Below are 56,239 nucleotides of genomic sequence, written 5' to 3'. Positions count from 1 at the left end.
CCCGGTCGTCGGTGTGGATGGGTTTGCGATCTTCGCCGTCATGGCGATGATGGTCACGTTCTCGCTCGTCCCCGTGTCTTTGGGCGACCGCTCCAATCCCACCGCACCGGAGGATGTGCGTCTCGATCTGAGGCGTGCATGGGAGATTTCCCCGATCGCGGCGATGGGTTGCATTGCCGTCGGCATGACAAACAGCGCGTTTCGAACCCTGTCGCCGGTCTACGCGCAGGATATCGGCATGTCGGTGGCCGATGTGGCCACCTTCGTCAGCGTGTCGATCATCGGCGGGGCGCTGATCCAGTATCCGCTCGGCTACGCGTCCGACCGGTTCGATCGCCGGCGCGTTCTCCTGGTGACGACCGCACTGTCGATGGCGGCAGCGCTAACGCTTGGCCTGTTTGCCGGCAGCGACCGCTTCATAAATTTCCTGCTGATCTTCATTTTCGGCTCTTTCGCCATGCCGCTTTATTCGCTGTCGGCCGCCCACGCCAACGACCGCGCGGCAAAGAACGAGTTCGTGATGCTGAACGCGGCGCTAATGCTGTTCTATTCGGTCGGCGCCGTCGGCGGGCCCTTCACAGCGGCTGCGGTGATGGAGTGGTATGGCCCGCACGCCTTGTTCCATTTCTGTGCGACGATCTATGCAACCCTGATCGCCGTGATCCTCTATCGGATGAGTGCACGGCGCTCCGTTCCGGACGCCCAGCGCGGGCGATTCACCGCTCTTTTGCGCACGTCCACCATCTTCGCGCGACTGGCTCAGAAACAAAGCAACAAGGACCACGGCCCCAAGTAAACCAAAGCCGGCGTCACATTTGGGTTGACGCGAAGGCACATGGCTGGAATTGAGGCAGGATCGCTAAAGAAGAACCGTATGCAGCTCATCACCACACAGGACGAACTCGAAGCAGCGCTTTCGGAACTGAGCCGTTCCGAGTTCGTGACCATCGACACCGAATTCATTCGCGAGACGACCTTCTGGCCTGAGCTGTGCCTTGTACAGCTTGCGGCGCCCGGCGTTACCGCGCTCATAGATCCTCTCGCCGAGGGCATCGACCTGACACCGTTCTTCGCGCTGATGGCGAACGAGAACGTGGTGAAGGTCTTTCACGCCGCGCGACAGGATATCGAGATCGTCTTCAACCTCGGCGGGCTGATCCCGCATCCGGTGTTCGACACGCAGGTCGCGGCCATGGTCTGCGGCTTCGGAGACAGCGTTTCCTACGACCAGCTCGTTCAGAAGATCACCGGCGCACGGCTCGACAAGTCCTCGCGCTTCACGGACTGGCGGCATCGCCCGCTCTCCGAGAAGCAACTCGAATATGCGCTTGCGGACGTGACCTACCTGATCGAGGTCTATCAGTATCTCAAGGCGCAGCTCGAGCGCGAGGATCGCGCGCATTGGCTGAATGAGGAGATGGAAGTCCTCACAGCGCGCGAGACCTACGATCCACACCCGGACGATGCCTGGCGCCGCCTGAAGATGCGTGTGAAGAAGCCGCAGGAACTGGCGATCGTCCAGCGCGTGTCAGCCTGGCGCGAACGCGAGGCGCGGGAACGCAACGTGCCCCGCGGGCGGGTCCTGAAGGACGATGCGATCTTCGAGATCGCGCAGCAGGCACCCCGAGACACCCCCGCGCTTGGGCGGCTGCGCTCGACGCCACGCGGCTGGGAGCGGTCGGCGACCGCCACCGCCCTGCTCCGCGAAGTCAACGCGGCGCTCGACATTCCCAAGGAAGAGCTTCCGAAATTGCCCAAATACGCGCAGCAGCCGGAAGGCACGAGTGCGGCAGCCGAACTCATCAAGGTGCTGCTCAAGCTCGTTGCCGAACAGCAGGGCGTCGCCCCCAAGGTGCTCGCCTCCAGCGACGACATCGAGAAGATCGCCGCATCGGGCGAAGATGCCGACGTGCCTGCCATGCAGGGCTGGCGGCGTGAAGTTTTCGGCGAGCGTGCGTTGAGTCTCGTTCGCGGCGAGATCGCGATCAAATTCCAGAACCGCAAGATCTCGGTGTTCGACACGCCGTAAAATCACAGGGCCGAAGATGCAGTGCCGAGACCTCTGGGTTCGGCTGCCGCAACCAGTCAGGCCGAACCAGCAGGAGGATTCGCAGATGCCCCCCTATCGTTCCAGAACGACCACCCACGGCCGCAACATGGCGGGCGCGCGCGGACTGTGGCGCGCAACGGGCATGAAGGATTCCGATTTCGGCAAGCCGATCATCGCGATCGTGAACTCCTTCACCCAGTTCGTGCCCGGTCACGTCCACCTCAAGGATCTCGGCCAGATGGTCGCCCGCGAGGTCGAGAAGGCCGGCGGTGTGGCCAAGGAATTCAACACGATCGCCGTCGATGACGGCATCGCGATGGGCCATGACGGCATGCTCTATTCGCTGCCGTCGCGCGAGATCATCGCGGATTCGGTCGAGTACATGGTCAACGCGCATTGCGCGGATGCGATGGTCTGCATATCGAACTGCGATAAGATCACGCCCGGCATGCTGATGGCGGCGCTTCGCCTCGACATCCCTGTCGTCTTCGTCTCGGGCGGACCGATGGAGGCCGGCAAGGTCGTCCTGAAGGGCAAGGAAAAGGCGCTCGACCTCGTGGATGCGATGGTTGCCGCGGCAGACGACAGCGTCAGCGACGAGGACGTCAAGGCGATCGAACGCTCGGCCTGCCCCACCTGCGGCTCCTGCTCGGGCATGTTCACGGCCAACTCCATGAACTGCCTGACCGAGGCGCTCGGCCTCTCGCTGCCCGGCAACGGCTCGACGCTCGCCACCCATGCCGATCGCCAGCGCCTTTTCGTCGAGGCCGGCCATCTGATCGTCGATCTTGCCAAGCGCTATTACGAGCAGGACGACGAAAGCGTGCTGCCGCGTCAGATCGCCAATTTCGAGGCGTTCAAGAATGCCATGACGCTCGACATCGCGATGGGTGGCTCGACCAACACGGTCCTGCATCTGCTGGCCGCCGCCCATGAGGGCGAAGTCGATTTCACCATGGCCGACATCGATCGCCTGTCGCGGCAGGTGCCGGTGCTCTGCAAGGTCGCGCCGGCGAAATCCGACGTGCACATGGAAGACGTCCACCGTGCGGGCGGCATCATGGCGATCCTCGGCGAACTGGACCGTGCCGGTCTGCTCAACACGTCGGTCGGATCGATCCACGCAGAGAGCCTCGGGCAGGCTTTGGCGCGCTGGGATATCGTACAGACCGACGCCGAGAACGTGCATGATTTCTATCGCGCGGCACCCGGCGGCGTTCCGACGCAGGTCGCGTTCTCGCAGTCGCGCCGCTACGACAGTGTCGATATCGACCGCGAAAACGGTGTCATCCGCAACGCGGAACACGCCTTCTCCAAGGATGGTGGACTGGCGGTGCTTTACGGCAACCTCGCCGAAGACGGCTGCATCGTGAAAACGGCTGGTGTGGACGAGTCCATCCTTAAGTTCACCGGCATCGCCCGGATCTTCGAGAGCCAGGACGACGCGGTGCTCGGCATCCTGAATGGCGGCGTGAGGGAAGGCGACGTGGTGCTGATCCGTTATGAAGGACCCCGCGGCGGCCCTGGCATGCAGGAAATGCTCTATCCGACCAGCTATCTGAAATCGAAGGGCCTCGGAAAGGCTTGCGCACTCGTCACCGACGGCCGCTTCTCGGGCGGGTCGTCGGGCCTCTCCATCGGCCATGTCTCGCCGGAAGCAGCCGAAGGCGGCACGATCGGACTGGTCGAGGAAGGCGATACGATCGAGATCGACATCCCGAACCGCAAGATCCACCTCGCCGTGGAGGACGGCATTCTGGCTGAGCGCCGTCGCCTGCGCGAGGAGAAGGGTTGGCAGCCCGAAAAGCTCCGTAAGCGCAAGATTACGACCGCGCTGCGGGCCTATGCCGCCCTGACCACGAGTGCCGCGACAGGCGCCGTTCGCAAGGTGTGATGTTGGGCGCGTGCCTGCTCGCCAAGGCAGGCACCTAGCCTACCCCCTACCCCTTACCCCTCCCCACAAGGGGGGATTCTGCATCGATTGCGCCAGGCGTAATTGTCGGACGTGGGGTGCTCTCACTGATGTCTCCCTCCCCTTGTGGGGAGGGGTAAGGGGTGGGGGTTCCTACGCTGCACGAAGCAAGCGACAAACGCCGACTACTCGCCCAGAACGATATCCATGGGTCGGCCCAGAACCTTGGAGAGCTGGGCCATGCGGCCATCAGGCCGTTCGCCCATCAGGCCGGCATGCGAGGCGGGCACGACCAGCGAGAGCTTATCGCCCTCGCCCCCGCGCCATTTGAGGCGGGGCATGAGGCCCGGCATCGAGGCCGAGAACAGATAGACCACACGCAGGAGCGCGCCCAATATGCGGGCGCGTTCGAGATGATGCGGACCGGCCAGAGCCTTCATTTCCGGCAGCACGCCGTCTTCGTAGATGCCCTCGTGCCGGAACATATTGGCGAGGCCGATGAAGGCGCGTCCGGGATGGTCCACGCCGATGAAGGATGCGTGGGCGATGATGTTGAGCGACTGGATGCCGCGATACTCGGGATGTGCGCGCCAGCCGATATCGGCCAGAAGGCAGGCAGCCTGCCTGTAGCGCGTATCTTCTTCCGTTTCGACGAGGCCGAACATGTCGAAGGCTTCGCCGGTCCAGGCCGATAGTTCGCGTGCATGAGTGACCGAACGAGCGCGAAGAACCGCCAGTTCCTCTGCTGCCGAGATCAGCGGATCCCGCTTGCGCTCTTCCTCGTTCAGAAGCGAATAGAGGTAGCCTTCACGCACGCCGAGCGCCGAGACCACGATCTTCGAAGGCTTCATCACCGCGACGATTTCCTGCAGGACGGCCGCGCCATAAGGCAGGAGCGCGCGGCGCGACTTGGAAATGCGCTGGATGCCCTTCATCTTGTCGATATCGCCGCTCGCCACCTGTTTCAGGAACGCGGCCGAACTTTCGACGCCGAGTTCGTAGTGGTGCATGACGTTGAGCGAATAGCCCGTCACGTTCATGTGCAGGCGGGCGAGGTTTCGCCACGTGCCGCCGACGCAGTAGAAGGTCCTGCCCTCGCCGTTTGCCAACAGCGTCGCGCGCTTCAGTTCGGTCTGGACGATCTTCGCGGCGGCGGCCGGCGAATTCTTCGCCATGTCCTGAAGCCGGAGACCGCCGAGCGGCAGCGTGATTCCGTCGCCGATCGTCTTGGCGGAAACGTCGACAAGTTCGAGGCTGCCGCCGCCCAGATCGCCGGCGATACCGTCCACCGGCTGAAAGCCGGAGATGATTCCGAGTGCCGAATAATGTGCCTCCTCACGGCCCGACAGCACCCTGATCTCCGCACCGAGGATTTCCTCGGCGCGGTGGATGAAGTCCATGCCGTTTTCCGCTTCGCGCGCGGCGGCGGTGGCGATGACGTGGAGTTCGTCGGCGCCCGCCTGATCCGACAGTGCGCGGAAACGCCTGAATTCTTCGAGCGCTCGGCGCACGGCCTCGGGATCGAGCCTGCCGGTCGAGACGATGCCGCGGCCAAGCCCGGCCAGCATCTTCTCGTTGAAGAGGACGGTGGGGGAGCGTGCAATGCCTTCATAGACGACAAGACGGATCGAGTTCGATCCGATGTCGATGATCGACAGTGGCCGGCGATCTTGCAGCCGGCCCTGGGATGTTTGGATCATTCGGACGGTGCCGCGTTCGCCTTCTTGCGCCGCTTATGCTGCGCGATGCGCTTGGGCGCATGAGATTTCAGGGCGTCGCCACGTCCGGACAGGCTGGGGTTCGTCATGAAATATTCCTGCGCGTTGAACGGTTCCTCTCCCTCCTCGGGCGTCATACGCCGCGAGGTACCGTCCGCCAATACTTCGAAACTCTGCTGGTTGTCCATGATGTTTCCGAGCATGATCTGGCCCAGCACCTGCTCATGCACAGTCGGATTCGTGATCGGAACCAGCGTCTCGACGCGCCGGTCGAGATTGCGCGGCATCAGGTCGGCCGACCCGATATAGACGATCGCCTCGTCGGACGGCAGGCCATGGCCATTGCCGAAGCAGTAGATCCGGCTGTGTTCGAGAAAGCGTCCGATGATCGACTTGACGCGGATGTTCTCCGACAGGCCAGGCACTTGCGGGCGCAGGCAGCAGATGCCGCGGATGACGAGATCGATCTCGACCCCTGCCCGGCTCGCGTCGTAAAGCGCGTCGATCACGGTCGGATCGACAAGCGAATTCATCTTCATCCAGATCTGCGCGGACTTGCCTTTCTCGGCGAATTCCATCTCGGCAGCGATGTGCTGCAGGATGCGATTGCGCAGGCTGAATGGCGAGATCGCAAGCTTCATCTCGTTCGCCGGCTCGGCATAACCCGTGATGAAGTTGAAGATCTGAGCCACGTCGCGCGCGATCGCGGGGTCGCTCGTGAAGTAGCTCAGGTCGGTGTAGATGCGCGCGGTGATCGGATGGTAGTTGCCGGTGCCGAGATGCACGTAGTTGCGCAGTTTCTGGTCCTCGCGGCGGACGACCAGCGACATCTTGGCATGCGTCTTCAGCTCGATGAAGCCGAACACCACCTGCACGCCTGCCCGCTCGAGGTCGCGGGCCCAGCGGATGTTGGCCTCTTCATCGAAACGCGCCTTCAACTCGACAAGAGCCGTGACGGACTTGCCTGCCTCAGCGGCGTCGATGAGGGCGCGCACGATCGGGCTGTCGTTGGAGGTTCGGTAGAGCGTCTGCTTGATGGCGACGACTTCGGGGTCGCTCGCCGCCTGGCGCAGAAACTGCACGACGACGTCGAATGATTCGTACGGGTGGTGGACGACGATGTCCTTTTCCCGGATCGCCGCGAAACAGTCACCACCATGTTCACGAATGCGCTCAGGAAACCGGGGATTGTAGGGCGTGAACTTCAGATCGTCGCGCGGCAGGGCCACGATCTCGGAAATCTGATTCACGGCCAACGGACCCTTGAGCACGCTGATACGGCCGGACCCTACCGCCAGTTCGCCGGCGACGAATTCGCGCAGCGCCTCGGGCATTTCGTCGTCGAACTCGATGCGGATCACCTGCCCACGGCGGCGACGCTTCAGCGCGCTTTCGAACAGGCGCACGAGATCCTCGGCCTCTTCCTCCACCTCGATATCGCTGTCGCGGATGATGCGGAACGTGCCGGAACCCTTTACCTCGTAGCCCGGAAAGAGCTTGCCGATGAAGAGCTCGACGGCGTCTTCCAGCGTCATGAAGCGAATGTGGTTCTTGCGGTCCGGCAGGCGGATGAAGCGGCGAAGCGCGACTGGAAGACGCAGAAGCGCGGTCATTTCCTCGGCGTCGCGGCGATGGCGCAGGTGCAGCGCCATGGTGAAGCCGAGATTGGGAATGAACGGGAACGGGTGCGCGGGGTCGATCGACAACGGTGTCAGGACCGGGAAGATCGCTTCCATGAAATGCTCTTCCAGCCACGCCTTCTCGTCGCGATTGAGGGCCGTGGCGCGGACAATCTCGATGCGCTCCTTGCGCATGAGCTCGGTGAGGCTCGAATAGCTCTGCTGCTGGTCTTCCTGGAGACGCCCGACTTCCAGTAGCAAAAGCTCAAGCTGCTGCTCCGGTGTCCGCCCGTCCGGGCTCTTGATCGCGATGCCTTCGCGTATCTGTGCGGCAAGGCCGGCGACGCGAACCATGAAGAATTCATCGAGATTGGCCGCCGAAATCGACAGGAACCGGACGCGTTCGAGAAGCGGGTGGCACTGGTTCTGCGATTCGTCGAGCACACGCCGGTTGAACTGGAGCCAGGAGAACTCCCGGTTGACGAAGCGGTCCGGATTTCCGTCGGGAGATGCCGCCAGAGCACGCATCTCACCTGTGAATTCGCTCGCTGCCGGTCTCATCTCGTTCATGGTGCTGTTCGGTTCCTGCCTGCCGTGTCACGGCGCTGTGCCACTGTACCTCCTGACAGGCTTTTGCGACAGTTTCATATCAGTGACTTGCAAAGGGTGTGTTTATGCGGCAATCGAAGACGGACACAGCTTGATCCGGGAGCATTCCATGGCCGGCCACGCCATACCGCATTTCCAGAACGACGCAGGCCACGCCGCGATTGAGATCGGGGTCAAGGAATTCATGTGCGTGGGCGCCAACCCGCCCTTCGATCACCCGCATGTGTTTCTCGACATGGGCGACGACAACGAGAAGGTCTGCCCCTACTGCTCGACCCTCTACCGCTACAATCCGGCACTCGGCGCGACCCAGACGGAGCCGTCCGGCGCGGTCTATAACGCCGAAGCGGCCTGAGCGCCGATCATCCCGTGACGGCGAATTCCGGGCGGATCGCAATCGCGGGCGCCGGTATTGCGGGTCTGACGGCGGCGATCGCGTTTGCCGCCCACGGCCGACGCGTTACGGTCTTCGAGCGATCCACCAGCCTGGATGAGCTTGGCGCCGGCATTCAGCTTTCACCCAACGCGACGCGCATCCTGGCGCGGCTTGGCGTCCTCCCTCACCTGCTGCCCATCGCCGTCCGGCCCGAAGCGATCGAGATTCGCAGAGCCGACACGATGCGCCTCATTGCCAGCGTGCCGCTCGGCGATGCCGCGGAGCGGCGCTGGGCCGCGCCCTATCTCACCGTCCACCGGGCAGATTTGCAAAGCGCGCTGCTCGCCGTGGCCACGCAGAACCCGAACATCGACATCGTCACCGGCGCGTCGGTGACCGACGCCGATTTCGAGGGACAGGGCGTCACGCTCTCCGTCGAGCGGGATGGCCAGACCGGCCCTGTGGCCTGCGACCTGGCCGTGGGTGCCGATGGCGTCTGGTCGACATTGCGCCGGCTGGGACGAAGCAAGACAGGTCACTACACCGGCAATCTGGCATGGCGGGCCATGATACGCACCGATGATCATGCCGGGATCGACCTACCACCTATGGATCGCGTCACCACGGTCGTCGCCAAGAATTTTCACCTCGTCGCCTACCCAGTGCGATCAGGTTCTGCGCTCAACCTTGTGGCGGTGACGCGCGGACCCGATGCGCCGGAGCGTTGGTCGACGATGGGCGATCGCGAGTTGCTGCTCGCGGCCATGAAGGGCTCGTCGCCGGACGTCCTGCGACTGGTGGACATGGCCGGCCAATGGACCACCTGGCCGATCCATCAGGTCGCTGTCGATGGACCGTGGACGAATGCCGCAGGTTTCGCGCTGATCGGCGACGCCGCCCACGCAATGCCACCCTATGCGGCGCAGGGCGCGGCGATGGCCATCGAGGACGCAGACACGCTCGCCACCGCAATCGCGCGTTGGCCGGGTGACACCGCGGCTGCGCTGATCGCTTTCGAGAAACTGCGGCGGCGACGCATCATCAAGGTGTCCGCACGTGGGGCTTTCAACAAGTTTGCGTGGCATGCATCGGGACCGGTGGCCATGGTGCGCGATCGCGTACTGAAATCGCGTGGTCCGGAGAAACTCGCGGCCGATCTCGACTGGCTCTACGGCTGGGATATCGAGACGGAACTGGGCAAGCTATAGCGGCGCTTGCTCAGGCTCGTTGTAGCGGTCGATCGACCAGAGCAGGCTTTGCGGCAGCGGATTCCACCAGCCGGTCCGAACCCCGGCCCCGCGCAGCACGCGAGCGGTCCAGACATTGCAGCCGATCAGGACATTGAACCAGCCCGCGGCCTCGTAAAAACGGTCGTAATCGCCGTAGGAACGGCCGGAGATGGCTTGCACGTCGCCCGTAGCTCCACGCGTGAAACTCGCTTCGATTCCGCTCAGCAGGCGCTCGAACCGCGCAGGGTCGAGATCCAGCGCCCGGACGCCTTCGACACCCTCGGGAATCCTGCCCGTGATCGACACATGCATGACCGCGCCATCGAGCGTCAGCGCGCGGGCGACGGGGCCGACCTTGAGTTCCGACCAAGTGGGCGTTTCCAGATAGAATGCCCGACCGCCCCAGCCGAAGACAAGCCATTCGGCTGCGGGATGATCCACCGGCAGGCCGTCCTCCCGCAGGAAGCCGAAACGGTCCAGCACGTCGGCATCGACCGGCAACGCGATGTCGGTGTGGATCGGGTTGGCCAGCAGGAGAATGCGACGCGCCGGGCCAGTGTCCACGGGCGGCGTCTGCGCATCAACGAACAGCGGCCGGGGGACGAGAGCTCCTATCCCAAACGCAAACGCCACGACCAGAACGATCGCGGCGAGTGTGAAGGCGATGCGGCGTGCGACGCGCCCTGCCCGGCCGGCCATGGCGCGCTCACGTCAATGCAGGATCTGCGACAGGAACAGCTTCGTGCGTTCGTGCTGCGGGTTGTCGAAGAACTTGTCGGGCGTGTTCTGTTCGACGATCTGGCCCTGATCCATGAAGATCACGCGGTTTGCGACCTGGCGTGCGAAGCCCATTTCGTGCGTGACGCAGATCATGGTCATGCCTTCCTCGGCGAGACCGACCATGGTCTCGAGCACTTCCTTGATCATTTCCGGATCGAGCGCGGAGGTCGGCTCGTCGAACAGCATGATGCGCGGGTTCATGCACAGAGAGCGGGCGATCGCCACGCGCTGCTGCTGGCCGCCGGAAAGCTGTCCGGGATATTTGTTGGCCTGCTCGGGGATTTTGACGCGCTCGAGAAAGTGCATCGCCTGTTCGTCCGCCTGCTTCTTCGGGACCTTGCGGACCCAGATCGGCGCGAGCGTGCAGTTTTCCAGGATCGTCAGGTGCGGAAACAGGTTGAAGTGCTGGAACACCATGCCGACTTCGCGGCGAACCTCGTCGATCTTCTTCAAATCGTTGGTGAGCTCGATGCCGTCGACGACGATCTTGCCCTTCTGGTGCTCTTCCAGGCGGTTGATACAGCGGATCATGGTCGACTTGCCGGACCCGGAAGGACCGCAAACGACGATGCGCTCGCCGCGCATGACCTTGAGGTTGATGTCCTTCAGCACATGGAAGTCGCCATACCATTTGTGCATGTTCTCGATCTCGATGGCGACTTCCGTCGCCGAGACCTGCATCTTCGCGCGATTGACCTTGATCTCGTCTGCCGCGACTGCGTTTTCTATGCTCATCGCTATCCCCTTTGGGCGTGTCCCTGTGGCGCTTCGGCCATCTTTAGAATGTGAGGGCGGGCCCGAGCCCGCCTATCGTTTGTGTCCCGTATCCAGGCGGCGTTCCATGTACATGGAGTAGCGCGACATGCCGAAACAGAAAATCCAGAAGACGAACCCGGCAAAGAGCAGGCCCGACATCGGCGTCTGCGGCGAAGCCCAGTTCGTGTCGGAGAAGTTCTGGCGGACGATGCCGAGCAGGTCGAACATGCCGATGATGTAGACAAGGCTCGTATCCTTGAACAGGCCGATGAAGTTGTTCACGATCCCGGGGATCACAAGCTTCAACGCCTGCGGCAGGATGATCAGATTCATCTTTTGCCAGTAGCCGAGGCCAAGCGAATCGGCACCCTCATACTGTCCCTTCGGGATCGCCTGCAGGCCGCCGCGAACCACCTCGGCCATGTAGGCCGACGCAAACATCGCCACGCCGACCAGCGCACGCAGCAGGCGATCGAAGGTCATTCCGGCGGGCAGGAACAGCGGCAGCATGACGCTCGCCATGAACAGAACCGTCACCAGTGGCACACCGCGCACCACCTCGATGAAGATGACGCAGATCATCTTCACCACCGGCATCTTGGAGCGCCGCCCCAGCGCCAGCGCGATGCCCAGCGGCAGCGACACGGCGATGCCCACGAAGGACAGCACCATCGTCACCAGAAGCCCGCCCCACTGCTGCGTCGGCACGAAGCGAAGACCGAAATAGCCGCCCACGAGCAGGAAGAACGCCACAACCGGGAAGACGAAGAAGAAGAGGATCGCGTTGATGCCCTTGTAGGGCACCCTCGGGATCAGCAGCGGCACGAGCAGCGCGACAAAGGCAATCGCCGTCACGTTGACGCGCCACCGCTCGGCATAGGTGTAGCGGCCATACATGAACTGCTCGAACTTGGCGTTCACGAATGCCCAGCACGCCCCCGACCAGCCATCGGGCTGAATGCCGCCTTGTGTCGCGGTCAGGCAGAACGTCCGGTCCGTACCCGTCCACTGCGCGTCGAAAAATGCCCAGCGAAGAAGCGGTGGAACCAGCCACGCAACGAGCAGGATACCCACGATCGTCAGCACCGCGTCGAATGGCGTGGCGAAGAGGTTCTTGCGCGCCCAGCTTCCCAGGCCGCGCTCGCTGCGAGGAGCAGCCTGCGCAAGCACCATTTCGGCGCGGACGAAGCTCATGTCATGTTCTTGCATCGAACCCGGCCCTCACCTTTCGACAAGCGCCATTCGCGCGTTGAACCAGTTCATGAACACCGACGTCGACAGGCTGAGCCCGAGATAGATGACCATCCAGATCGCGACGACCTCGATCGCCTGTCCGGTCTGGTTCATGGCCGTCTGGCCGACTGCGACCAGATCGGGATAGCCGACGGCAACTGCCAGCGACGAGTTCTTGGTTAGATTGAGATACTGGCTGGTCAGCGGCGGAATGATGATACGAAGCGCCTGTGGAATGACCACCAGGCGAAGCGTCTTGCCCGGCTGGACCCCCAGCGAATACGCCGCTTCCGTCTGCCCCTTGCTGACGCCGATGATACCCGCACGCACGATCTCGGCGATGAAGGAGGCCGTGTAGCAGGACAGCGCCAGATAGAGCGACAGGAACTCCGGCCTGATGGTCGAACCGCCCGTGAGGTTGAACGTCGACTGCTGCGGAAAGTCGAGCGTGAGCGGCATTCCGGCAGCAAAATAGGCCAGGACCGGCAGCCCGATGATCAAAGCCGCCGATGTGCGGAAGATCGGGAACAACTGGCCGGTCGCCATCTGGCGCGCATGCGACCAGCGCGAGACCAGGATGCTGAAGACGATTCCGAGCACAAGCGCGAGAAGGATAAGCCAGGCGCCATCGCCCCAGATCGCCTTGGGCATGAACAGACCGCGGCTGTTGAGAAACACGCCGAAGGGCAATTCCACGCTGTCGCGCGGCAGCGGAAGCACCGACAGCACGCCAAGGTACCAGAAGAAGATGACGAGAAGCGGCGGGATGTTCCGGAACACCTCGACATAGACCATGCAGATCTTGCGGATGAGCCAGTTGCGGGAGAGACGCCCGACACCGACGATGAAGCCGATGATCGACGCGGTGATGATGCCCGCGACAGCGACCAGCAACGTATTGAGGATGCCGACGATAAAGGCATCGATGTAAATCGAATTCGAACTGTAGGGGATCAGCGTCTGGGCAATGTCGAAGCCCGAACGCGCATTCAGGAAGCCGAAACCAGAGGAAATATTGGCGCGGCGAAGGTTTTCGATGGTGTTGTTGACGATCCAGAACACCACCGCGATCAAAGCCGCCAGGGCCAGGACCTGGTAGATGATGCCGCGAATCCTGGGGTCGTTCAGAAAGGCAGCGCGCGCAGGCTCGCTGCCATGGGCAATGTCAGCCATGGCGATCCCTCATAAGGAAACCGGAAGGCGGGAAACCCGCCCTCCGGAAAGTCAGGTCGCGATCAGCGGATCGGCGGCGCGTAGAGGATGCCGCCCTTGCTCCACAGGGCATTCAGGCCGCGCGCGATCTTGAGCGGGCTTTCCTGACCGATGTTGCGCTCGAAGACTTCGCCATAGTTGCCGACGCCCTTGACGATGTTTTCGACCCACGGGGCTTCCAGGCCGAGATCGGCGGCAAGCGTGGAGCCTTCCTCGAGACCGAGAACACGGCGGATCTCAGGATTCTCCGAAGCCTTCATCTCTTCGACGTTGGCCTGCGTGATGCCGAGCTCCTCAGCGATGATCATGGCGTTGAGCGTCCACTTCACCACGTCGAACCACTGGTCGTCGCCCTGGCGAACGGCAGGTCCGAGCGGCTCCTTGGAAATGATCTCCGGCAGAACGACGTGATCGTCCGGCGAAGCCAGCGTCAGGCGGATCGAGTAGAGGCCCGACTGGTCGGTCGTGTAGACGTCGCAACGGCCCGATTCGTAGGCAGCGTTGACCTCCTCCAGAGCCTGGAACACCACCGGGTTGTATTCCATGTTGTTGGCACGGAAGTAATCGGCGAGGTTCAGTTCGGTGGTGGTACCGCCCTGCACGCAGACCGAAGCGCCCGAAAGCTGAAGCGCGGAGTTCACGCCCGGCAGAGTGGCGGCGTTGATCATGAAGCCCTGGCCGTCATAATAGTTCACGCCGGCGAAGTTGAAGCCGAGCGAGGTATCGCGGCTGAGCGTCCACGTCGTGTTGCGCGCCAGCAGGTCGATCTCGCCGGACTGCAGCGCGGTGAAGCGCTCGGTCGCATTTGTAGGGGTGAAGTTCACCTTGTCCGCATCGCCGAAGATCGCGGCAGCGACAGCGCGGCACAGATCGACGTCGAAGCCGGTCCAGTCGCCCTGATCGTTCGGGGCAGCAAAGCCAGAAAGGCCGGTGTTGACGCCGCACTGCAGGAAGCCCTTCGCCTTGACGTCGTCCAGCGTGGCCGCAGAGCCCGCCGTCGCGGTCAGCGCCAGGACTGCCGAGCCAAGAATTCCCGTTACTAACTTTTTCATGCCCACATACCCTTTTCTGTTGTTCCGGACTTTCCTGCCCGGGATCGTTCTTTGTGGAAGCAGCAGACAACTCCGGCCTAGGCCGACTACCGGCACCTTTCAAAGATGCGCATGCTCCACCTCCCACTCACGATAACTATCGAAGGCCATTATCGAACGCCGGTCAAGTGCGAATGAAAGACTGAAATGAATTGATGAACAACGAAGCAGCACTGCGCAAATCTTGTGCGAGCGCGGCAGTCTTGTTGACGTATCAATGGTTTCGCTGCGTCAAGTCTCTGGGGGAGCGTCGCATATACGCGGAGACCTTGCCGTTTTGCGCCACCTGGCGCGTACCGCCACCACCATGGTTGCACAGGTCGTGGGCAGTGTTTATCCCTGCTGTCTGCAGACGGACAAGCGAGGGTTCATGACAAGCCGCGATTATTCGGACAAAGGCGTCCACACCAGACTTGCGCATATCGGGAACAACCCACGCGATTTCTTCGGCTTCGTGAACCCGCCCGTGGTGCATGCGTCCACGGTGCTCTTTCCCGACGCCGCCACCATGGCCGCGCGCAACCAGAAATACACATATGGCACGCGCGGGACGCCCACGACCGACGCGCTCGCAGGGGCGATCGACGCGTTGGAAGGCTCGGCGGGCACGATTCTCGTTCCGTCAGGGCTGGCTGCGGTGACCATTCCGCTTCTCGCATTTCTCGCCGCCGGCGATCACGCGCTGATCGTCGATTCGGTCTACAATCCGACACGCCGGTTTGCAGACGGGATGCTGGCGAGGCTCGGGGTCGAGATCGAGTATTACGATCCGCATGTCGGCGCGGGCATATCCGAATTGATGAAGCCCAACACGAAGGTGGTGTTCACCGAATCGCCCGGCTCGAACACGTTCGAGATGCAGGACATTCCCGCCATCGCGCGCGCGGCGAAAGCCCGCGGCGCGGTGGTCATGATGGACAACACATGGGCCACGCCGCTCTATTTCCGGCCGCTCGACCACGGTGTCGATATCTCGATCCATGCCGCGACAAAGTATCCGGCCGGGCATTCGGACGTCCTTCTGGGCACTGTCTCGGCGAACGAGAGTTGCTGGGAGCAACTGTTCGAGACGCATCTCACCATGGGATGCTGCGCCGCGCCTGACGACGTTTATCAGGTGCTTCGCGGGCTGCGCACGATGGGAGTGCGACTGGAGCGTCACGAGCAGAACGCGTTCGAAGTCGCGCGCTGGCTGGAAGGCCAGCCCGGCGTGGCGCAGGTGCTGCATCCCGGTCTCGAGAGCTCTCCGGGTCACACCCTGTGGAAGCGCGACTTCGGTGGCGCCAGCGGCATCTTCTCGATCGTGCTCAAGGGTGGCGGTCAGAGCGAAGCGCATGCCTTTCTGGACGCGTTGAAGCTTTTCGGCCTCGGCTATTCCTGGGGCGGATATGAAAGCCTTGCCGTGCATGTCTCGCTGGCCGACCGGACCGTTGCGAAGGGCGATTACGAAGGCCCTGTCATGCGGCTCCAGATCGGCCTCGAAAACCCCGAGGACATCAAGGCCGATCTCTCCGCCGCCCTCGCCGCGGCTGCCGCCGTCAGCGGTGGATGACGATTGCAGGCGACATGGAGCGGAAATCGTCGCGATGACACTTGCGCCCGCCCGGCCGAATGGCTAGTGGGTGGACCGTTCGGAGCGTAGCGCAGCCTGGTAGCGCATCTGGTTTGGGACCAGAGGGTCGCAGGTTCGAATCCTGCCGCTCCGACCATCCCTTCGAACGAGGATCGATATGTCCGCGCGCATCTACAGCCCCGCAAAGACCGCGATGCAGTCCGGCAAGGCCAAGACCGGCCACTGGGTGCTCGAATTCGATCCGGAGCAGCCGCGCACGATCGATCCGCTGATGGGCTACACCTCGTCCGGCGACATGAAGAGCCAGATCAGGCTGACCTTCAACTCGCTCGAGGAAGCAACCGCCTACGCTGAAAAGAACGGCGTCGCCTATCGCGTAATCGAGCCGCAGGAAGCGCGCAGACGCCAGATTTCCTATGCGGAGAATTTCCGCTATGACCGCAAGGTGCCGTGGACGCATTAGCGCCTCCCGGCGCGGCGATGGTCCCGTAGCTCAGTTGGATAGAGCACCGGCCTTCTAAGCCGATGGTCGCAGGTTCGAATCCTGCCGGGATCGCCAGCATTTCCAAAGCTTTCAGGCCGATCGGCGCGCCGCGACCCCGCTTCGCGGAGTTATCGTTTCAGCCTTTCGCGGAAACCGCGTCCGCCTCGATCTCGGCCAGGACGGCATAGAGTAGGTTCCTGACCTCCTCCTCGGCCGCTGCGAGGTCGATGCCGTTCGCGACCAACTGCTGCAACAGACCTTTCGCCGTCTCCCGCCAGAACAGCGTTGCCGTTTCGCCCTGCTTCGACCGCAGCACATTGGCGATCCCGTGCAAAAGCTTCTGCTGCCGGCAAAGTGGAAACGCGGTGATGCTCATGGAAGTCCCCTCCGAATCGGCAGGAGGCTAGGCGAGCATTGGTTAACGACCTGTGGTCTTCTACTCGCATCTCGTCACGGGGATCACACCGCGCAACCCGTCAGGCCCTTGTGAAGGCCCGCTCCGATACGCTTCGGCTGACCAAGCTTGAGCTTGAAAAAGAAAGGGCCCTGCTGCCGGGAGTGGGACAGCAGGGCCTAGCCTGAGACGCCCCCTCGTAGGAGACAGGGGTACCTTACACGATCACCGTCATAGCAGCGTGAAAACAACGGGAAGTCCGTGGAGCACCAGATTCACGCCGATACGGTCACAGATCCAGGCTGCGCTGTCCGTTGTCCATCTCGCCCAGAATATCGGCAGCTAGCGCGCGGCTAATGCGAGATTTCTGCTCCAGTGCCGCCTGATCGAGCCGCGCCACCACATCGATCGCGGTCGAGAGCGAACGTTCGATTCGGCGGACGATGAACTGAATCACGTGCGGCTCGACCTCGACCTGGCGGTCAGCGAAGAGTTTCGTGACGACGCCCGCCAGCAGCGCATCGTCAGGCTCCTGAATCTCCACCGTCGCGGCGGCCTTCAGGCGCGATGCGAGATCCGGCAGGGCGACGCCCCACGCGGTCGGAAAGCGCCTCGACGTAAGCAGCATGGTCGATCCCGACTGCGTCACGCCATTGATAAGGTGAAAGAGACCGGTCTCGTCGATCGCGCCTGCGTCCGTATCGTCGATCAGGATGGGTCCCTCGTTGATAGGCAAAGCTGTGGAGAGCATGGCCGGGAAGAGCCGTACGGCATCGCTCGATGCCTGCCAGATGGCCGCAAGATGGGATTTTCCCGAGCCTGCGGGACCAGCCAGCACGACGACCGGCGTCGGCCAGTCCGGCCATCGATCGATGAGCGCCACCGCTTCCGCATTCGCGGAGCCGACGACGAGATCGTCACGGCTCTGAGCCGCGTCATGCGCGAGGTCCAGCGGCAATTGCCTGGGTTTTACCGGTACGTCAGTCATTGCGATCAGCGCTTGGCCGCTGTCTCGGTGTCGTCGCGATGCCCTCTATACAGCGGCGAAGCGAGATAGCGCGACAGCGCGAAACGGGTCAGGACGCCGACGGCGGCAGCGGCCGGCACCGCGACGAGCAGGCCGACAAAACCGAACAGCGCGCCGAAGGCGACCAGAGCGAACATCAGCCACACCGGATGCAGGCCGACACTCTTGCCGACGAGGTTGGGCTGCAGGATGTTGCCCTCGATGAACTGGCCGGCAAAGAAGATCACGGCAACCACGACCACCCAGTGCCATTCAGGCCAGAACTGGACGAGTGCCACGCCGACCGAGAGCACGAGGCCGATCATCGAACCGACATAGGGGATGAAACTGATCAGGCCGACGAAGAGGCCGATGAGAAGACCGAAATTGAGACCGACCAGGGTCAGCCCGACCGCATACATGACGCCGAGGATCAGACACAAGGTGCCCTGCCCGCGCACGAAGCCGGCGACGGCCTTGTCGATGTCGAGCGCGATCTGGCGCACCGTTCCCAGATGCTGGCGCGGTATCCAGCTATCGACCTTGGCGACCATGTTGTCCCAGTCGAGCAGCATGTAGAACGCGACGACGGGCGTGATGACGAACAGGCCCACGATGTCGATCAAGGCCGCACCTGAGCTCCAGATCGAGGAGAACAGGGTCGTTATGAAGCCTGTTCCCTGCGTCAGCAGCGAATTCACGCCCTCGCGCAGATCGGCCGGATTGACGCCGATATGCTCGCTCAACCATTCCGGATCGAACCCGGTGACAAGGTCCTGCAAGCGCGACAGGTAGTCGGGAAGCCGTCCCATGAAATCGGCCAACTGGCTGGCAAGGATCGGGATGATCAGCATGAGACCGACCACCAGTGCGACCAGGAACGACACCAGTATCAGCACCGTCGCCGCAATGCGCGACAGGCCAAGGCGTTGCAGCCGGTCGGCGACCGGATCCAGGAAATAAGCCAGCATCATGCCGGCGAAGAACGGCAGCAGGATCGAGGAGAACAGGTACAGGAAGCCGATGAAGACGACCGCCGCGACCACCCAGAAGGCGATCTGGCGTCGAAATGCTCCAGCCACCAGCACTTCAGCGGCCTGTTCCTGAATGTCAGGATCGTGCGTTTTGGTCATCGTCCGCCATATGCCTTAGCCATTGCACGAGATAGGCCGCTGCGGAAGCCACGGTCAAGAGCCCCGATGCCGCGACGAGCAAAGCGCGCGAGGGGCCGAACACCATTTCGAACGCCAGTTCGGCAAGCACCACGATCGCCAGTACGATCTGGACGGCGGTATTTGCCTTCGAGACGAACAGCGGCTTCATTGCAACGGGCTGCCCCATGATGGTGGACAAAAGCACCGCGGCGACGATGAGCGCATCGCGCGAGACGGCAGCAACCACCAGCCAGAGCGGCAATTCGCCCATGTAGCCGAGGACGACGAAGACACTGACCAGCAACAGCTTGTCGGCCATCGGGTCGAGATAGGCACCAAGTTCGGAACGCTGGTTGAAGTGACGCGCGATGAAGCCGTCGATGCCGTCGGACACGCCCGCGACCACGAAACAGATCAGCGCCCATTCGCGGTTGTCGTTGATCAGCGCGTAGATGATCGCCGGAACCAGCAGGAACCGCATGATGGTGATGAAATTCGGTATGGTCACGCTTCGCGGCCTCTCCCGCGGCCTGCTCCTGTTGGAGAAACCGCTGCCCGCACGATAGATGACCGCTCTTGAACTGCCGATCAAGGTCCAGAAACGGCAATAGACGAGCCAGCGGGACGCGCTGTCCACGGATATGCGTGGTCGATGGCCCGTGGATGCCCGCTTGCGCTTGCGACGGGCGGAGGTTCATGCGAAGAGCCCGCTTTGACGAAAAGCCGGGCGAGGACGCCATGACCGACGGAAAGAATGGCCTTACCTATGCGCAGGCGGGCGTCGATATCGATGCCGGCAACGCCATGGTGGAGAAGATCAAGCCGATGGTGCGCTCGACGCGCCGGCCCGGCGCGGATGGCGAGATCGGCGGCTTTGGCGGGCTCTTCGACCTGAAGGCGGCCGGCTTCACCGACCCCATCCTCGTCGCGGCCAATGACGGCGTGGGCACCAAGCTGCGCGTGGCGATCGAGGCTGGCAAGCACGATACGGTCGGCATCGATCTCGTGGCCATGTGCGTCAACGATCTGGTCGTGCAGGGTGCCGAACCGCTTCTATTCCTCGACTATTTCGCCACCGGCAAGCTCGACCCCGACCAGGGCGCGGCGATCGTCAGCGGCATCGCCGAAGGCTGCCGCCAGGCCGGCTGCGCGCTGATCGGCGGTGAAACGGCGGAAATGCCGGGCATGTATTCCGGCGACGATTACGACCTCGCAGGCTTCGCAGTCGGAGCGGCCGAGCGCGGACAATTGCTGCCGACGGACGATATCGTCGAGGGCGACGTGATCCTCGGGCTTGCCTCGTCCGGCGTTCACTCCAACGGTTTTTCGCTCGTCCGCCGCATCGTGGCCGACAGCGGCATCGGCTGGCACGACAAGGCGCCGTTCGACCCGTATCGCTCGCTCGGAGAGGCCCTGCTGGAGCCGACGCGCATCTACGTCAAGCCGCTTTTGTCCGCGATCCGCTCTACCCACGGCATCAAGGCTCTGGCCCACATCACCGGCGGCGGCTTTCCCGAGAACATCCCGCGCGTGCTGCCTGCGGACTTCTCGGCCGAGCTCGACCTCGATGCGATCGACCCGCCGAAGGTCTTTTCGTGGCTCGCAAAGACCGGGGGCGTTGCCGCCAACGAAATGATGCGCACCTTCAATTGCGGCATCGGCATGGTTCTCGTCGTCGCTGCGGGACAGGCTGCGCAGGTCGCTGCCGTCCTCCAGCAGTCGGGCGAGGACGTGACCACGATCGGGCGTATACTGCCGCGTCGTGAAACCGGTGTCGTTTATCGCGGACAGATCGAGCTTTGAGACCCATGAAAAAACGCGTCGTCATCCTGATTTCCGGTCGAGGCTCCAACATGAGCGCGCTGATCGAGGCTGCCGGCGACCCCGGGTTTCCGGCACAGATCGTCGGCGTGATCTCCAATCGCTCGGATGCGAAGGGGCTTGCGGCCGCAGCATCGCTCGGCATCGAGACCAAGGCGATCACGCGGGCCGACCACACGGACAAGGCCGCGCAGGACGCCGCACTTGACGCGGAACTCAAACGGCTGAAGGCCGATATCGTCTGTCTCGCCGGATACATGCGCCTGCTGACGCCATCCTTCACCGAAAAATGGGCTGGCAGGATGATCAACATCCATCCATCCCTGCTGCCACTCTACAAGGGGCTCGATACGCATCAACGCGCCATCGATGCCGGCATGCGGGTTCATGGCTGCACAGTGCATTTCGTCACCGCCGAGATGGATGACGGACCGATCATCGCACAGGCGGCCGTGCCGATCCTCCCATCCGACGATGCGGATACGCTCGCCAACCGCGTGCTCGGCGTCGAGCACCAGCTCTATTCGCTGGCGCTGCGTCTCGTTGCCGAGGGGAAGGCGACGATGAAGGACGGCCGCGCGGTGCTTTCGGGCGTCAGTGCAGAAGGCAGCCTTTTGTCGCCCGGTTCCGCGAGCGAAGCGGTCGATATAGAAAGCCTGGCACGGATGACGCCCTGAACAGGCCACGAGAGGGAGCAGCGATGGACAAGACGCTTCTCCTACTGCGCCACGCCAAATCGAGTTGGGACGACAAAAGCCTCGCCGATTTCGATCGGCCGCTTTCGTCGCGCGGACGCAAGGCAGCCCCTGCGATCGGTGCCGAGATGGCTCGACGCGGCTGGTTTCCCAACATGGCTATCGTGTCCCCCGCCCGGCGCACACGCGAAACCTGGGATCTTGTGCGAGGCGAGATCAGCGGCAATGTCATCGTCAACTACGACGCATCGATCTACGAAGCAGACGCGGATGTCATTCTCGACGTGATACGCGCGACGCCCGAACAGGTCGGCACGCTGCTGGTGGTCGGGCACAATCCCGGCATGGAAGATTTGGCGGGCATCATCGCCGGCGCAACTAGCGACGTATCTGCACGCGCGTCGCTAAGCGAGAAGTTCCCTACCGGCGGTTTGGCGCGATTCTCCATCCATGCGGGATGGCACGAGCTACATGGCGACAGCGCAACTCTTACCGACTTCATTACCCCAAGATCGGTAATCCACAGAGGGTGAGGCTGGGCCCTCAGGTATCGACGTGCTGAGCCCCCCCTAAGCCGGCCGCACCCAGACCTTGTTGTCGTGAACGGCCGCGCCACCATAGGGCGCAGGCGCATCCGAGCCGGTCAGCACGTTGATGCCTTCGCCGCGCTCATGGGCGGAATTCGGCCAGATGCCTTCCGCGATGATCACGCCGCGCTTGATGCCGTCGAACAGCTTGGCATGCAGGACGACTTCGCCGCGTTCGTTGCCCACCTCGACCCGATCGCCGTCGCCGAGACCGACGGACGCTGCATCCTCCGGGTGAATCAGCAGTTCGGGCCGCCCCTCTCGCTTGAGCGAGCTTGGCGTCTCGGTGAACGACGAATTGAGGAAGTTGCGCGCCGGCGATGTGGCAAGCCTGAACGGGTGCATCTCGTCTGCCACTTCGATCAGTTCGACATGATCCGGGAATTCGGGCAGAAGCGCGTGCGGACCGAATATACCCATGCTTTGCGGGGGCCGGTTGGGCGCAGCCTGACCCGTCCAGTCGGGACGGAAGCGGAACTTGCCGTCCCGGTGGCCGAAGCCGTCGAGGAAATGCGCGTCGCGAAAGGCGGGTTGCAGATCGGCCCAGCGCTCTTCCCTGAAGCTGTCGAAGGTGCCGAGACCCTTCTTGTCCAGCAAGATGTCGATGTGCTCGCGCTCGGTCATGCCGAAGCCCGGCCTGTCGGCCACGCCAAGCCGCTTCGCCAGTTCCTCGATGACGAAGTGGTTGGTTCGCGGGCCTTCTGGCGCATCGATCAGCTTGGGACCGAGCGTGACGTGCTGGTTTCCGCCGCCCTTGTAGATGTCGTCGTGCTCCAGGAACATCGTCGCCGGCAGCACCACGTCGGCAAGCTTCGCTGTGTCGGTCATGAATTGCTCGTGCACGCAGGCGAAGAGGTCGTCGCGCAGAAACCCTTGCGTCACCAGCCGCTGCTCCGGCGCGACGTTGACCGGATTTGTGTTCTGGACCAGCAGCGCCGTCACCGGCGGCCCGCCATAAAGCGCGTCCTCGTGCCCCATCAAGACAGGTCCGATTCGCGAGTGATCGAGGTGGCGGATCGAGGGATCTCGCAGACGTGTCCCTTCCAACAACTCGGTGTCGAACTTGAGGATGCCCGAATTGGAATGGAAGGCACCGCCGCCTTCATACTGCCAGCAGCCTGTCACCGCCGCGACCGACAGGGCCGCATGCATGTTGACCGAGCCGTTGCGCTGGCGCGAAAAGCCGTAACCGAGCCGGAAGAACGTCTTCTTCGTCGTGCCGATCAGGCGTGCGAAAGTCTCGATTTCCGCAACCGACAGTCCGGTGATCGTGGATGCCCATTGCGGGGTCTTGTCGCGCAGATGGGCCTCAAGACCGTTGGGGTCGTCTGTGTATTGTTCGAGGTAGGGCCAGTCAGCCAGCCCCTCCCTGAAGAGCACATGCATGACCGCACAGGCCAGTGCGCCGTCGGTTCCGGGTTTCAGAACCAGCCCCATGTCGGCCTGTTTCACGGTGGCGTTGTCGTAAATGTCGATGACGACGATCTTCGCGCCGCGTTCCTTTCGCGCGCGTATCGCATGGGTCATCACGTTGACCTGCGTCACGACCGCGTTGGTGCCCCAGATCACGACGCAATCGGATTTCGCGATCTCGCGCGGGTCGGCGCCGCGCAGCGAGCCCGTGCCCATCATCCAGCCGGTCCAGGCGAGATTGGTGCAGATGGAGCCGAAGAAGCCGGAATATTTCTTGGCATGGCGAAGCCGCTCGATGCCGTCGCGCTGCACCAGCCCCATCGTACCGGCGTAGAAATAGGGCCAGATGGCTTCCGAGCCGTGCTTCTCCTCGGCCTTCAGGAATTTCTCGGCGACCAGGTCGAGCGCGGCTTCCCAGCTTGCTTCCTTCCAGTCGCCCTCGCCTTTCGCTCCGGCGCGGACGAGCGGCTTCAGGAGGCGGTCGGGATGGTGAACGCGCTCGGCGTAGCGGGCCACCTTGGCGCAGATGACGCCCGCTGTGTAGCTGTTGTCCTTGGCGCCATGGACGCGGCCGATCGTGCGGTCGTCGAGCAGTTCGACATCGAGCGCGCAGGTCGATGGGCAATCATGCGGGCAGGCCGAATGGCCGATGCGGATTTTGGCGTGCTGGTTCATGGCCGCAACCTAGCCGAAACGGCCGCGCCGGAGTAGATGGGCACATGAACTTCGTTTGCTCCAGCGCCCCGCGCCTCCCATGAACTATCGCCACAGCTATCATGCCGGCAATTTCGCCGACGTCGTGAAGCACATCGTGCTGACGCGTATTCTCGATTATCTGAAGAAGAAGCCCGGCGCGTTCCGCGTGATCGACACCCATGGCGGCATCGGCCTCTACGATCTTTCGTCGCAGGAAGCGCAGAAAACGGGCGAATGGCGAAGCGGGATCGCAAAGCTCCTCGAGGCGTCGCTGCCGGCCGAAGCGCAGGCGCTTGTCGCGCCCTATCTCGACATCGTCCGCGCCTTCAATGTCGGCCACCCATTCCGGTTCTATCCGGGCTCTCCCGTCATCACCAGGGAGATGCTGCGCGGTGCCGACCGTCTGACGGCGATCGAGCTTCATCCGGCGGACGCGTTTGCGCTGAAGACGCGGTTCGCGGGTGATTGGAAGGTGCGCGTCATCGAACTCGACGGCTGGCTGGCGCTTGGCGCCCATGTGCCGCCCAAGGAAAAGCGCGGGCTCGTTCTGGTCGATCCACCCTTCGAGGTGGAAGGCGAGTTCGGGCGGCTGGTCGATGGTCTCGTGAAGGCGCACAAGCGCTGGCCGGGCGGCACCTACGCGCTCTGGTATCCGATCAAGAACCATCGGGCAGTGGAGGACTTTCGCCGGGCTCTCAAGGAAACGGCCATCCCCAAGATGCTCGACATCGTGTTCGAGACGCGGCAACCCTCCGCGGAACCGCGTTTCGACGGGTCGGGCATGATCGTGGTCAATCCGCCCTACGTGCTGGAAGCCGAAATGAAGACGCTGCTGCCTGCCCTGACGCAGGTGCTTGCGGAGGACAAATCCGCGCTCGCAACAACCAGATGGATCACCACGAACGACTGATCCCATGTAACCATATCTCGCTGCAACGCTTGACCATGCATGCGTGTTTGACCAGAGTGCGCAAACGCATCAGAATCGCGTGATTTGCGCCGCCCGGAGACCAAAATGACCCGCCTTGCCAGCCTGATGATTGCACTGATTCTCGCAATCGCGAGTGGCATTCCCGCTGCTATGGCAGCCGATCCGATCGCGGTACGCATCGACGAACCCGGCATCTGCGGCAACAGCAGGGTTCTGGGGCAGATCACGCACCGCTTCGCCCATCAGGTGCGCAACGTGCCGAACCTGCCTCTGGTCGACATCGTGAATTTCCGGCAGACGAGCGAAAGCCGCTACCAGCCGCAGGGCTATCGCCAGCCCATCGAGCGTCGGTATTGCCATGCCAAGGCCGATCTTTCGAACGGTCATACGCGCGACGTCTGGTACCTGATTGAGCGGCCGATGGGCTTTGTCGGCTTCGGCAGCAATGTCGAATTCTGCGTCTCGGGCTTCGACCGCTGGCATGTTTATGGCGGACGCTGCCGCGTCGTGCGCTGAGCATCCGATCGCGACCCGACCCCATAGCCTCATAGCGATCGCCGCAGCGATCCTGCTTGCCGGTTGCGAGCAGGACACGCAGGCGCAGACCTCGCAATCACGCTCTCTTCAGGACGCCAGCTTCGACTTCTTCGTGCTGTCGCTCTCATGGTCACCGAGCTACTGCGAAATCGAGGGCGCCGACGCAAACCGCCAGCAATGCAACAGCGGACGCCGCCACGGCTTCGTCGTGCATGGACTGTGGCCGCAATTCGAACGGGGCTGGCCGGAATTCTGCGACAGCGGTGAACCGGAGCGGGTTCCGAATGAACTCGTCTCAAAAACCATCGATATCATGCCATCGGCGGGTCTGATCGGCCATCAATGGCGCAAGCACGGTAGTTGTTCGGGCATGAGCCAGGCCGACTATTTCGTGGTCGTGCGTGACGCTTGGAACCAGGTGACCATTCCCGATCGCTTTCGCAACACGCGCAGCGATATGACGATCGATCCGGACGATGTCGAGGCCGCGTTCCTCGAAGCCAATCCCGGCCTACCGTCGGATGGTTTCGCGACGTCGTGCAGTGGACGATACGTCAGCGAAGTTCGTATCTGCCTCGACAAGGCGCTCGACTTCCGGTCATGCGAAGAAGTCGACCGGCGCGCATGCAGCATCGATGACGCCGCCATGCCCGCCCCCGCACGTTGAAAGATCTGAAGATCCTGGCTCAGCGATTTATTCGCGACGCATGATTTCCAGCGGGCGAACGATGAACTAGCGTGGCGCCGCTTAACCACACCGGAGCCACCCCGATGCCCACCATCCTCTATTCCCCCGCCTCACCCTACAGCGCGAAGGTCAGGATGGCCGCGCAGTACTCAGGCATCGAGGTCGAGAGCAAGATTGTCAAAACCGACGATGCGCCGGTGGAGCTTGTTTCAGCCAACCCGCTCGGCAAGATTCCGGTGATGATTGCCGATACGGGGGAGAGCGTCTTCGACAGCCGCGCCATTACCCAGTATCTCAACCGCCTTTCCGGTGGCGCGCTCTATCCGCGCAACGCAGAAAAGCGCCTTGAGGCCGAGCGACTGGAGGCCCTGGCCGACGGGCTGTGCGATTGCCTGCTCGCTCATGTCTATGAGCGGCGCATGCGACCGGAGGACAAGATTTATCAGGGCTGGCTCGACAAGCAGTGGGACAAGTCCGTCCGCGCGCTCGACCATCTCAACACCAACGTTCCGAAGCTCACGAAGCGGGCGACAGGCGGCCAGATCGCGCTCAGGGCAGCGCTTGGTTATCTCTCCCTGCGCTTCGAGGGCAAGTGGGAGCGTGGGCGCGCGAAACTCGTGCGCTGGGCGAAACGCTTCGACGAGCGTTTTCCCGAACTGGTCGCTCTGCTTCCCAAAGGCTGATGCGGATGCAAAAAAGGCCCGGATCGCTCCGGGCCTTTTTCGTCGTCCAATCGATAATGATTAGAACTTGATACCGACGCCGAGCATAACGCGGTGGTTGCTCGAGTCGAAATCAGCCGTACCGACACCCGGGAGTTCGAATTCCTGGTTGCCGAAATCGGTGTAGCGATACTCGCCACGAGCGAAGACCTGCTCGGTGAGCTTCACGTCCGTACCGGCACCAACGGTGTAACCAATCATCATGTTGGTGTCCGAAGGGCTGCCGACAACGTCAGGTGCGCTGACGCGAAGACGCTCAGCTGCAACACCGGCGGTGCCGTAGATCAGAACGTCGTCGTTGATGGCAACACCTGCACGACCGCGGAGCGAGCCGTCGATACGCGAACGAGCCGCGATGCCGGCGTTACCGCCGTCGACGTCCGAGTAGTTCACGTCGGCTTCGACACCGTACACGAACTGGCCGTTCTGCATGTTGAAACCACCGAACGCGCCACCCATGAAGCCATCGGTGTCGATGGTGTTGCCAGCGCCGTCAACTTCGCCGTTGAAGCCGTAGCCGAGCTGGATACCAGCGTATGGGCCAGCCCATGAAGCCACAGGCGCGACTTCCATCGGAGCTGCCGGCATCGGCGGCTCTTCGTAAACAACGTCAGCTGCGAAAGCGGGGAATGCAGCCGCGGCCGCAATGCTCAGGCCAGCAACAGCCGACAGGGCGAATCTCTTGTTCATTGTCATTTTCTTCTAACTCCTTTGCCGCAGGAAACTGCAACGCGCTTCCTTAATTTGCATGTCGGTCCGGTACCGATGCGGGAGGTGAACGATCTCCGGCGACTGCGGTTCCTTATCTGGTCGCAGAATGAGGCCGAACATGACCTGAAAATGGGTGATTGCCCGGCCGGAATATGGCTGAATAATGACGTTGCGTTTTTGCCACAGCGGCGTTTCGGGTTCTGTCGGGAGACTTTTGCAGCCGGCTTGGTTGGATGCCATCCCTCCCCTATATTGCGTCAAGGCCTTGTCTCACCAAGGGAATCCTATGATCTCATCTCGGTGTCTGCTCTGCTTGAAGGCACGCTGAATCGGCGTTTCAACGGTGTGAATGGCTTGGCCGGTGGCGGCCGCACCAACGCTGGCCTTGCCACATCCGCACATGGCATCACGATAACGGTCCCGTGATGTAAAGCGAAAGAAAAACGTCGACGATGGTTTCCACGATCCCCACTGCCCTGATCACCGGTGGCGCCCAGCGTGTCGGCGCCGCGATAACGCGCGACCTCGCGGCGAACGGCTTTGCGGTTGCCATCCATTGCAACACGTCACGCACCGAAGCCGACGCGCTCGCCGAGGAGATTGCGGCAGCCGGCGGAATCGCTCACGTCGTTCAAGGCGATTTGACGGACCCTGAAGCGCGTGGAGCCATTGTCCAGGCCGTGCAGCAGGTCCTTGGTCCGGTTCAACTGTTGGTCAACAACGCCTCGGTGTTCGACGACGATTCGGCGCAGGATTTCGACTGGGCGACCTGGGACCGGCATTTCGACGTCCATCTGAAGGCACCTGTCTTGCTGACGCAACAGGTCGCCGCAAACCTGCCGGCCGGCCGGGATGGGCTTGTCGTCAACATGATCGACCAGCGCGTCTGGCGACTCACGCCCGGCTTCTTCTCCTATACGCTGTCCAAATCCGCGCTCTGGACCGCGACACAAACCATGGCGCAGGCTTTTGCGCCCCGTCTGCGCGTCAATGCGATCGGGCCGGGTCCGACATTGAAGAACGAGCGTCAGGATGAGGTCGATTTCCAGGAACAACTGGATGCGGTGTTGCTCAAGCGCGGGCCGGACCTTTCCGAATTCGGAACGACCATCCGCTATCTTTGGGGAGCGCGGTCGGTCACGGGTCAGATGATCGCACTCGACGGTGGCCAGCACCTTGCCTGGCAGACGCCCGACGTCTACGGGGTTGCCGAATGAAGCCCCCCATCCCTACCCGCAGTCTAGGCGGCGCGGCCGCCGACGCAGCCAGCGACGACGTTGCAGGCTATATGCCGGACGTCCAGGACGTCGACGACGACGAGTCCGACCTGTCCGAGACCGCGGAGCCTTCGAACACCACTGCCGCCCGCGATCTCGGCATCGAGTGGGACGGCTTGAAGGGTGACATCGAGGGCAAGACCGGAATCGACGTGATCCAGACGCTCGTGAAGCGGCTGCCCAACGCGCCCGGCGTCTACCGCATGATCAATGCAGGCGGAGACGTTCTGTATGTCGGCAAGGCGCGCAGTCTCAAGAAGCGCGTCACCAATTATGCGCAGGGCCGGGAGCACACGAATCGTATCGGGCGGATGGTTCGCGAAACCGCGACGATGGAATTCGTCGTCACGCGCACGGAAACCGAAGCGCTGCTGCTGGAAGCGAATCTCATCAAGAGGTTACGCCCGCGCTTTAACGTTCTCATGCGGGACGACAAATCGTTTCCGTATATCCTGATTACCGGCGATCACGCGGCACCGGGCATCTTCAAGCATCGTGGGGCACGCTCGCGGAAGGGCGATTATTTCGGGCCCTTCGCGTCGGCGGGTGCGGTCGATCGCACGATCAACTCGCTGCAACGTGCCTTCCTGCTGCGATCCTGCACCGATTCGGTGTTCGAGAGCAGAACCCGGCCGTGCCTGCTGTTTCAGATCAAGCGCTGCTCCGGCCCCTGCACCGGCGAGATCGATGCCGAGGGCTACGCCGAACTCGTATCGGAGGCGAAGGATTTCCTGTCCGGTCGGTCCGGGCGCGTGAAATCCGAAATCTCGGCCGCCATGCAGGAGGCGTCCGCGACCCTCGATTTCGAGCGTGCCGCGATCTATCGTGATCGCCTCGCCGCGCTCAGCCACGTCCAGAGCCATCAGGGCATCAACTCGCAATCGGTGGACGAAGCGGACATCTTCGCAATTCACAACGAAGGCGGACAGAACTGCATCGAGGTGTTCTTCTTCCGCACCGGGCAGAACTGGGGCAACCGCGCCTATTTCCCGAAGGCCGATCCGTCGATCGAGCCGGCGGAAGTGCTGGGTGCATTTCTGGCCCAGTTCTACGACGACAAGCCCGTGCCGCGGACGATTCTGCTGTCCCATGCCGTCGAGGACCAGGCTCTGCTCACCGAGGCACTCGCCATACGGGCGGGGCACAAGGTGACCATCAGCGTGCCGCAGCGCGGTGAGAAGAAGTCGCTGGCCGACAACGCGCTGCAGAATGCCCGCGAAGCGTTGGGACGCCGGCTGGCCGAAACCTCGTCGCAAGCTCGCCTGCTTGCCGGTCTGGCCGAGACTTTCGGTCTGGAAAAGACGCCCCGGCGCATCGAGGTCTACGACAACTCGCACATCATGGGCACGAACGCCGTCGGCGCGATGATCGTCGCCGGGCCGGAAGGGTTCGTGAAGAACCAGTATCGCAAGTTCAATATCCGCTCGACGGACATCACGCCGGGCGACGATTTCGGCATGATGCGCGAGGTGATGGAGCGGCGCTTCTCACGCCTCCTCAAAGAGCACGGCACACCGGCAGCGTTTTCCGATCAGGCCGCGCAGGCCGAAAGCGCTGTGCAAGAGAGCGAAGACGACACCTTTCCTGCATGGCCGGACCTCATCCTCATCGATGGCGGTCAGGGCCAGATGTCCGCCGTGCGCAAGATGCTGGGTGAGCTCGGCATTGCCGACAAGGTGACCGCGATCGGCGTCGCGAAGGGTATCGACCGCGACGCCGGCCGCGAGCGGTTCTTCGTGCTTGGCCGCGAGCCGTTCATGCTGCCGATGCGGGATCCTGTCCTCTACTTCGTCCAGCGCATGCGCGACGAGGCGCACCGGTTCGCGATCGGCTCGCACCGGGCGCGGCGCAAGAAGGAGATGATCCGCAATCCGCTCGACGAGATCGCGGGCATCGGCCCCGGGCGCAAGCGGGCGCTGCTCCACCATTTCGGTACCGCCAAGGCGGTGAGTCGCGCGGCAGTCCAGGATTTGATGGTCGTCGACGGCATTTCGGAGCGCGTCGCCAAGCTGATTCACGGGCATTTCCATGAAAAGGGCTAAGATTCCCGCATAGGCCCGGGCCGCGACGTTTGCGGGAGTTGACCGTTGCCTGCGCGGTCTGATTACTACAGCTTGTCATTTCGCCAGGTAGCCATGTCCAGACGCGCATTCAACATTCCGAACATGCTGACCTACGCACGCATTCTTGCAGTGCCGCTGGTCGTGCTGTGTTTTTTTCTCGAGGGTCGCCTGCAGTCGAGTGATCCGGCACGCTGGGCCGCAGTGACGATTTTCGTCATCGCAAGCCTCACCGATTTTCTCGACGGATACCTCGCGCGCATCTGGAAGCAGACGTCGAACATCGGAAAGATGCTCGATCCGATCGCGGACAAACTGCTCGTCTCCTCCGTGCTGCTTTTGATGGCTGCCGACGGCACCATTGCCGGTTGGACGCTGTGGGCCGCCATCATCATCCTGTGCCGCGAAATCCTGGTTTCGGGCCTGCGCGAATACCTCGCAGCGCTGAAGGTGTCGGTTCCGGTCACGCAACTCGCCAAGTGGAAAACGACGATACAGCTCGTTTCCATCGGGTTCCTTCTCGCCGGCCCTGCGGGCGACAAGATCCTGCCCTACACGACCGAGATCGGCATCACGCTTCTGTGGATTTCCGCGATCGTGACCCTTTATACCGGATACGATTATTTCCGGGCTGGCCTGAAGCACATCATCGACGAGTAGCGGAGACTGCGATGAAGCTGCGCTATTTCGCATGGGTACGGGAACGGATCGGCAAGGCGGAGGAAGATGTCGATCTTCCCGCCGAAATCGTCTCCGTTCGCGACCTGCTCGACTGGCTCAAGGCTAGGGATGACGGCTATGCGCAGGCGCTACGCTATCCCGAAGCCATTCGCGTAGCGATCAACCAGGAGCACGTCAACCACAAGGAACCGATCGCGGGCGCGCGCGAGATCGCTCTGTTCCCTCCCATGACCGGCGGCTGAGGCTGCCATGTCGGCAACGGTCGTTCCTGACATCCGGATACAGGCGGACGATTTCGATCTCACGACCGAAATTGCGCGGCTCACGCGCGGCCGCAGCGATATCGGTGCCGTGGTGACGTTTTCCGGGCTCTGCCGGGACGAAGGGGGCGCGCTGGCGGCCCTCGAACTCGAACACTATCCGGGTATGGCGGAGGCCGAAATCGCGCGCATCGCCGCCGAAGCCCTCAATCGCTGGCCGCTCGACGGGCTTTGCGCCATCCACCGTTTCGGCAAGATCAAGCCGGGTGAAAACATCGTGCTCGTCATCGCGGCGTCCGCGCACAGGCATGCCGCCTTCGAAGCAGCGTCCTTCATGATGGACTTTCTCAAGACGCGCGCGCCCTTCTGGAAGCGCGAGCATCCTATCGATGGGTCGCCCGGCGGCTGGGTCGAGGCCAAGGAGGCCGACGACGATGCCAGTTCCCGCTGGAGCGGCTTCACGGGCCGTTAATCACGATAATCTTCGCACGAACGCGTTAGACTTTTCGCAAGGTCAGCCAGCTACGCTTTTCACGGGCAGGCAAAGACCAGGCGGGCATGGAATCACTCTACAGCTCCATCCAGAACCTTGGAACCAACAGCCATTGGCTGCTGGCCGCGAACGCGATCGTTTCCGGTCTCCTCTGTTTCTGGATGCTGCGTTTTCGGCGCCTCTACCGCGCTTCGATCGCGGAGTATAAGAACCAGCGCGACCTCATCGACAATCTCTCCGAAGGCATCTATCGGTCCGCGCCCGACGGCAGGCAGCTCAGTGCCAACAAGGCGCTGGTGGCGCTCAACGGCTACGGCACGGAAGCCGAAATCCTGCTTGCGATCCGGGACATCGGCAAGGAATGGTATGTCGACCCCGGCCGCCGCGACGATTTCCGCGCCCAGTTGAGGCAACACGGTTCCGTTCAGGATTTCGTCTCCGAAATCTACCGTCACAAGACGCGCGAGCGTATCTGGATCACCGAATCCGCCCGCATCGTCTACGACGACAGGAGCGGCAAACCACTCTTCTACGAAGGCTCGGTGCGCGAGATCACCGACCTGATGAAGAGGCTGAAGGTCGAGGAGATGCTTCAGAAGCTGTCGAGCCGGGTTCCCGGTGGCCTCTTCCAGCTCGTCCGTCATCGCAAAGGCGGATTCACGGTGCCCTACGTGTCGAGCGGATTCAGGGGGATTTCGGGCTTCGCTGAAAGCGAACCATATCCCCATCCGAAGCAGTTCATCGAGATGATCCATGCAGAGGACCGGCAGCGCCTCATCGAAACGCTGAAGCGCTCCGGCACGTTGATGGAGCCCTGGGAACTCGAGTTCCGCGTCACCGCCCGGGACGGCAAGGAAAAATGGCTGCGCCTGAGCGCGAAGCCGGAAGCGATCGACGAAGGCATCATCTGGCACGGCTACATCAACGATATCTCGATCCGCAAGCGCAACGAGATGGAGATCGAGAAGCTCGCTTTCTTCGATTCTCTGACCGGCCTGCCGAACAGGCGCATGTTCATGGACCGGATGCGGCGTGCCGTCGGCCTCTGCCGTGAGCGCAAGACGTGCGGCGCGCTGATCTTCATCGACCTCGACAATTTCAAGACACTCAACGACACGCGTGGCCATGATGTCGGCGACCAGTATCTGGCGCAGGTCGGGCGCCGCCTGCGCGACTGCGTTCGACACGAAGACACGGTCGCCCGCATCGGTGGCGACGAATTCGTCATCATCCTGGAAGGTGTCGGCGCCGACAGTTCGCATGGTGCCCGCGCGGCGATCATGACGGGGAACAAGGTGCTCGCGGCGCTGCGCGACGATTTCGAGATCGGCCTCTTCAGCCATCGTTCGTCGGCAAGCCTCGGCGTCGTCATCTTCGATGGGCAGGAGGCGCGGCCCGAGGAAATCCTCAAGCACGCCGACATCGCCATGTATCAGGCGAAGGCTGCGGGCAGGAACGGGATGGCGCTCTACGATCATCTGTCGATGAGCCCGGAATCGGACCGCTACCGGCTCCTGAACGAGTTCAAGGACGCGCTGTCGGGCGACGCGCTCGAACTGTACTTCCAGCCCCAGATGGACGACGTCGGCCGTATCGTCGGTGCCGAAGCACTCTGCCGCTGGCATCATCCGGAATTCGGCACACTTCTGCCCGAGCGCTTCGTGCCGCTGACGGAGCAGTTCGGGCTCGTTCGCGAATTCGGCAATCTGGTGCTCGCCAAGGGCGTGGCGGAACTCGCCCGCTGGCAAGGCACCAGGGAAACGGCCGGGCTGCGCCTCGCGATCAACGTCAACGTACAGTCCTTCGCCTGCGATGAGTTTCTATCCAACCTCATCGGGCTGATCGAGCGCCATGGCGTCGACCCAAGGCTCTTGACGCTCGAGCTCACTGAAAGCGTGATGGCGAAGGACCGCAAGCTGATCAGCCGGCGCATGCATGAGTTGAAGCAGATCGGCGTGCGGCTGTCGCTCGACGATTTCGGCTCCGGCTACTCGTCATTGGCACAATTGAAGCGCCTGCCCTTCGACGAGCTCAAGATCGACGGAAGCTTCATCGCCGACATCGAAAACGGCGAAAGCGATCGCGCGCTGGTCAAGTCGATCCTCGGCACGGCGCGCACGCTCAAGCTGACCGCGGTCGCCGAACATGTCGAAAACGTCCGGCAGGAGGCGTTCCTGCGCGCCTTTGGCTGCGACTTCTTCCAAGGTTATCTCTACAGCGCCGCGCTTGCCAGCGACGCCTTCATGGAATTCGTCGGCCGGCGGCACGCGTCCGAACCGGATGCGGATCTGCCCGAAACGCGACGCCAGCTTTTTGGGAGCTGAGACAAAAAAAGAGCCGGCGGATGCCGGCTCTTTCGTTTCGGATGCAGACGCGGATCAGCCGACGATTTCGGTGTCGGAAAACCAGTAGCGGATCTCCTGCGCAGCCGTTTCCGGTGCGTCGGAACCGTGAACCGAGTTCTCTCCGATCGAGAGTGCGTGGACCTTGCGGATCGTTCCCTCCTCGGCATTGGCCGGGTTGGTCGCACCCATGATTTCGCGGTTCTTGAGGATCGCGTTCTCGCCTTCGAGAACCTGCACCACCGTCGGGCCGGACGTCATGCCCTCGACCAGTTCACCGAAGAACGGACGATCCTTGTGCACGGCGTAAAAGCCCTCGGCCTCGCGCGTGCTCATCCAGACGCGCTTGGACGCGACGACGCGCAGACCGGCATCTTCGAGCATCTTGGTGACTGCGCCGGTGAGATTGCGCTTGGTCGCGTCCGGCTTGATCATGGAAAAGGTGCGTTCGATCGCCATTGTGGTTCCTTCATGCTGTTCGGAATTCGGAAAGTGGCGGGTCTATACAGGCCCGCCATGGCGATGTGAAGGGGTGCCGGGCGCTCAGGCGGCCGCAGGTATCCGCCGCGCGAGGCCATCGTGGAGATCGAGACAGCGCTCGAACCACGCCTTGACGGGGTCGCCTTCTGCGAGGGGCTCGAATGTCGAGGTCACCCTCACCCACTGGAACGCGCCGGCGACGATGTAGTCGGCAAACAGCGGGGTTTCGCCGCCGATGAAGGGCTGCACGGACAGCATCGATCTCAGCGGCTCAAGATTGGCATGGAACGCCTGGCGTCTTTCGTCGCGGCCAAGCGGCACGTCTTCCAGCCTTTTGCCGAAGCGCTTCTCGCGCGTCGTGCGGAAATAGGCTTGATCATGCGGAGCAAGGCAGTCGTGGATATCGACCACGGCCGCCGTCACCAGCCAGGCGTTGACGTTGAACTGCGTCCATCGCTCGATGAACCGCGCCATCGCCTTGCCGCCCTCCCCGCCGAAGAGCGTCGGGCGATGGGGATAGGTGTCCTCGAGGTAGAGCGCGATGTCGAAGCTGTCGGCGACCACCCTGTCCCCATCGCGGATGACCGGCACGGTTTTCGAAACACCGCCTTCGATCGACGGCACGGAGGTGAACGGTGTCGGGACGGACTCGTAGGCCAGCCCCTTGTGCGCGAGCGCGAAGGCAACCTTCCAGCAATGCGGGCTGAAGGGCCGCGCGGGATCGCGGCCGACCAGATCATAGAGAAGAATAGACATTGGCTTCCGGCCCTCCGCAGGTGTAGGTGTTGCCGCAGAATTGACCTTTCAGGGGGAAAAGGGAAGCTGGATGCAGCAGCATTTTCAGATGTTTGCAGCCTATAACCGTTGGTCCAACGCCCGCATCTACGAGGCAGCGGGCGGGTTGTCGCACGAAGAACTGAACCGCGACACCGGCGCGTTCTTCCGATCGCTGACCGCAACGCTCAACCACATTCTGGTTGCGGACCGAATCTGGCTGAAGCGCTTTACAGGCGAAGGCACGGCCCCATCTGCGCTCGACACGATCCTGCATGCGGATCTCGCGAGCCTTCACGTCGCGCGCATCGCCGAGGATCAGCGCATCGTGGAGTGGATCGGCTCACTCTCATCAAAGGCGCTTTCGGGACGGTTCACCTACCTCACCGTGACGGACATGCGCACGGTGAGCCAGCGGCTGGCACCGGCGCTGGCGCATTTCTTCAACCACCAGACGCACCATCGGGGACAGGCGCATACGATCCTGACCTCGCTTGGCGCGCCCAGTGTCGGATTGGATCTCGTCGCCTTCCAGCGCACGGAGGAAGGCCGCGCCTTTGCGTGACTGCGGACACGGCTGCTCATAGCTTGCAGCGCCTAGCGTTCGATCGGCCGCATTCGTTGAGAGCCAGCAGCGGCTCTCAGCCACCGCTAATGGCCGTCAGGACGAAAACTTCCATTCCTGGCAAGAGCTTCGTCTCGAGCGTCGCGCGCTCACCATCGACGAAGACGTTCATGTGTTTTCGGATCGCGGGCCGCGTGTCGCATATGCGGTCACCCATGCCCGGCCAGAGCCTGTCGAGTTCGGCGACCATCTCGGATACGCTCGAGACCTGCATCTCCACCCGACGCGATGAGCCCGGAAACAAGTCCACCAGCAAGCCGGTCAATTTCACGACAACCGGCACCGATGTTTGCGCTGTTTCATTCGGCATGGTCTGCAAAACCTATCGCGACACGACCAGCGTCTCGACTGACGAGATCGTCGGCAGGTGTTCGGCGATGCAAGACCAGTTGTCGCCCTCGTCATTCGACGCAAAGAGGGCGCCGCCGCCGGTGCCGAAATAGACGCCCGCCGGCTCCAGACTGTCCGTCGCCATCGCCTGCCTGAGCACGCCGAAAAAGGCGTTTTCCTGCGGCAGCCCCTCGCGCAGATCGTCCCACGTGGCGCCACGGTCGCGCGTGCGCCACACCGCAGCCTTGGCGTCCGGCACGAAACGCCCCTTGCTGTCTCCATTGAGCGGCAGGAGATACAGCGTCGAGGGATCGCGCGGATGGACCGCGGCCGGAAACCCGAAAGTGGACGGCAGCCCGGCCTCTATGCTCGTCCAGTTCCTGCCGCCGTCTTCGCTGCGATACATGCCGCAATGGTTCTGCTGGTAGAGAAGGTCGGGCTCGCCCGGCGCCTGCACAAGGCAATGCACGCACTGGCCAAACTCGGGGTAATTCTGCCCTTCCGGCAGATAGTCCGCCCGCGTTCCCTTGTTACGCGGCTCCCATGTGACGCCGCCATCGGCGGTATGGAACACGCCAGCCGACGAAATGCCGATCCAGATGCGGTCTTTGTCTGCGTGGTCGGGCACGAGCGAGTGCAGGATGAGCCCGGCGCCGCCCGGTTGCCAGTCGGGTCGCGTCGGGTGTTTTTGAAGGCCGTCGAGATGCGCGAAGGTCTCGCCCTCGTCGTCGCTGTAGAACAGACCCGCCGGCTGCACGCCCGCATAAAGCCGGCCGTTGCGATGCGCGAGGCTCCAGACTGTCTGAACGGGTTCCTTACCAGTATCGTAGGCGAGACCCTGACTGGAATGTGTCCAGGTTTCGCCGAGATCGGTGGATTTCCAGACGGCGGGGCCGAACCACTCATTACCGCCAGCACCGTAGATCGTGCCGGTATCCGGGTCGCCCACGACATGCTGCATGGGCCACGTCTCGCAAAAGGGACCGCGCAGATCCCATGACGAGCGATCAGCATCACTTTCGGCGATGAAGACGCCCTTCTTGGTTCCGATAAGCACCAGGACGCGCTGCGCCATCGCTCTTCTCCCAACCATGCGCTCCCCTGCCCGGACAGTAAGCTCTCCACTTTGTGTCTGGACAAATAGGTTGTTATCAACATATTTGTCTGATGTCAAAGTCGAATGATTCGAGGATCGCGGACCCGGAACTGCCGTTCTCTACCACTCTTACTGTCCGGGACACGTGCATGTGCCTGCACCTTCAGCGTGCGGCACGGTCCGTTGCGCGTCGTTTCGATGAGGCTTTGAGACCTTCGGGTTTGACCAACGGACAGTTCTCGCTCCTGATGTCTCTGAACCGTCCGGAACCTCCCCTCATGCGGGACGTAGCGGAACTGCTTGCCATGGATCGCACCACCTTGACCGCCATGCTGAAGCCCCTCGCGCGACGAGGCATGGTTCAGATAGCGCCCGACGCCAATGATCGCCGGGGCAAGCGGCTCATTCTTGAAAAGCCGGGTCGCGACGTCCTCAAAGTGGCATTGCCACTCTGGACCAAGACACAAGCCGACATCGAGCGGTCTTTCTCGCCTGAGGCTGAAAGGCTGCGCAATCAGCTTTGTCAGCTCGGCTGAATAATCTCTTTTCTTAGCAAGCCCGACTGACGTCTCAGTGTCCGCTCACGCACTTTGTTCTAATGATATATCAAAAGAAAAATGGCAGCAGCATTGGTTAGTTCCGCCATCGTGGTGCGTGCGCCGCAACGTCCAATACGCAATCTAAAATTGAATCCAAGTTGTTAAGCACAACAAAACCACGCAATTATCTCCTCTGAAACTCTTTGCTTCTTCGTCCGTAGCTTTTGACGCGGCCCACAACGACGTTGGCCGCCCTTCGAAACAACTGAGAGGAGCAACAACATGTCCAAGATACTAGCAATTGTAAGCGCCACGCTTGCGACTGGAGCTATGGCATTCGTGTTGAGCGGACCAGCAAAGGCGATCGATGTGGGAGTGGGCGTCGGCATCGGCGGCGCAAACGGGATCGATGCCGGGCTGGGCGTTTCGGTTGGCGGCGCGAACGGAATTGACGCCGGCTTAGGCGCGTCCGTTGGCGGAGCAAACGGTGTGAACGCGGGCGCTGGCGCGAATGTCGGTGGCGCGAATGGAATTGACGCCGGTCTCGGCGCTTCCATCGGCGGAGCCAACGGCGTCAACGCGGGTGCTGGCGCAAGTGTCGGCGGCGCGAACGGTATCGATGCCGGGCTAGGCGCTTCCATCGGCGGACCGGGCGGCGTCAATGCCGGCGTGGGCGCCAACGTCGGCGGACCCGGCGGCATCGACGTGGGTGTCGGCATCGGCATTGGCGGCGGAACCGGCGGCGGTGGCGGCGGTGGCGGCAACAACGGCGGTGGTGGCAATAATGGCGGCGGCGGCAACAACGGCGGCGGCGGCAACAACGGCGGCGGCGGCAATAACGGCGGCGGCGGCAATAACGGTGGCGGCGGCAATAACGGTGGTGGTGTACCGCCTACAGCCACACAGGGCATGAGCAGCAACGATATGGCCACTGTCCAGCGGCGCTGCCCCGAGATCGTCCGCAACCCGACGATGTACAACACCGACATCGTGACGTTGTGCCGCGCGGTCGAGCAGGCCTCACGCTAGGCTTTGAAAACTACGAGGGCGGCCACAGGGCCGCCCTCCCTTACCGCCCGGCCCTTGCCTTCCGGTCCACGCTCGGCCAATAGAGCGGCATGCTTATCATCGACGACATCTCGCTGCGCATCGCAGGCCGCCTGCTTCTGGACCACGCTTCGCTCACGCTGCCTGCGGGATCGAAGGCCGGCTTCGTCGGTCGCAACGGCACCGGCAAGACAACCCTCTTCAAGGCGATCACCGGCGACCTGCCGACCGAGACCGGGTCCATATCGTTTCCCAAGAGCACGCGGATCGGACAGGTCGCGCAGGAAGCGCCCGGCACCGAAGAACCGCTGATAGACATCGTTCTCAAGGCCGACACCGAGCGTTTGGCCCTTCTCCAAGAGTCCGAGACCGCAACGGACGCCAACCGCATCGCCGACATCCAGATGCGGCTCGCCGACATCGACGCGCATTCCGCGGAATCGCGCGCGGCGACGATCCTCGCGGGCCTTGGTTTCGATACCGAAGCGCAGAAGCGCCCGGCCTCGTCCTTTTCAGGCGGCTGGCGCATGCGCGTCGCGCTCGCCTCCGTGCTCTTCGCCGAGCCCGACCTGCTCCTCCTCGACGAACCGACCAACTATCTCGATCTCGAAGGCACGATGTGGCTGGAAAGCTACGTGGCGAAATATCCGCACACGGTGCTGCTGATCAGCCATGATCGCGACCTGCTCAACCGCTCGGTCAATTCGATCGTGCATCTCGACCAGATGAAGCTGACCTTCTGGCGCGGCGGATACGACCAGTTCGAGCGCCAGCGCGAAGAGCAGCTCGAGCACCAGGAAAAGGCGCGCGTCAAGCAGGAGACGCAGCGCAAGCACATGGAAAGCTTCGTCGAGCGTTTCCGCGCCAAGGCCTCGAAGGCGCGCCAGGCGCAGTCTCGCCTCAAGGCGCTGGAAAAGATGAAGCCGATTTCGGCGGTGATGAACGACAGCGTGCGGCCGTTCTCGTTTCCCGAGCCAGTCAAGACGGTCGCCTCCCCGATCGTCACCATGCAGGCTGGCGCGGTCGGCTATCAGCCGGGCAAGCCGATCCTGAAGGGGCTGACGCTGCGCATCGACGAGGACGACCGCATCGCCCTTCTCGGCGCCAACGGCAACGGCAAATCGACCTTCGCCAAACTCCTGTCGGGCCGGCTGAAGCTGGAAACCGGCGGCGTCACCATCGCGCCGGGGCTGAAAGTCGCGATCTTCGCGCAGCATCAGCTCGATGATCTGCGCCCCGAGGAAACCGCCGTCGAGCATGTCCGCCGCCTGATGCCGGATGCCGCCGAAGCCAAGGTGCGGGCGCGCGTCGCGCAGATGGGTCTCTCGACCGAGAAGATGAACACCAAGGCGAAGGATTTGTCGGGTGGCGAGAAGGCGCGCCTCCTGATGGGCATCGCGGCGTTCGACGGGCCGAACCTGCTCATTCTCGACGAGCCGACCAACCATCTCGACATCGACAGCCGCGAAGCGCTGATGGTCGCGCTGAACGAGTATTCCGGCGCCGTCATGCTGATCAGCCATGACCGCCACCTCATCGAGGCGACGGCCGACCGGCTGTGGCTGGTTCGCGACGGGACGGTTGCGCCTTATGACGGCGACCTCGCCGACTATCGCCAACTGGTCACCGGAAGCACCGGCGACAAGCGCGAGCGCCGCGAGGCGGACAAGGCGTCCAAGGCGGAAAAGCGCCGCGAGGCCGCCGCCCGGCGGCAGGCGATGGAGCCCATCGCCAAAGAAGTTCGTGCGACCGAGGGCCTGATGGAGCGCACGCGCAAACGTATCGATGCGATCGAGGACGAACTTGCCAATCCGGCGCTGTACGAAAAGGACCCGTCGACGGCGACGAGACTTGCCAAGGAGCGCTCCGATCTTTCCAATGCCCTCGCCCGCCAGGAGGAGAAGTGGCTCGATCTCTCGGCGCAGTATGAGGAAGGCATCGCGGAATGACGATCAGGGTCGAAACGCAAGATGCGGTGACGATCGTCACCATCGACCGGGCCGAGGCCCGCAACGCCGTCAATCCGCCGATGGCCGACGCGCTTTTCAAGGCGTTCCTGGCGTTCGAACGCGACGAAACGCAGAAGGTCGCGGTGCTGACCGGCGTGCCGGGCGTGTTCAGCGCGGGCTTCGACCTGAAATGGGCGTCCACCGCGGCCGATGACAAATGGTTCGCGGAGCACGATCTCGACGCCTCTTTCGACCATGCCGACGACCGGCCGCGCAAGGGACCGATGGGCCCGACGCGGCTCTCGCTCTCCAAGCCAGTCATTGCCGCGATATCCGGCCCTGCGGTCGCGGGCGGCATGGAGCTGGCGCTGTGGTGCGACCTGCGCGTGATGGAGCAGTCGGCCTATATGGGCGTCTATTGCCGCCGCTGGGGCGTGCCGCTGATCGACGGCGGAACCGTGCGCCTGCCGCGCATCGTCGGGCATGGCCGTGCCATGGATCTCATCCTGACCGGCCGCAAGGTCGACGCGCAAGAGTGCCGCGAGATGGGTCTCGCCAATCGGGTCTGCGCGGACGGCCACGCGCTGGAGACCGCGCTTGCGCTCGCGCACGATCTCTCCAGGTTTCCCCAGCGCTGCATGCGCGCCGACCGTGTGTCGGCAATCCGACAGTGGTCGCTCGAGCCCGAAGTCGCACTCGCCAACGAATGGAAGAGCGCGGACACGTTCCGCAAGGAAGGCATGGCCGGCGCGGAGCGCTTTGCTGCCGGCAAGGGCCGCGCGGGCGATTTCGACGAGATTTGACGGCCGGCTGCTCTACGCCTTGCGTTCCCAGCGGCGTTCAGGGGTTTGCTGCCAGTAGGTGGCCTGATGGCCTGCGGCTTTCATGGCGCGCCAATGGCTGCGGGCCTGTTCGAGCTGCGTTTCGTCGTGGCCATCGAACATGAACACGGCACGTTCGTAATCCGAAACGTCCGGCGGCGATGCGCCGTCGACCATGAACCGGATCTTCGCCGCGTTGGCCCGGCTTTCACCGCAGGTCAGGAGGATCGGTTGATGCTCGGGCTGCCGTTCGTGTTCCGTGCCGTGAGCCAGGAAGGAATCGTCACGGTATGTCCAGAGGTGCGCATCCAGCGCATCGCGACGCTCCTCGCTGCCCAATTGAACGACGGCGCGCCACCCGCGCTCGACGCTCTTTTCGAGGAGCGGCGGCAGGGCCTCCTCGAGCGTCGACTCGGTCAGATGGTAAAAGAGAACTTCGGTCATGGATCGGTTCCGCCGGGCAAGGAGACGGGACACACGGCCCCGCCTCCAGCCTGATCAGCCTTCGTAGTGGTCGCGCACGAGCCGGTCGAGCAGGCGCACGCCATAACCCGATCCCCAGGACTGGTTGACCTCGGATGCGGGCGCGCCCATCGCGGTGCCCGCGATATCGAGATGCGCCCAGGGCGTGTCCTTGACGAAGCGGTGCAGGAACTGCGCCGCCGTGATGGAGCCCGCATTGCGGCCGGTGCTGTTCTTCATGTCGGCGTTCTTGGAATCGATCAGCTTGTCGTATTCCGGGCCGATCGGCATGCGCCAGAGCTTTTCGGCCGTGGACGTGCCCGCGCCAAGCAGCTTTTCGGCGAGGTCGTCATTGTTCGAGAACAGGCCCGCATGCTCGCTGCCGAGCGCGACGATGATCGCGCCGGTCAGTGTCGCCAGATTGATCATGAAGCGCGGCTTGAAACGCTCGTTGCAATACCAGAGCGCATCGGCGAGCACGAGGCGGCCTTCCGCATCGGTGTTGATCACCTCGATCGTCTGGCCCGACATCGACGTGACGATGTCGCCCGGCCGCTGGGCGTTGCCGTCGACCATGTTCTCGACGACGCCGATGATGCCGACGACGTTCGCCTTCGCCTTGCGGCCGGCCAATGCATGCATCAGGCCGGTCACTGCGGCCGCGCCGCCCATGTCACCCTTCATGTCTTCCATGCCGCCAGCAGGCTTGATGGAGATGCCGCCGGAATCGAACACGACGCCCTTGCCGACGAAGGCGATCGGTTGGTCCTTGGGCTTGCCGCCATCCCACCGCATGACCATCAGACGCGGCGGACGCACGGAGCCCTGGGCAACGCCGAGAAGCGCGCCCATGCCGAGCTTCTTCATTTCCTTCTCGGTCAGAACCTCGACCTTTACGCCCAGCTTTTCGAGTTCGCGCACCTTGTCGGCGAACTCGAGCGTGCCGAGGATGTTTGCCGGCTCGTTGACCAGATCGCGCGCGAGAAGCACGCCGTCGGCCACCGCCTCGGACCCGCCGAACGCCTTCTTGGCCGCAGCGGGATTGGCGCACATAATCGTGATCTTGGCCGATTTTGCGGGCGCAGCGGTGTCGTCGTCCTTCTTCTTCGTCTTGTATTTGTCGAAGGTGTAGGAGCCGAGCACCATGCCGAAGGCGAAAGCCGCGACGTCGTCGGCCGAGGGCTCCGCGCCCGCGACCTCGAAGATGACCGATACGTCCTGCGCCTTGCGCAGTGCCGAGACTGAGGCGCCGCCGATGCGGCTCCATGCGGTTTCGTCGAGCGCTTCCGGCTTGCCGGCGCCAACTGCCGCGATGCGATCAAAGTCGGTTCCGTACGGTGCCAGCACCTCCAGCGTGGTGGCGAGCTTTCCCTTGTACTCGGCGATGCCGAACGCTTTCTTCAAGATGCCCTGCGGATCGCAGGCATCGGCAGCCTCGGAGAGCACGCCACCGTCGGCGGCGATCACGAGGACGCTGCCCTTCTTGGGCGTCGTGATCTTGGCGAAAGTGATTGAAGGTCGAAGTGCCATGAAATATCCCGTTCGAACAAAGTGGGCAGTTGATAGCAGCCTAAGCCGCGCACTGCGGTTGGTGGAAATTGTGGCCCATTGGACACGATTGGCAAGGCCGGCTCAAGCGTCGCATCGCATGGTGGGCGCAATCAGATCCGTTAACCTTGTTTGTTGGCACTTTATTCGCCAAAGTCCAGCAGACTCCCAGCAGGGATGGCAAGGATAGTGGTTGGCGCGCATTCGTGCAGCGCATCGTCGTATCGCGATGGTGTGGTTTATCGATAGCTCGCCGTACCCTCGACACAAAGAACCGGATCGTCACGGCACATGAAAGTCGTCGAACTCTACATCCTGCGCAGAGCACTGGGGATCTTTGCAGCCACGCTGTTCTGGGTGCTCGCGATCGTATGGACGACGCAAATCCTGACGCGAATCAACGTGGTAACCGGAAACGGCCAGTCTGCGGCGACGTTCTTCGAAATCGCGTGGCTGGTGCTTCCCGCCGTCATACCGGTGGTGATCCCGTTCGCCGTCGGCATAGCGGTCGCGCAGACGCTGACCACGATGAACACGGATTCCGAGCTGATCGTCATCAGCGCGGCCGGCAGCCCGCGCATCACAGTGCTGCGGCCTATCCTGCTCCTGGCGATCGTGTCGTGCATCGTCGCGTTCACGGTCAACAATTTCATCGAGCCGTACTCGCGCGAACGGCTTCGTATCCTCATTTCCGAGGCGCGAGCGGACCTGATCACCACGGTCATCCAGGAAGGGGCGTTCCAGCAGATAGAGCCCGGCCTTTATATGCAGATCGGCGAGAGACTGCCGGACGGGCGCTTCGGCGGCATCTTCGTGTCCGACACGCGCGAGGAAAACGCCGAGCTCATCTACTACGCCAAGACCGGCTCGGCGCTGGAAGTGGCGGGCGAGAATCTCCTCGTCATGCAGGACGGCGTCGTGCATCGCCGCACCGGGGATGCGGTCTCGATCATCCAGTATCGATCCTACGCACTGGACCTGTCGCAGTTCATGGCGAGCGGCGGCGGTCCGACATTGCTGCCCAAGGATCGGACGCTCGGCTATCTGATGAACCCCAGTCCCGACGACAAGATCTTCAAGGCATCGCCGCAAGCCTTCCGCGCCGAACTGCACCGCCGGTTCACCGAATGGCTCTACCCGCTCGTGTTCGCGCTGATCGGCCTTGCCGTCGCGGGTGATTCCCGCTCGTTCCGCGAAGCGCGCATCCATCCGCTGCTGACGACGATGTCGATCGCGATGCTGGTGCGCTGGGCCGGCTACTTCGTCTCCGAAAAGATTTCCAGCGACTGGACCTGGGCACCGTTCGCCTATGCCATCCCGATCCTGGCCTCAATGGTCGCGATCTTCTTTATCGCCACGAACCGCGTGATGGAACTGCCGATTTCGCTGGTCGAGCGCATGACGGCGGTCGTGCAGAGAATACAGCAGCGCATGATCGCCCTGAAAGTGCGCCTGTCGGGCTATCGCGGGCCGATCTCGAGGAAGTCCGCATGATCGGTCTGACCCTCGCGCGCTATTTCTTCATGCGATACATCGTCATCACGATGTGGTTCTTCATCGGCGTGGCGACGCTGGTGTTCATCATCACCTTCACCGAGCTTTCGGGCCGGATGAGCGGTCTTCCCGGATATTCGGCTGCGCTGACGCTTGGTATCGCATCCTTGCAGACGCCGATGGTCATGCTCCAGGCGGTGCCGTTCATCGGGCTCGTCTCGGGCATGATGACGCTGATCTCGCTCAACCGGAAATACGAGCTCGTGGTGGCGCGCTCGGCCGGCATCTCGGCCTGGCAGTTCCTCGCGCCGATCTGTTTCGGCGCCCTCGTCTACGGCCTGGCGACGCTGTTCGTGCTCAATCCGCTTGCCGCGAACGGCCTCGAAATGGCCCAGTCGATCGAATCGCAAATCCGCAGCGGAAAATCCGGATCGGTCGAGAGCGCCAACTCGCCCTGGATCAAGCAGCGCACGGCCGAAGGCGAGACGATCATCGGCGCGCGCACGATCCTCAACCAAGGGCTGGAACTGGCGGGCGCCACCTTCCTGCGTATCGACGCGGATGGCGACCTCTTCGAGCGAATCGATGCGCGCACGGCGCATCTGCGCGACGGCCACTGGGAACTTCTCCAGGCAAGCCGGTTTCGCAATGGCGATTTGCCCGAACGCGTGGAAAGCATGGAAATCCCAACCAATCTGACACCGGAATTCGTGCAGGAGCGCCTCGCGCGACCGGAATCGATTCCCTTCTTCGAACTGCCGCGCAAGATTGCCGCAGCCCGCTCGTTCGGTCTTAGCGCCAACGCATTCGCGACGCATTTCCATTCCCTCGTGGCCCTGCCCGCCCTTCTGGTTGCCATGACGCTGATTGCCGCCACGGTCTCGATGCGATTTGCAAGAATGGGTCAATCGGCGACGATTATTCTGGGTGGCATCATGGCCGGCTTTCTGCTTTATGTCGTTTCGGTTCTGGTCAAAGCGTTCGGTAGCGCAGGGTTCGTACCGCCGGTTGCGGCGGCGTGGTTCCCGGTTCTCGTCGCAGGTTTCTTCGGGGTGACTTTTCTCTTGTACAAGGAGGACGGTTAGGTGTTGGGCGTGAACGCGACATATCGCGGGTCCGCCCCGTTTGCGCGCCTCGCCGGCGCGACTGCGCTCGCCTGTGTCATGGCGTACGCGGTTGCACCGAGCGCTGCGCAGGCGCAGGCCATCAACCTCGAAGACACGGGCGTTTCCCGCGATGCGGAGATGCTGCTCGAAGCCGATACGATCGTCTATGACAACGACCGGAACACGGTCACCGCCGTCGGCGGCGTGCAGATCGACTATGACGGAAACCGCCTCGTCGCCCAGCGCATCACCTATGATCGCGCGACGTCGCGGCTGATCGCCAGCGGCGGTGTCGAGATCGTCGATCCGCAGGGCACGCGCATCTATTCCGACGAGCTCGACGTCACCGACGATTTCCGCGATGCGTTCGTTCGTACGCTGCGTGTCGAGACCGCGGACAAGACCTATTTTGCGGCTGAAAGCGCCGACCGGCGTGATGGCGCGGTGACGACGTTCAACTACGGCGTCTACACGGCCTGCGAGCCTTGCGAAGACAAGCCCGACAAGCCGCCGATCTGGCGCGTAAAGGCGCAGAAGATCATCTGGAACGGCGAGACGAAGATCATTCGCTTCGAGCGCGCGCGCTTCGAGTTCTTCGGCATGCCGCTGGCGTTTTTGCCGGTGTTCGAGATCGCGGACCCGACGGTCAAGCGCAAGACTGGCTTCCTGATTCCAAGCTACAAGTCGGCCGACGACCTTGGGCACGGCGTTCAGGTGCCGTTCTACTGGGCGCTCGGCGATACGTACGACCTCACGCTGAAGCCGACCGTCTATTCCAAGCAGGGCTTCCTCGGCGAGGCGGAGTGGCGCCAGCGCTTCAACAATGGCGAATACTCGATCACGGTCGCCGGCATCCGCCAGCAGAATCCGGAAGAGTTTTACAACGACCTCACGAATCCTGCGGCGCGCGCAGCACGTGCATTGTCATCATCCGACAATGAGGAATGGCGCGCGATGATCGGCTCGAAGGGCCGCTTCACGATCAATCCGCGCTGGACGTTCGGCTGGGACGTGATGGCCCAGACCGACAAGAACTTTTCCTACACCTACGGCATCGACGGCTATGACCAGCTCAAGCGCCGAAATCAGGTGTATCTGACCGGCCTGAACGACCGGAACTATTTCGACCTACGCGCCTACAAATTCAACACGCAGGAAGCGACGCGAGATCGTAATCCCGAAACTGGCGAGGCCTATGCAAGCGCACGCAATTCGCGCCAGCCTTGGGTCCTGCCGTCCTTCGACTACGCCTATACGCCCGATGAGCCGGTCGCGGGCGGCGAGCTCAATATCGACGTGAACTTGCAGGTGCTGTCGCGCAGCGAGCTTGACCAAAGGCTCCTCACTGGTGCCGGTGTTAGCCCACAGTCGCTGGTACGCGGCATTGATGGTACGTCCGCGCGGCTGACCGCCGAAGCTGAGTGGAAGCGCACCTTCATCACCCAGGGCGGTTTCGTCCTGACCCCCCTCCTCGCAGGTCGCGGAGATGCGATCGGTGTGGATTACAGGGGCGGTTCGGTCGCTGCGATCGAAAACGTCGCCAACCTCAACGACTTCGAAGCCGACATCCGCTCGTCCTACTACCGCGCCATGGCGACGGCAGGCTTGGAGGCGCGCTGGCCGGTGCTGTTCTCGACCACCAGTTCGACGCACGTCCTCGAGCCGATGGGGCAGCTCTTCGCACGGCCAGATGCGGCTTACGGGGAAACCTACGGCATCCCGAACGAGGATGCGCAGAGCCTTGTCTTCGACGCATCGAACCTCTTCGAGCGCGACAAGTTCTCCGGCTACGACCGCATCGAGGGCGGCGTGCGCGCCAATCTCGGTGTTCGCTACTCCGGCGCATTCGGCAATGGCTGGTCGACGAACGCTCTCTTCGGCCAATCCTTCCATCTCGCAGGCGACAACCCGTACGCCTCGGCCGACCTGGTTCATGCCGGCTCGTTCTCGGGTCTCGAGACCAACCGCTCCGACTATGTCGGCTCGATCGGCCTGATAAGCCCGGTGGGACTGTCGCTCGCGGCAGGCGCCCGCTTCGACGAGAAGGATTTCGAGGTTCGCCGCACCGACGTCAGCGCCTCCTATGCCTCGACGCCGGTCACCGTCTCCGGCGTCTACTCCTTCATCGATGCGCAGCCGGACTACGGTTTCCCGGAAGACCGGCATGAAGTGCGCGGCAACGCGTCACTGCGTTTCCAGGAAAACTGGCGCCTGTTCGGTGGGGGCACCTACGACATCACGAGTGAAACCGTCGTGCGCAAGTCGATCGGCTTTGCTTATGACGACGAGTGCTTCACCTATGTGATGACCGCGTCCGAAGTGCAGGAGCCCGGTAGCAGCGAGAAGTCGCGCAGCTTCGGCTTCCAGATTTCACTGCGCACGATCGGCGATTTCGGATCGACCGTAGGCGGCACAAACAGCACATTCTGATACCATGGTGAAACGAACCGTGACCCAGCGTCACGGTTTCGCCCTATAATGCAGCCACGGGATGAATTCCGCATCATAGCGGCAAGACCAATGGGAGACCCAAGGATGGGAAGCATCAAAAGCGTCCTGCGCCCCTACGCAATTGCGCTCGCACTTGCAGGCGCCGTTGCGCCGTTCGCAGCCGCGCCGGCCTTCGCGCAGGCCAGCGAGATCCGGTATATCGTCAACAACGTGCCGGTGACGAGCTACGACATTCAGCGACGCGCGGCGTTCCTGCGGCTTCAGGGCACCGGCAACGCCAACAGCGCCGCCGAAGAGCAGATGATCGAGCAGGCCGTGCGCGCCGCGGAGATCAAGCGCCGCAACATCAACATTTCCGACGATCAGGTGGCGGCGGCCTATGCGCGCTTCGCCCAGTCGAACAAGCTGCCGGTCGCGCAGATGGACAAGGTCCTGAACGATTCCGGCGTGACCAAGGCGCATTTCCGTGAGTTCATCCGGGCACAGATGGGCTGGTCGCAGGTCATGAGCCAGCAGGCAGGCGCAGCCGGCGGCGCGCTGAGCGAGCAAGACGTCGTCCAGAAGATGCTCCAGCAGGGCGGCGACAAGCCGAAATCCACCGAATACATGCTTCAGCAGGTCATCTTCGTGGTGCCGGCAGCAGAGCGCGGGGCGAAGCTCGGCCAGCGCAAGCGCGAGGCGGAAGCCATGCGCCAGCGTTTCCAGGGTTGCGAAACGACCCGTGAATTCGCCAAGGGCCTGCTCGACGTGACCGTGCGCGACCTCGGCCGCGTTCTCGAACCCGAATTGCCGCCGGACTGGAAGCAGCAGATCATCTCCACCAAGGCCGGCGGCGCGACGGTCGTTCGCGAAACCGACCGAGGTGCCGAGTTTATCGGCATCTGCAGCTCGCGCGAAGTCTCCGACGACCGCGTTGCGCAGATGGTGTTCTCCGCCGAACAGGATGGTGGCGGCGATCGCGACGCGGAGTCGAAGAAGCTGACCGCGGAACTGCGCGCGAAGGCACAGATCATCAAGCGTTGACATGCACGCCGTTGCGGCATTCGAACCGGGGCGGCCTGCGTGACACCACTTGCACTGACATCGGGCGATCCTTCCGGCATCGGGCCGGAGATCGCCCTCGAAGCGTGGCGGCGGCGTAACGACGACGCCTTGCCACCCTTCTATCTCCTCACCGATCCGGATTTTCTGGCGGCGCGTGCGCAATCTCTGGGCATGGCGCTCCCGTTCAAGGTGGTGCAGCCCGATGCGGCAGCGTCCGTCTTCGGCGATGCACTTCCGGTCGTCGCACTTCATGCCCGGTTCGAGGATGCGGCAGGCGAGCCGCGCAGCGCCAATGCGGCGGGCGTGATCGAGGCCATCGACCGCGCGGTGGACGACGTCGCATCGGGCCGTGCCGGCGCGCTCGTCACCTGCCCGATCGCGAAGAAGCCGCTCTACGATGCCGGGTTCAGCTTTCCCGGCCATACCGAATATCTCGGTCATCTGGCCGGGTTGCGCTACGGCGGGACCGCGACCCCCGTCATGATGCTGGCCGGCCCTGACCTGCGCGCAGTGCCTGTGACGATCCATATCCCGCTCGCGGACGTTCCGCGCCAACTCACCACGCAGGCCATCATCGACGTTGCGACGATTACGGCTGCCGATCTGCAATCGCGGTTCGGGATCGAAGCGCCGCGCCTGGCCGTTGCCGGCCTCAATCCGCATGCGGGCGAAGGCGGCGCGATGGGGCACGAGGACGACGAGATCATCCGGCCGGCGATCGACGCGTTGCGGCAGCGCGGCATCGACGCACGCGGCCCCCTGCCCGCGGACACGATGTTTCATGCGCGCGCCCGCGCAACCTATGACGCGGCAATCTGCATGTATCACGACCAGGCGCTGATCCCAGCGAAGGCGCTCGCCTTCGACGAGACGGTCAACGTGACGCTCGGGCTGCCGTTCATCCGCACCTCTCCAGATCACGGCACCGCATTCGACATCGCGGCGAAGGGCATCGCGCGGCCGGACAGCCTGATCGCAGCCTTGAAGCTTGCGCGGAGCATGGCCGACGCCACGGCTGTGCGGCCATGAGCGTCGACGGGCTGCCGCCGCTGCGAGACGTCATCGAACGGCATGAATTGCGCGCGAAGAAATCGCTCGGCCAGAACTTCCTGCTCGACCTCAACCTCACCTCGAAAATCGCGCGCGCCGCCGGCAACCTGACGAACACGACTGTGATCGAGGTCGGCCCCGGCCCCGGCGGACTGACGCGCGCGCTGCTCATCAACGGCGCCAAGCGGGTCGTGGCGATCGAGCGGGACGAGCGCTGCCTTGCCGCACTCGCCGAGATTTCCGCACATTATCCCGGACGGCTGGAGGTGATCCCCGGCGACGCGATGAAGACCGATTTCGCTGCGCTTGCGGCAGGATCGTCAGATGTGAAGATCATCGCCAACCTGCCCTATAATATCGGGACGGAATTGCTGGTGCGCTGGCTGACGACCGCCGACTGGCCGCCCTTCTACTCGTCCATGACGCTGATGTTCCAGAAGGAAGTCGCGCAGCGCATCGTCGCGCAGGCCGGCGACGACGCCTATGGGAGGCTTGGCGTGCTCGCGGGCTGGCGAACGCAGGCGCGCATCGTGTTCGACCTGCCGCCACAGGCGTTTTCGCCGCCGCCGAAGGTGACGTCCGCCGTCGTCCACATCGTGCCTAGAGCCGAGCCTCTGCCCGCCGACGTCAAGACGCTCGCCCGCGTCACGGAAGCTGCCTTCGGACAGCGCCGCAAGATGCTGCGTCAGAGCCTCAAGGGCATAGGCGGGGAGCGGTTGCTTGAGGCGACCGGCATCGACGGGACGCGACGCGCCGAGACCTTGTCCGTCGCCGAGTTCGTCGCGCTGACGAGCGCGCTGCGACCAACGGCTGGGGCTTAATCCAGCTTCTCATCCATGAGACCAGTCACGAAGTCGAACAGGCCGGGCCGGCGGTCGCGGCGAAGGCGCTCGGCTGCGACGATGGCCTGAACCGACGCGAAGGCGACGTCCAGATCCTCGTTGATGACGACGTAGTCGTAGTCGCGCCAGTGCTCGATCTCGACCCGCGCATTCTTCAGCCGCGCATCGATGACGTCGTCCTGATCCTCGGCGCGCCGGCGGAGGCGACCCTTCAACTCCTTCATCGAGGGCGGCAGGATGAAGATCGACACGATGTCGGCGCGCATCTTTTCGCGAAGCTGCTCGGCACCTTGCCAGTCGATGTCGAACAACATGTCGCGGCCTTCGCTCAGCGCGCGTTCGGCCGGCGCTCGCGGCGTGGCGTAGAAATTGCCGTGGACCTCGGCCCATTCCAGCAACTCGTCATTGTCGCGCATGATTTCGAATTCGCGGCGCGAGGCGAAGTGATAGTGGCGTCCGTCGATCTCGCTGCCGCGACGCTGCCGCGTGGTGGCGCTGATCGACAATTCGAAAGCGTGGTCGCTTTCCAGCAGATTGCGCGCGATCGTGGATTTTCCCGCGCCTGACGGCGACGAGAGGACCAGCATCAGGCCGCGGCGGCGAATGGAAGCGTTGAGCGGCGTGGTCGCCATGGTCTACTCCAGATTCTGAACCTGCTCGCGGAACTGATCGACGACAGCCTTGAGCTCCAGCCCGACGGCGGTGATCGCCGCTGCGTTGGACTTCGAGCACAGCGTATTCGATTCCCGGTTGAATTCCTGTGAAAGGAAATCGAGTTTGCGGCCGATCGGGCCGCCGGTTTCGAGCAATGCGCGGCCCGACGCGACATGCGTCCTCAACCGATCGATTTCCTCGCGGATGTCGGCCTTGGTCGCGAGAAACGCCGCTTCCATGTGCAGACGCCCTTCATCGAGCGGAGCGCCCGTCTCGACGAGCAATCGAACCTGCTCGGCCAGGCGTTCGCGGATGGCAGCCGGCTCGCGGGAGGGGTCTGCGGCAGCGCGCTCGATGAGGTCCGCGATCGTATCCAGATGAGCGCGAAGCAACCCGCCGAGCGCGTCGCCTTCGTGCGTGCGGGCGATTTCGAGGCTTGCCAGCGCGTCATCGAGCGTCTCGAGGATTGCGGCATCGATGGCGTTGCGCGTGTCCTCGTCCTCAGCCGCTTCAGGCGCGTCCAGCACGCCGCGCAGCGCAAGCAGGCCGTCCGCGCTGGCGGGCGCTACGCCGAACTGATCCTCGAGCCGTTTGGCGAGGCCCGCGAGATCCTTGAGAAACTCTTCGTTGACGACAGGGATAGCCTGCCGAGCCGCGCGGGAGACGGTCAGGCCCGCCTGGACATTGCCGCGCGAAAAGCGCCGCTGTATCGCCTGCCTGACGGACTGTTCCAGCCGCTCGAACCCGGGCGGCAGCCGCAACCGCGCCTCAAGCGTCTTGCCATTGACGGATTTCAGCTCCCACGCGATCGCAGTGCCATCATGATCGGCCGCCGCGCGACCGAACCCCGTCATACTTTGCAAAGCCATGCTGCCCCTTCCCCCTTGCACCCAAGAGCCGCCGGCGCTCAATCTCCCGCGGCTTCAGCCTCCCCTGCTGCCGCGGCAGCCTCGGCGCGCTGCCGTTCGATCTGACGCCACCGTGCGACGTTGCGGTTGTGCTCTTCCAGAGACGACGCAAAAACGTGACCACCGGTGCCGTCAGCCACGAAATAGAGGTCTTCGGTGCGAGACGGGCTTGCAACGGCTTCCAGCGATGCGCGGCCCGGAATCGCGATGGGACCCGGCGGCAAGCCATTGATCGTATAGGTGTTGTAGGGCGTGGGCGTGTCGATATCCGAGCGATAGATCGGGCGGTCCGCCGGCTTACCCTCACCGCCGAATATGCCGTAGATGATCGTCGGGTCCGACTGAAGGCGCATGCCGCGCTCAAGCCGGTTCACGAAGACCGAGGCGACGCGTGAACGTTCGTCAGCGCGGCCTGTTTCCTTCTCCACGATCGAGGCGAGCGTCACGAATTCATTGACGTCCGAAACCGGCAGGTCGGGCGAACGCCGTGCCCAGACACTTTCGACAAGAGCCTTCTGATCAGCGGTGAGCCGCGCGATGACGTCTTGACGCTTCATGCCGCGGGTAAAGCGTACCGTGTCGGCGGCGATCCAGCCTTCATCGGGGATTTCCGTCGGCATCTCGCCTTCCAGTTCCTCGGATTCGGCGACGCGCTTCAAGGCTTGCGCGACGGTGAGGCCTTCCGGAATGGTAAGCGAATGAAGGATCGACTTGCCGCTCACGAGCAGATCCATGATCTCCCGCATCGACGCCTGCGGCTTGACCTCGTACTCGCCTGCACGCAGGCGGCCATCCTGACCATGCGCCCGCAACCCGATGCGGAAGATACGGCCGTCGCTGATCATGCCCTTGCGCTCGAGCAGGGCCGTGATCTCCGAAACGCCGGTGTTGGGCTTGATCAGGATCGTATCGGCAGCGGCGAGCGGCCCCGGACCTTCGAAGCTTTGCTTGCCGAACCAGACGACGACGAAGGCCGTGATCGTGATCAACACGATGGCCGACATCATGAAATTGAGAAACACGACGAACTGGTTGCGCGACTGCTTCGAGCGGCGCGGCGGCGGCGTCCCAGCCTGGGGACGCAGGGCGTCGCTGGCGCTTTTCGGAACGATGGGCTTCGGCGTGCCCGGCTGGGCTGCAGGCCCCTGTTCAGGAGTATTGCTCGTCATTGGGCCTACGCGTGCTCCCTCAAGCCGACATGGTTCGATTCTGTGAACCGAACCTAGCCCGGAATATGGCGAAATTGGCAGCGCGAACGCTGCGCGGTCAGGCGCTAAGCTTCAAATCTGCGGAAAACCAGCGAAGCGTTGGTGCCGCCAAAACCGAAGGAGTTGGACAGCGCCACGTCCACCTTGCGCTTGCGCGGCTTGTGCGGCACGAGATCGAGCTTGGTCTCGACGGAAGGATTGTCGAGATTGATCGTGGGCGGCACGATATTGTCGCGGATCGCGAGCATCGAGAAGATGGCTTCGGCAGCGCCGGCAGCGCCCAGCAGGTGGCCGATCGAAGACTTGGTCGACGACATCGAGGCCGTTGCCGTGGCTTCGCCAAGGAGGCGTTCGACGGCACCGAGCTCGATCGTGTCGGCCATGGTCGATGTGCCGTGGGCATTGATGTAGTCGATATCGGCAGGCGTGAGCCCGGCGCGCTTGATCGCCGCGCTCATGCAGCGGAACGCACCGTCGCCGTCCTCGGATGGTGCCGTGATGTGATAGGCGTCGCCCGTCAGGCCGTAGCCGACGACTTCGGCGTAAATCTTGGCTCCGCGCGCCTTGGCATGTTCGAGCTCTTCGAGCACGACGACGCCCGCGCCCTCTCCCATGACGAAGCCGTCACGGTCGCGGTCATAGGGACGCGATGCCTTCTCAGGCTGGTCGTTCCAGTCGGTCGAAAGTGCCTTGCAGGCTGC

General features: G+C 63.0%; 54 protein-coding genes and 2 tRNA genes (2 of these 56 running past the window's edge). 33 read left to right on the top strand and 23 right to left on the bottom strand.

The window, feature by feature from the left end; translation table 11 throughout:
• The 3 genes from AAFN55_RS08810 to ilvD form a co-directional block, all read left to right on the top strand.
• Nucleotides 1-796, top strand: the 3' portion of a protein-coding gene (locus AAFN55_RS08810; RefSeq protein WP_347798475.1) for an MFS transporter. Its footprint begins 446 nt before the window's first position; the window shows 796 of its 1,242 coding nt (coding positions 447-1,242); its start codon lies off the left edge, out of view; it ends in the stop codon at nt 794-796.
• Between the two features lie 78 nt (nt 797-874).
• Entirely contained in the window at nt 875-2,029 is a 1,155-nt protein-coding gene (gene rnd, locus AAFN55_RS08805) for a ribonuclease D (RefSeq protein WP_347798474.1), read from the top strand.
• 85 nt (nt 2,030-2,114) lie between these two features.
• Nucleotides 2,115-3,944, top strand: a complete 1,830-nt coding sequence (gene ilvD, locus AAFN55_RS08800) for a dihydroxy-acid dehydratase (protein ID WP_347798473.1) — start codon at nt 2,115-2,117, stop codon at nt 3,942-3,944.
• Between the two features lie 203 nt (nt 3,945-4,147).
• Here the strand turns inward: ilvD and ppx are convergent, their stop codons facing one another.
• Nucleotides 4,148-5,662: an exopolyphosphatase gene (gene ppx / locus AAFN55_RS08795; RefSeq protein ID WP_347798472.1), complete on the bottom strand. Its 1,515-nt coding sequence runs from the start codon at nt 5,660-5,662 to the stop codon at nt 4,148-4,150.
• Nucleotides 5,659-7,869 (bottom strand): RNA degradosome polyphosphate kinase, encoded by a 2,211-nt coding sequence (locus AAFN55_RS08790; RefSeq protein WP_347798471.1) that lies wholly within the window; start codon nt 7,867-7,869, stop codon nt 5,659-5,661. The genes ppx and AAFN55_RS08790 overlap by 4 nt, the downstream gene beginning before the upstream one ends.
• A gap of 148 nt (nt 7,870-8,017) precedes the next feature.
• Here AAFN55_RS08790 and AAFN55_RS08785 point away from each other — a divergent pair, with 148 nt between their 5' ends.
• Nucleotides 8,018-8,263, top strand: a complete 246-nt coding sequence (locus AAFN55_RS08785) for a zinc-finger domain-containing protein (protein WP_347798470.1) — start codon at nt 8,018-8,020, stop codon at nt 8,261-8,263.
• A gap of 14 nt (nt 8,264-8,277) precedes the next feature.
• Nucleotides 8,278-9,492 carry an FAD-dependent monooxygenase gene (locus tag AAFN55_RS08780; RefSeq protein ID WP_347798469.1) on the top strand — a complete coding sequence of 405 codons (1,215 nt, stop codon included), beginning with the start codon at nt 8,278-8,280 and terminating at the stop codon, nt 9,490-9,492.
• On the opposite strand, the gene AAFN55_RS08775 is transcribed toward AAFN55_RS08780, so the two are convergent.
• From AAFN55_RS08775 to AAFN55_RS08755, 5 genes are all read right to left on the bottom strand, one after another.
• Nucleotides 9,487-10,212 (bottom strand): TIGR02117 family protein, encoded by a 726-nt coding sequence (locus tag AAFN55_RS08775; RefSeq protein ID WP_347798468.1) that lies wholly within the window; start codon nt 10,210-10,212, stop codon nt 9,487-9,489. The genes AAFN55_RS08780 and AAFN55_RS08775 overlap by 6 nt on opposite strands.
• Nucleotides 10,213-10,224: 12 nt before the next feature.
• Nucleotides 10,225-11,034, bottom strand: a complete 810-nt coding sequence (locus tag AAFN55_RS08770) for an amino acid ABC transporter ATP-binding protein (RefSeq protein WP_347800224.1) — start codon at nt 11,032-11,034, stop codon at nt 10,225-10,227.
• A gap of 66 nt (nt 11,035-11,100) precedes the next feature.
• The gene (locus tag AAFN55_RS08765) at nt 11,101-12,258 is read right to left on the bottom strand and encodes an amino acid ABC transporter permease (RefSeq protein WP_347798467.1); all 1,158 of its coding nucleotides are present in this window, start codon (nt 12,256-12,258) and stop codon (nt 11,101-11,103) included.
• 12 nt (nt 12,259-12,270) lie between these two features.
• On the bottom strand, nt 12,271-13,455 hold the full coding sequence (locus AAFN55_RS08760) for an amino acid ABC transporter permease (protein ID WP_347798466.1): 1,185 nt from the start codon (nt 13,453-13,455) through the stop codon (nt 12,271-12,273).
• Nucleotides 13,456-13,517: 62 nt separating this feature from the next.
• A complete protein-coding gene (locus AAFN55_RS08755) occupies nt 13,518-14,546 on the bottom strand; it encodes an amino acid ABC transporter substrate-binding protein (protein WP_347798465.1) in 1,029 nt (342 codons plus the stop codon).
• 409 nt (nt 14,547-14,955) lie between these two features.
• On the opposite strand from AAFN55_RS08755, the gene AAFN55_RS08750 reads away from it, so the two are divergent.
• The 4 genes from AAFN55_RS08750 (at nt 14,956) to AAFN55_RS08735 (ending at nt 16,717) form a co-directional block, all read left to right on the top strand.
• Nucleotides 14,956-16,137 (top strand): cystathionine beta-lyase, encoded by a 1,182-nt coding sequence (locus AAFN55_RS08750; RefSeq protein ID WP_347798464.1) that lies wholly within the window; start codon nt 14,956-14,958, stop codon nt 16,135-16,137.
• A gap of 80 nt (nt 16,138-16,217) precedes the next feature.
• Nucleotides 16,218-16,294, top strand: a tRNA-Pro gene (locus tag AAFN55_RS08745).
• A 21-nt stretch (nt 16,295-16,315) separates the two neighbouring features.
• Nucleotides 16,316-16,621, top strand: coding sequence for an ETC complex I subunit (locus tag AAFN55_RS08740; RefSeq protein WP_347798463.1), 306 nt, complete (start codon nt 16,316-16,318; stop codon nt 16,619-16,621).
• Between the two features lie 19 nt (nt 16,622-16,640).
• Nucleotides 16,641-16,717, top strand: a tRNA-Arg gene (locus AAFN55_RS08735).
• A gap of 61 nt (nt 16,718-16,778) precedes the next feature.
• Here the strand turns inward: AAFN55_RS08735 and AAFN55_RS08730 are convergent.
• The 4 genes from AAFN55_RS08730 to AAFN55_RS08715 form a co-directional block, all read right to left on the bottom strand.
• On the bottom strand, nt 16,779-17,018 hold the full coding sequence (locus tag AAFN55_RS08730; RefSeq protein WP_347798462.1) for a DUF6074 family protein: 240 nt from the start codon (nt 17,016-17,018) through the stop codon (nt 16,779-16,781).
• 307 nt (nt 17,019-17,325) lie between these two features.
• Complete coding sequence (gene hdaA / locus AAFN55_RS08725) at nt 17,326-18,024, bottom strand: DnaA regulatory inactivator HdaA (RefSeq protein WP_347798461.1); 699 nt, start codon at nt 18,022-18,024, stop codon at nt 17,326-17,328.
• Between the two features lie 5 nt (nt 18,025-18,029).
• Nucleotides 18,030-19,175, bottom strand: coding sequence for an AI-2E family transporter (locus AAFN55_RS08720; RefSeq protein WP_347798460.1), 1,146 nt, complete (start codon nt 19,173-19,175; stop codon nt 18,030-18,032).
• Nucleotides 19,153-19,704: a CDP-alcohol phosphatidyltransferase family protein gene (locus tag AAFN55_RS08715; protein ID WP_347798459.1), complete on the bottom strand. Its 552-nt coding sequence runs from the start codon at nt 19,702-19,704 to the stop codon at nt 19,153-19,155. Before AAFN55_RS08715 ends, AAFN55_RS08720 begins: the two co-directional genes overlap by 23 nt.
• 230 nt (nt 19,705-19,934) lie before the next feature.
• Here AAFN55_RS08715 and purM point away from each other — a divergent pair, with 230 nt between their 5' ends.
• Genes purM through AAFN55_RS08700 form a run of 3 tightly spaced genes read left to right on the top strand, consistent with a single transcriptional unit; the run spans nt 19,935 to nt 22,245 of the window.
• Nucleotides 19,935-20,999 carry a phosphoribosylformylglycinamidine cyclo-ligase gene (gene purM / locus AAFN55_RS08710; RefSeq protein WP_347798458.1) on the top strand — a complete coding sequence of 355 codons (1,065 nt, stop codon included), beginning with the start codon at nt 19,935-19,937 and terminating at the stop codon, nt 20,997-20,999.
• Entirely contained in the window at nt 20,996-21,694 is a 699-nt protein-coding gene (gene purN / locus AAFN55_RS08705; protein ID WP_347798457.1) for a phosphoribosylglycinamide formyltransferase, read from the top strand. The genes purM and purN overlap by 4 nt, the downstream gene beginning before the upstream one ends.
• Nucleotides 21,695-21,717: 23 nt before the next feature.
• On the top strand, nt 21,718-22,245 hold the full coding sequence (locus AAFN55_RS08700) for a histidine phosphatase family protein (protein ID WP_347798456.1): 528 nt from the start codon (nt 21,718-21,720) through the stop codon (nt 22,243-22,245).
• 36 nt (nt 22,246-22,281) lie between these two features.
• Here AAFN55_RS08700 and AAFN55_RS08695 read toward each other — a convergent pair whose 3' ends face one another.
• Nucleotides 22,282-24,387: a molybdopterin oxidoreductase family protein gene (locus tag AAFN55_RS08695; RefSeq protein WP_347798455.1), complete on the bottom strand. Its 2,106-nt coding sequence runs from the start codon at nt 24,385-24,387 to the stop codon at nt 22,282-22,284.
• A 79-nt stretch (nt 24,388-24,466) separates the two neighbouring features.
• Between AAFN55_RS08695 and AAFN55_RS08690 the strand changes: the two genes are divergently transcribed.
• The 4 genes from AAFN55_RS08690 (at nt 24,467) to AAFN55_RS08675 (ending at nt 27,247) form a co-directional block, all read left to right on the top strand.
• Nucleotides 24,467-25,318: a 23S rRNA (adenine(2030)-N(6))-methyltransferase RlmJ gene (locus AAFN55_RS08690; RefSeq protein ID WP_347798454.1), complete on the top strand. Its 852-nt coding sequence runs from the start codon at nt 24,467-24,469 to the stop codon at nt 25,316-25,318.
• Between the two features lie 105 nt (nt 25,319-25,423).
• Nucleotides 25,424-25,855, top strand: a complete 432-nt coding sequence (locus AAFN55_RS08685; RefSeq protein ID WP_347798453.1) for a hypothetical protein — start codon at nt 25,424-25,426, stop codon at nt 25,853-25,855.
• Nucleotides 25,827-26,543: a ribonuclease gene (locus AAFN55_RS08680; protein ID WP_347798452.1), complete on the top strand. Its 717-nt coding sequence runs from the start codon at nt 25,827-25,829 to the stop codon at nt 26,541-26,543. The genes AAFN55_RS08685 and AAFN55_RS08680 overlap by 29 nt, the downstream gene beginning before the upstream one ends.
• A gap of 104 nt (nt 26,544-26,647) precedes the next feature.
• On the top strand, nt 26,648-27,247 hold the full coding sequence (locus AAFN55_RS08675) for a glutathione S-transferase family protein (RefSeq protein ID WP_347798451.1): 600 nt from the start codon (nt 26,648-26,650) through the stop codon (nt 27,245-27,247).
• A gap of 60 nt (nt 27,248-27,307) precedes the next feature.
• On the opposite strand, the gene AAFN55_RS08670 is transcribed toward AAFN55_RS08675, so the two are convergent.
• Nucleotides 27,308-27,976 (bottom strand): outer membrane protein, encoded by a 669-nt coding sequence (locus AAFN55_RS08670; RefSeq protein ID WP_347798450.1) that lies wholly within the window; start codon nt 27,974-27,976, stop codon nt 27,308-27,310.
• 473 nt (nt 27,977-28,449) lie between these two features.
• Between AAFN55_RS08670 and AAFN55_RS08665 the strand changes: the two genes are divergently transcribed.
• The 6 genes from AAFN55_RS08665 to AAFN55_RS08640 all read left to right on the top strand — a co-directional run bounded on the left by AAFN55_RS08665 (nt 28,450) and on the right by AAFN55_RS08640 (nt 35,092).
• Complete coding sequence (locus AAFN55_RS08665; RefSeq protein WP_347798449.1) at nt 28,450-29,214, top strand: SDR family oxidoreductase; 765 nt, start codon at nt 28,450-28,452, stop codon at nt 29,212-29,214.
• Nucleotides 29,211-31,316 (top strand): excinuclease ABC subunit UvrC, encoded by a 2,106-nt coding sequence (uvrC, locus tag AAFN55_RS08660; RefSeq protein ID WP_347798448.1) that lies wholly within the window; start codon nt 29,211-29,213, stop codon nt 31,314-31,316. Before AAFN55_RS08665 ends, uvrC begins: the two co-directional genes overlap by 4 nt.
• Before the next feature lie 93 nt (nt 31,317-31,409).
• Entirely contained in the window at nt 31,410-31,994 is a 585-nt protein-coding gene (gene pgsA, locus AAFN55_RS08655; RefSeq protein ID WP_347798447.1) for a CDP-diacylglycerol--glycerol-3-phosphate 3-phosphatidyltransferase, read from the top strand.
• An 11-nt stretch (nt 31,995-32,005) separates the two neighbouring features.
• The gene (moaD, locus tag AAFN55_RS08650; protein WP_347798446.1) at nt 32,006-32,257 is read left to right on the top strand and encodes a molybdopterin converting factor subunit 1; all 252 of its coding nucleotides are present in this window, start codon (nt 32,006-32,008) and stop codon (nt 32,255-32,257) included.
• Nucleotides 32,258-32,264: 7 nt separating this feature from the next.
• Nucleotides 32,265-32,747: a molybdenum cofactor biosynthesis protein MoaE gene (locus AAFN55_RS08645; protein ID WP_347798445.1), complete on the top strand. Its 483-nt coding sequence runs from the start codon at nt 32,265-32,267 to the stop codon at nt 32,745-32,747.
• Between the two features lie 86 nt (nt 32,748-32,833).
• On the top strand, nt 32,834-35,092 hold the full coding sequence (locus AAFN55_RS08640; RefSeq protein ID WP_347798444.1) for an EAL domain-containing protein: 2,259 nt from the start codon (nt 32,834-32,836) through the stop codon (nt 35,090-35,092).
• A gap of 54 nt (nt 35,093-35,146) precedes the next feature.
• On the opposite strand, the gene ndk is transcribed toward AAFN55_RS08640, so the two are convergent.
• Nucleotides 35,147-35,569 carry a nucleoside-diphosphate kinase gene (ndk, locus tag AAFN55_RS08635; protein WP_347798443.1) on the bottom strand — a complete coding sequence of 141 codons (423 nt, stop codon included), beginning with the start codon at nt 35,567-35,569 and terminating at the stop codon, nt 35,147-35,149.
• Between the two features lie 84 nt (nt 35,570-35,653).
• Nucleotides 35,654-36,346, bottom strand: a complete 693-nt coding sequence (locus tag AAFN55_RS08630) for a glutathione S-transferase family protein (RefSeq protein WP_347798442.1) — start codon at nt 36,344-36,346, stop codon at nt 35,654-35,656.
• Nucleotides 36,347-36,416: 70 nt separating this feature from the next.
• On the opposite strand from AAFN55_RS08630, the gene AAFN55_RS08625 reads away from it, so the two are divergent.
• Nucleotides 36,417-36,929 (top strand): DinB family protein, encoded by a 513-nt coding sequence (locus tag AAFN55_RS08625; RefSeq protein ID WP_347798441.1) that lies wholly within the window; start codon nt 36,417-36,419, stop codon nt 36,927-36,929.
• A gap of 76 nt (nt 36,930-37,005) precedes the next feature.
• Here AAFN55_RS08625 and AAFN55_RS08620 read toward each other — a convergent pair whose 3' ends face one another.
• Together AAFN55_RS08620 and AAFN55_RS08615 are read right to left on the bottom strand one after the other, a co-directional pair.
• The gene (locus AAFN55_RS08620; RefSeq protein WP_347798440.1) at nt 37,006-37,299 is read right to left on the bottom strand and encodes a MoaD/ThiS family protein; all 294 of its coding nucleotides are present in this window, start codon (nt 37,297-37,299) and stop codon (nt 37,006-37,008) included.
• A gap of 12 nt (nt 37,300-37,311) precedes the next feature.
• Nucleotides 37,312-38,394 carry an exo-alpha-sialidase gene (locus tag AAFN55_RS08615; RefSeq protein WP_347798439.1) on the bottom strand — a complete coding sequence of 361 codons (1,083 nt, stop codon included), beginning with the start codon at nt 38,392-38,394 and terminating at the stop codon, nt 37,312-37,314.
• Between the two features lie 92 nt (nt 38,395-38,486).
• On the opposite strand from AAFN55_RS08615, the gene AAFN55_RS08610 reads away from it, so the two are divergent.
• The 4 genes from AAFN55_RS08610 (at nt 38,487) to AAFN55_RS08595 (ending at nt 42,753) form a co-directional block, all read left to right on the top strand.
• A complete protein-coding gene (locus AAFN55_RS08610) occupies nt 38,487-38,951 on the top strand; it encodes a MarR family transcriptional regulator (protein WP_347798438.1) in 465 nt (154 codons plus the stop codon).
• A 285-nt stretch (nt 38,952-39,236) separates the two neighbouring features.
• Nucleotides 39,237-39,983 carry a hypothetical protein gene (locus AAFN55_RS08605; RefSeq protein WP_347798437.1) on the top strand — a complete coding sequence of 249 codons (747 nt, stop codon included), beginning with the start codon at nt 39,237-39,239 and terminating at the stop codon, nt 39,981-39,983.
• Between the two features lie 89 nt (nt 39,984-40,072).
• Nucleotides 40,073-41,950, top strand: coding sequence for an ABC-F family ATP-binding cassette domain-containing protein (locus AAFN55_RS08600; protein ID WP_347798436.1), 1,878 nt, complete (start codon nt 40,073-40,075; stop codon nt 41,948-41,950).
• Nucleotides 41,947-42,753 carry a crotonase/enoyl-CoA hydratase family protein gene (locus AAFN55_RS08595; protein WP_347798435.1) on the top strand — a complete coding sequence of 269 codons (807 nt, stop codon included), beginning with the start codon at nt 41,947-41,949 and terminating at the stop codon, nt 42,751-42,753. Before AAFN55_RS08600 ends, AAFN55_RS08595 begins: the two co-directional genes overlap by 4 nt.
• Nucleotides 42,754-42,765: 12 nt before the next feature.
• Here AAFN55_RS08595 and AAFN55_RS08590 read toward each other — a convergent pair whose 3' ends face one another.
• On the bottom strand, nt 42,766-43,215 hold the full coding sequence (locus AAFN55_RS08590; protein WP_347798434.1) for a DNA polymerase III subunit chi: 450 nt from the start codon (nt 43,213-43,215) through the stop codon (nt 42,766-42,768).
• A 54-nt stretch (nt 43,216-43,269) separates the two neighbouring features.
• Complete coding sequence (locus tag AAFN55_RS08585) at nt 43,270-44,763, bottom strand: leucyl aminopeptidase (protein WP_347798433.1); 1,494 nt, start codon at nt 44,761-44,763, stop codon at nt 43,270-43,272.
• Between the two features lie 309 nt (nt 44,764-45,072).
• Here AAFN55_RS08585 and AAFN55_RS08580 point away from each other — a divergent pair, with 309 nt between their 5' ends.
• The 6 genes from AAFN55_RS08580 to rsmA all read left to right on the top strand — a co-directional run bounded on the left by AAFN55_RS08580 (nt 45,073) and on the right by rsmA (nt 52,747).
• On the top strand, nt 45,073-46,275 hold the full coding sequence (locus AAFN55_RS08580; protein WP_347798432.1) for an LptF/LptG family permease: 1,203 nt from the start codon (nt 45,073-45,075) through the stop codon (nt 46,273-46,275).
• A complete protein-coding gene (lptG, locus tag AAFN55_RS08575) occupies nt 46,272-47,360 on the top strand; it encodes an LPS export ABC transporter permease LptG (protein WP_347798431.1) in 1,089 nt (362 codons plus the stop codon). The genes AAFN55_RS08580 and lptG overlap by 4 nt, the downstream gene beginning before the upstream one ends.
• 78 nt (nt 47,361-47,438) lie before the next feature.
• On the top strand, nt 47,439-49,811 hold the full coding sequence (locus tag AAFN55_RS08570) for an LPS-assembly protein LptD (RefSeq protein WP_347800223.1): 2,373 nt from the start codon (nt 47,439-47,441) through the stop codon (nt 49,809-49,811).
• Between the two features lie 105 nt (nt 49,812-49,916).
• Nucleotides 49,917-50,855: a peptidylprolyl isomerase gene (locus tag AAFN55_RS08565; RefSeq protein ID WP_347798430.1), complete on the top strand. Its 939-nt coding sequence runs from the start codon at nt 49,917-49,919 to the stop codon at nt 50,853-50,855.
• Nucleotides 50,856-50,894: 39 nt separating this feature from the next.
• Nucleotides 50,895-51,905: a 4-hydroxythreonine-4-phosphate dehydrogenase PdxA gene (pdxA, locus tag AAFN55_RS08560; RefSeq protein ID WP_347798429.1), complete on the top strand. Its 1,011-nt coding sequence runs from the start codon at nt 50,895-50,897 to the stop codon at nt 51,903-51,905.
• Nucleotides 51,902-52,747 (top strand): 16S rRNA (adenine(1518)-N(6)/adenine(1519)-N(6))-dimethyltransferase RsmA, encoded by an 846-nt coding sequence (gene rsmA / locus AAFN55_RS08555; protein WP_347798428.1) that lies wholly within the window; start codon nt 51,902-51,904, stop codon nt 52,745-52,747. The genes pdxA and rsmA overlap by 4 nt, the downstream gene beginning before the upstream one ends.
• On the opposite strand, the gene gmk is transcribed toward rsmA, so the two are convergent.
• From gmk to fabF, 4 genes are all read right to left on the bottom strand, one after another.
• Nucleotides 52,744-53,400: a guanylate kinase gene (gene gmk, locus AAFN55_RS08550; RefSeq protein WP_347798427.1), complete on the bottom strand. Its 657-nt coding sequence runs from the start codon at nt 53,398-53,400 to the stop codon at nt 52,744-52,746. The genes rsmA and gmk overlap by 4 nt on opposite strands.
• Nucleotides 53,401-53,403: 3 nt before the next feature.
• The gene (locus tag AAFN55_RS08545) at nt 53,404-54,291 is read right to left on the bottom strand and encodes a YicC/YloC family endoribonuclease (RefSeq protein ID WP_347798426.1); all 888 of its coding nucleotides are present in this window, start codon (nt 54,289-54,291) and stop codon (nt 53,404-53,406) included.
• Nucleotides 54,292-54,329: 38 nt separating this feature from the next.
• Nucleotides 54,330-55,499, bottom strand: a complete 1,170-nt coding sequence (mltG, locus tag AAFN55_RS08540; protein WP_347798425.1) for an endolytic transglycosylase MltG — start codon at nt 55,497-55,499, stop codon at nt 54,330-54,332.
• 104 nt (nt 55,500-55,603) lie between these two features.
• Nucleotides 55,604-56,239 carry the 3' portion of a beta-ketoacyl-ACP synthase II gene (gene fabF, locus AAFN55_RS08535; protein ID WP_347798424.1) on the bottom strand. It continues 624 nt past the right edge of the window, so the window shows 636 of its 1,260 coding nt (coding positions 625-1,260); its start codon lies beyond the right edge, outside the window — the gene reads right to left on this strand; the stop codon is at nt 55,604-55,606.

The organism is Mesorhizobium sp. CAU 1732, assembly GCF_039888675.1.
Classification (GTDB): Bacteria; Pseudomonadota; Alphaproteobacteria; order Rhizobiales; family Rhizobiaceae; genus Aerobium.
Note: the sequence above shows the minus strand (reverse complement) of the source record. Positions and strands in the feature narration are given on the sequence as shown.

Bases quoted from the DNA above. Each gene is read 5' to 3' on its own strand.
- rnd (WP_347798474.1), top strand. From the start codon at position 875: ATGCAGCTCATCACCACACAGGACGAACTCGAAGCAGCGCTTTCGGAA.
- ilvD (WP_347798473.1), top strand. From the start codon at position 2,115: ATGCCCCCCTATCGTTCCAGAACGACCACCCACGGCCGCAACATGGCG.
- ppx (WP_347798472.1), bottom strand. From the start codon at position 5,662: ATGATCCAAACATCCCAGGGCCGGCTGCAAGATCGCCGGCCACTGTCG.
- AAFN55_RS08790 (WP_347798471.1), bottom strand. From the start codon at position 7,869: ATGAACGAGATGAGACCGGCAGCGAGCGAATTCACAGGTGAGATGCGT.
- AAFN55_RS08785 (WP_347798470.1), top strand. From the start codon at position 8,018: ATGGCCGGCCACGCCATACCGCATTTCCAGAACGACGCAGGCCACGCC.
- AAFN55_RS08775 (WP_347798468.1), bottom strand. From the start codon at position 10,212: ATGGCCGGCCGGGCAGGGCGCGTCGCACGCCGCATCGCCTTCACACTC.
- AAFN55_RS08765 (WP_347798467.1), bottom strand. From the start codon at position 12,258: ATGCAAGAACATGACATGAGCTTCGTCCGCGCCGAAATGGTGCTTGCG.
- AAFN55_RS08760 (WP_347798466.1), bottom strand. From the start codon at position 13,455: ATGGCTGACATTGCCCATGGCAGCGAGCCTGCGCGCGCTGCCTTTCTG.
- AAFN55_RS08755 (WP_347798465.1), bottom strand. From the start codon at position 14,546: ATGAAAAAGTTAGTAACGGGAATTCTTGGCTCGGCAGTCCTGGCGCTG.
- AAFN55_RS08750 (WP_347798464.1), top strand. From the start codon at position 14,956: ATGACAAGCCGCGATTATTCGGACAAAGGCGTCCACACCAGACTTGCG.
- AAFN55_RS08740 (WP_347798463.1), top strand. From the start codon at position 16,316: ATGTCCGCGCGCATCTACAGCCCCGCAAAGACCGCGATGCAGTCCGGC.
- AAFN55_RS08730 (WP_347798462.1), bottom strand. From the start codon at position 17,018: ATGAGCATCACCGCGTTTCCACTTTGCCGGCAGCAGAAGCTTTTGCAC.
- hdaA (WP_347798461.1), bottom strand. From the start codon at position 18,024: ATGACTGACGTACCGGTAAAACCCAGGCAATTGCCGCTGGACCTCGCG.
- AAFN55_RS08720 (WP_347798460.1), bottom strand. From the start codon at position 19,175: ATGACCAAAACGCACGATCCTGACATTCAGGAACAGGCCGCTGAAGTG.
- purM (WP_347798458.1), top strand. From the start codon at position 19,935: ATGACCGACGGAAAGAATGGCCTTACCTATGCGCAGGCGGGCGTCGAT.
- AAFN55_RS08700 (WP_347798456.1), top strand. From the start codon at position 21,718: ATGGACAAGACGCTTCTCCTACTGCGCCACGCCAAATCGAGTTGGGAC.
- AAFN55_RS08695 (WP_347798455.1), bottom strand. From the start codon at position 24,387: ATGAACCAGCACGCCAAAATCCGCATCGGCCATTCGGCCTGCCCGCAT.
- AAFN55_RS08690 (WP_347798454.1), top strand. From the start codon at position 24,467: ATGAACTATCGCCACAGCTATCATGCCGGCAATTTCGCCGACGTCGTG.
- AAFN55_RS08685 (WP_347798453.1), top strand. From the start codon at position 25,424: ATGACCCGCCTTGCCAGCCTGATGATTGCACTGATTCTCGCAATCGCG.
- AAFN55_RS08680 (WP_347798452.1), top strand. From the start codon at position 25,827: ATGGCGGACGCTGCCGCGTCGTGCGCTGAGCATCCGATCGCGACCCGA.
- AAFN55_RS08675 (WP_347798451.1), top strand. From the start codon at position 26,648: ATGCCCACCATCCTCTATTCCCCCGCCTCACCCTACAGCGCGAAGGTC.
- AAFN55_RS08670 (WP_347798450.1), bottom strand. From the start codon at position 27,976: ATGAACAAGAGATTCGCCCTGTCGGCTGTTGCTGGCCTGAGCATTGCG.
- AAFN55_RS08665 (WP_347798449.1), top strand. From the start codon at position 28,450: ATGGTTTCCACGATCCCCACTGCCCTGATCACCGGTGGCGCCCAGCGT.
- uvrC (WP_347798448.1), top strand. From the start codon at position 29,211: ATGAAGCCCCCCATCCCTACCCGCAGTCTAGGCGGCGCGGCCGCCGAC.
- pgsA (WP_347798447.1), top strand. From the start codon at position 31,410: ATGTCCAGACGCGCATTCAACATTCCGAACATGCTGACCTACGCACGC.
- moaD (WP_347798446.1), top strand. From the start codon at position 32,006: ATGAAGCTGCGCTATTTCGCATGGGTACGGGAACGGATCGGCAAGGCG.
- AAFN55_RS08645 (WP_347798445.1), top strand. From the start codon at position 32,265: ATGTCGGCAACGGTCGTTCCTGACATCCGGATACAGGCGGACGATTTC.
- AAFN55_RS08640 (WP_347798444.1), top strand. From the start codon at position 32,834: ATGGAATCACTCTACAGCTCCATCCAGAACCTTGGAACCAACAGCCAT.
- ndk (WP_347798443.1), bottom strand. From the start codon at position 35,569: ATGGCGATCGAACGCACCTTTTCCATGATCAAGCCGGACGCGACCAAG.
- AAFN55_RS08630 (WP_347798442.1), bottom strand. From the start codon at position 36,346: ATGTCTATTCTTCTCTATGATCTGGTCGGCCGCGATCCCGCGCGGCCC.
- AAFN55_RS08625 (WP_347798441.1), top strand. From the start codon at position 36,417: ATGCAGCAGCATTTTCAGATGTTTGCAGCCTATAACCGTTGGTCCAAC.
- AAFN55_RS08620 (WP_347798440.1), bottom strand. From the start codon at position 37,299: ATGCCGAATGAAACAGCGCAAACATCGGTGCCGGTTGTCGTGAAATTG.
- AAFN55_RS08615 (WP_347798439.1), bottom strand. From the start codon at position 38,394: ATGGCGCAGCGCGTCCTGGTGCTTATCGGAACCAAGAAGGGCGTCTTC.
- AAFN55_RS08610 (WP_347798438.1), top strand. From the start codon at position 38,487: ATGTCAAAGTCGAATGATTCGAGGATCGCGGACCCGGAACTGCCGTTC.
- AAFN55_RS08605 (WP_347798437.1), top strand. From the start codon at position 39,237: ATGTCCAAGATACTAGCAATTGTAAGCGCCACGCTTGCGACTGGAGCT.
- AAFN55_RS08600 (WP_347798436.1), top strand. From the start codon at position 40,073: ATGCTTATCATCGACGACATCTCGCTGCGCATCGCAGGCCGCCTGCTT.
- AAFN55_RS08595 (WP_347798435.1), top strand. From the start codon at position 41,947: ATGACGATCAGGGTCGAAACGCAAGATGCGGTGACGATCGTCACCATC.
- AAFN55_RS08590 (WP_347798434.1), bottom strand. From the start codon at position 43,215: ATGACCGAAGTTCTCTTTTACCATCTGACCGAGTCGACGCTCGAGGAG.
- AAFN55_RS08585 (WP_347798433.1), bottom strand. From the start codon at position 44,763: ATGGCACTTCGACCTTCAATCACTTTCGCCAAGATCACGACGCCCAAG.
- AAFN55_RS08580 (WP_347798432.1), top strand. From the start codon at position 45,073: ATGAAAGTCGTCGAACTCTACATCCTGCGCAGAGCACTGGGGATCTTT.
- lptG (WP_347798431.1), top strand. From the start codon at position 46,272: ATGATCGGTCTGACCCTCGCGCGCTATTTCTTCATGCGATACATCGTC.
- AAFN55_RS08570 (WP_347800223.1), top strand. From the start codon at position 47,439: ATGGCGTACGCGGTTGCACCGAGCGCTGCGCAGGCGCAGGCCATCAAC.
- AAFN55_RS08565 (WP_347798430.1), top strand. From the start codon at position 49,917: ATGGGAAGCATCAAAAGCGTCCTGCGCCCCTACGCAATTGCGCTCGCA.
- rsmA (WP_347798428.1), top strand. From the start codon at position 51,902: ATGAGCGTCGACGGGCTGCCGCCGCTGCGAGACGTCATCGAACGGCAT.
- gmk (WP_347798427.1), bottom strand. From the start codon at position 53,400: ATGGCGACCACGCCGCTCAACGCTTCCATTCGCCGCCGCGGCCTGATG.
- AAFN55_RS08545 (WP_347798426.1), bottom strand. From the start codon at position 54,291: ATGGCTTTGCAAAGTATGACGGGGTTCGGTCGCGCGGCGGCCGATCAT.
- mltG (WP_347798425.1), bottom strand. From the start codon at position 55,499: ATGACGAGCAATACTCCTGAACAGGGGCCTGCAGCCCAGCCGGGCACG.